56 protein-coding genes, 1 tRNA gene and 3 pseudogenes (2 of these 60 only partly in view) are annotated in these 55,004 nt (G+C 68.5%); 30 read left to right on the forward strand and 30 right to left on the reverse strand.

What is annotated here, in order from left to right; all coding sequences use genetic code 11:
- The 4 genes from ACZ6MZ_RS02660 to ACZ6MZ_RS02675 form a co-directional block, all read right to left on the reverse strand.
- On the reverse strand, positions 1-2,071 hold the 5' portion of the coding sequence (locus ACZ6MZ_RS02660; protein WP_469349367.1) for a S8 family peptidase. 1,244 nt of this gene lie to the left of the window's left edge; 2,071 of the gene's 3,315 nt are visible here — the first part of the coding sequence; the start codon lies at positions 2,069-2,071; its stop codon lies off the left edge, out of view.
- Positions 2,072-2,228: 157 nt separating this feature from the next.
- On the reverse strand, positions 2,229-3,308 hold the full coding sequence (locus ACZ6MZ_RS02665) for an ABC transporter permease subunit (RefSeq protein ID WP_469349369.1): 1,080 nt from the start codon (positions 3,306-3,308) through the stop codon (positions 2,229-2,231).
- Positions 3,305-4,243, reverse strand: a complete 939-nt coding sequence (locus ACZ6MZ_RS02670; protein WP_469349637.1) for an ABC transporter ATP-binding protein — start codon at positions 4,241-4,243, stop codon at positions 3,305-3,307. Before ACZ6MZ_RS02670 ends, ACZ6MZ_RS02665 begins: the two co-directional genes overlap by 4 nt.
- A 4-nt stretch (positions 4,244-4,247) precedes the next feature.
- Positions 4,248-4,709, reverse strand: coding sequence for a GntR family transcriptional regulator (locus ACZ6MZ_RS02675; protein WP_469349370.1), 462 nt, complete (start codon positions 4,707-4,709; stop codon positions 4,248-4,250).
- 134 nt (positions 4,710-4,843) lie between these two features.
- Between ACZ6MZ_RS02675 and ACZ6MZ_RS02680 the strand changes: the two genes are divergently transcribed.
- Positions 4,844-5,356 (forward strand): hypothetical protein, encoded by a 513-nt coding sequence (locus tag ACZ6MZ_RS02680; RefSeq protein ID WP_469349372.1) that lies wholly within the window; start codon positions 4,844-4,846, stop codon positions 5,354-5,356.
- Positions 5,357-5,413: 57 nt separating this feature from the next.
- Here the strand turns inward: ACZ6MZ_RS02680 and ACZ6MZ_RS02685 are convergent, their stop codons facing one another.
- Entirely contained in the window at positions 5,414-5,623 is a 210-nt protein-coding gene (locus ACZ6MZ_RS02685; RefSeq protein WP_469349373.1) for a hypothetical protein, read from the reverse strand.
- A 40-nt stretch (positions 5,624-5,663) separates the two neighbouring features.
- Here ACZ6MZ_RS02685 and ACZ6MZ_RS02690 point away from each other — a divergent pair.
- Positions 5,664-6,274, forward strand: a pseudogene (locus ACZ6MZ_RS02690) (tyrosine-type recombinase/integrase); the annotation flags it as partial.
- A gap of 547 nt (positions 6,275-6,821) precedes the next feature.
- Here ACZ6MZ_RS02690 and ACZ6MZ_RS02695 read toward each other — a convergent pair.
- The 4 genes and pseudogenes from ACZ6MZ_RS02695 to ACZ6MZ_RS02710 all read right to left on the reverse strand — a co-directional run.
- Positions 6,822-7,074 (reverse strand): annotated as a pseudogene (locus tag ACZ6MZ_RS02695) (IS5/IS1182 family transposase); the annotation flags it as partial.
- A gap of 185 nt (positions 7,075-7,259) precedes the next feature.
- On the reverse strand, positions 7,260-7,829 hold the full coding sequence (locus tag ACZ6MZ_RS02700; RefSeq protein WP_469349375.1) for a hypothetical protein: 570 nt from the start codon (positions 7,827-7,829) through the stop codon (positions 7,260-7,262).
- Positions 7,830-7,907: 78 nt separating this feature from the next.
- Positions 7,908-8,426, reverse strand: a complete 519-nt coding sequence (locus ACZ6MZ_RS02705; protein ID WP_389781999.1) for a NucA/NucB deoxyribonuclease domain-containing protein — start codon at positions 8,424-8,426, stop codon at positions 7,908-7,910.
- 313 nt (positions 8,427-8,739) lie between these two features.
- Entirely contained in the window at positions 8,740-9,753 is a 1,014-nt protein-coding gene (locus ACZ6MZ_RS02710; RefSeq protein WP_384328349.1) for a DUF6236 family protein, read from the reverse strand.
- A 200-nt stretch (positions 9,754-9,953) separates the two neighbouring features.
- Here ACZ6MZ_RS02710 and ACZ6MZ_RS02715 point away from each other — a divergent pair, with 200 nt between their 5' ends.
- A complete protein-coding gene (locus ACZ6MZ_RS02715; protein WP_469349377.1) occupies positions 9,954-10,247 on the forward strand; it encodes a hypothetical protein in 294 nt (97 codons plus the stop codon).
- 40 nt (positions 10,248-10,287) lie between these two features.
- Here ACZ6MZ_RS02715 and ACZ6MZ_RS02720 read toward each other — a convergent pair whose 3' ends face one another.
- Complete coding sequence (locus ACZ6MZ_RS02720; protein ID WP_384328347.1) at positions 10,288-10,830, reverse strand: NUDIX hydrolase; 543 nt, start codon at positions 10,828-10,830, stop codon at positions 10,288-10,290.
- A 214-nt stretch (positions 10,831-11,044) separates the two neighbouring features.
- On the opposite strand from ACZ6MZ_RS02720, the gene ACZ6MZ_RS02725 reads away from it, so the two are divergent.
- Complete coding sequence (locus ACZ6MZ_RS02725; RefSeq protein WP_469349378.1) at positions 11,045-11,626, forward strand: hypothetical protein; 582 nt, start codon at positions 11,045-11,047, stop codon at positions 11,624-11,626.
- Between the two features lie 698 nt (positions 11,627-12,324).
- Here the strand turns inward: ACZ6MZ_RS02725 and ACZ6MZ_RS02730 are convergent.
- Complete coding sequence (locus tag ACZ6MZ_RS02730) at positions 12,325-13,167, reverse strand: class I SAM-dependent methyltransferase (RefSeq protein ID WP_384179364.1); 843 nt, start codon at positions 13,165-13,167, stop codon at positions 12,325-12,327.
- A gap of 286 nt (positions 13,168-13,453) precedes the next feature.
- Between ACZ6MZ_RS02730 and ACZ6MZ_RS02735 the strand changes: the two genes are divergently transcribed.
- Together ACZ6MZ_RS02735 and ACZ6MZ_RS02740 are read left to right on the forward strand one after the other, a co-directional pair.
- Positions 13,454-13,756: a hypothetical protein gene (locus tag ACZ6MZ_RS02735; RefSeq protein ID WP_469349379.1), complete on the forward strand. Its 303-nt coding sequence runs from the start codon at positions 13,454-13,456 to the stop codon at positions 13,754-13,756.
- 52 nt (positions 13,757-13,808) lie between these two features.
- Positions 13,809-14,117 (forward strand): ArsR/SmtB family transcription factor, encoded by a 309-nt coding sequence (locus ACZ6MZ_RS02740; RefSeq protein ID WP_389781986.1) that lies wholly within the window; start codon positions 13,809-13,811, stop codon positions 14,115-14,117.
- A gap of 16 nt (positions 14,118-14,133) precedes the next feature.
- Here ACZ6MZ_RS02740 and ACZ6MZ_RS02745 read toward each other — a convergent pair whose 3' ends face one another.
- The 9 genes from ACZ6MZ_RS02745 to rpmG all read right to left on the reverse strand — a co-directional run bounded on the left by ACZ6MZ_RS02745 (position 14,134) and on the right by rpmG (position 21,698).
- On the reverse strand, positions 14,134-15,351 hold the full coding sequence (locus ACZ6MZ_RS02745) for an aminotransferase class V-fold PLP-dependent enzyme (protein WP_469349380.1): 1,218 nt from the start codon (positions 15,349-15,351) through the stop codon (positions 14,134-14,136).
- Between the two features lie 5 nt (positions 15,352-15,356).
- Positions 15,357-16,682 (reverse strand): pyridoxal-phosphate dependent enzyme, encoded by a 1,326-nt coding sequence (locus ACZ6MZ_RS02750; RefSeq protein ID WP_469349381.1) that lies wholly within the window; start codon positions 16,680-16,682, stop codon positions 15,357-15,359.
- The gene (locus tag ACZ6MZ_RS02755) at positions 16,679-18,160 is read right to left on the reverse strand and encodes a type III PLP-dependent enzyme domain-containing protein (protein WP_469349383.1); all 1,482 of its coding nucleotides are present in this window, start codon (positions 18,158-18,160) and stop codon (positions 16,679-16,681) included. The genes ACZ6MZ_RS02750 and ACZ6MZ_RS02755 overlap by 4 nt, the downstream gene beginning before the upstream one ends.
- Positions 18,161-18,319: 159 nt before the next feature.
- Positions 18,320-19,498 carry a GTP-binding protein gene (locus ACZ6MZ_RS02760; RefSeq protein ID WP_469349385.1) on the reverse strand — a complete coding sequence of 393 codons (1,179 nt, stop codon included), beginning with the start codon at positions 19,496-19,498 and terminating at the stop codon, positions 18,320-18,322.
- A gap of 5 nt (positions 19,499-19,503) precedes the next feature.
- On the reverse strand, positions 19,504-19,674 hold the full coding sequence (gene rpmF, locus ACZ6MZ_RS02765; protein ID WP_389781974.1) for a 50S ribosomal protein L32: 171 nt from the start codon (positions 19,672-19,674) through the stop codon (positions 19,504-19,506).
- Positions 19,675-19,807: 133 nt separating this feature from the next.
- Entirely contained in the window at positions 19,808-20,044 is a 237-nt protein-coding gene (gene rpsR, locus ACZ6MZ_RS02770; RefSeq protein WP_384328327.1) for a 30S ribosomal protein S18, read from the reverse strand.
- Between the two features lie 51 nt (positions 20,045-20,095).
- Complete coding sequence (locus tag ACZ6MZ_RS02775) at positions 20,096-21,250, reverse strand: CobW family GTP-binding protein (RefSeq protein ID WP_389940399.1); 1,155 nt, start codon at positions 21,248-21,250, stop codon at positions 20,096-20,098.
- Positions 21,250-21,504: a type B 50S ribosomal protein L31 gene (locus ACZ6MZ_RS02780; RefSeq protein ID WP_384179374.1), complete on the reverse strand. Its 255-nt coding sequence runs from the start codon at positions 21,502-21,504 to the stop codon at positions 21,250-21,252. Before ACZ6MZ_RS02780 ends, ACZ6MZ_RS02775 begins: the two co-directional genes overlap by 1 nt.
- A gap of 29 nt (positions 21,505-21,533) precedes the next feature.
- Positions 21,534-21,698, reverse strand: coding sequence for a 50S ribosomal protein L33 (gene rpmG, locus ACZ6MZ_RS02785; protein ID WP_469349390.1), 165 nt, complete (start codon positions 21,696-21,698; stop codon positions 21,534-21,536).
- A 67-nt stretch (positions 21,699-21,765) separates the two neighbouring features.
- Between rpmG and rpmB the strand changes: the two genes are divergently transcribed.
- The 10 genes and pseudogenes from rpmB to ACZ6MZ_RS02835 all read left to right on the forward strand — a co-directional run bounded on the left by rpmB (position 21,766) and on the right by ACZ6MZ_RS02835 (position 30,519).
- Positions 21,766-22,002 carry a 50S ribosomal protein L28 gene (gene rpmB, locus ACZ6MZ_RS02790; RefSeq protein ID WP_469349392.1) on the forward strand — a complete coding sequence of 79 codons (237 nt, stop codon included), beginning with the start codon at positions 21,766-21,768 and terminating at the stop codon, positions 22,000-22,002.
- Positions 22,002-22,307: a 30S ribosomal protein S14 gene (gene rpsN, locus ACZ6MZ_RS02795; protein WP_384179379.1), complete on the forward strand. Its 306-nt coding sequence runs from the start codon at positions 22,002-22,004 to the stop codon at positions 22,305-22,307. The genes rpmB and rpsN overlap by 1 nt, the downstream gene beginning before the upstream one ends.
- A gap of 193 nt (positions 22,308-22,500) precedes the next feature.
- Positions 22,501-22,848: pseudogene (locus ACZ6MZ_RS02800) on the forward strand (ATP-binding protein); the annotation flags it as partial.
- 33 nt (positions 22,849-22,881) lie between these two features.
- Positions 22,882-23,292, forward strand: coding sequence for a hypothetical protein (locus ACZ6MZ_RS02805; RefSeq protein ID WP_469349639.1), 411 nt, complete (start codon positions 22,882-22,884; stop codon positions 23,290-23,292).
- A 69-nt stretch (positions 23,293-23,361) separates the two neighbouring features.
- Entirely contained in the window at positions 23,362-24,009 is a 648-nt protein-coding gene (locus tag ACZ6MZ_RS02810) for a choice-of-anchor M domain-containing protein (RefSeq protein WP_469349394.1), read from the forward strand.
- Between the two features lie 29 nt (positions 24,010-24,038).
- Complete coding sequence (locus tag ACZ6MZ_RS02815; protein ID WP_469349396.1) at positions 24,039-25,670, forward strand: choice-of-anchor M domain-containing protein; 1,632 nt, start codon at positions 24,039-24,041, stop codon at positions 25,668-25,670.
- Positions 25,671-25,755: 85 nt separating this feature from the next.
- Entirely contained in the window at positions 25,756-27,300 is a 1,545-nt protein-coding gene (locus tag ACZ6MZ_RS02820; RefSeq protein WP_469349398.1) for an anchored repeat ABC transporter, substrate-binding protein, read from the forward strand.
- Between the two features lie 44 nt (positions 27,301-27,344).
- Positions 27,345-28,889, forward strand: a complete 1,545-nt coding sequence (locus tag ACZ6MZ_RS02825; RefSeq protein WP_469349401.1) for a TIGR03773 family transporter-associated surface protein — start codon at positions 27,345-27,347, stop codon at positions 28,887-28,889.
- Complete coding sequence (locus ACZ6MZ_RS02830) at positions 28,886-29,632, forward strand: anchored repeat-type ABC transporter ATP-binding subunit (protein WP_469349403.1); 747 nt, start codon at positions 28,886-28,888, stop codon at positions 29,630-29,632. Before ACZ6MZ_RS02825 ends, ACZ6MZ_RS02830 begins: the two co-directional genes overlap by 4 nt.
- Complete coding sequence (locus ACZ6MZ_RS02835) at positions 29,629-30,519, forward strand: anchored repeat-type ABC transporter permease subunit (RefSeq protein ID WP_469349405.1); 891 nt, start codon at positions 29,629-29,631, stop codon at positions 30,517-30,519. Before ACZ6MZ_RS02830 ends, ACZ6MZ_RS02835 begins: the two co-directional genes overlap by 4 nt.
- Positions 30,520-31,227: 708 nt before the next feature.
- Here ACZ6MZ_RS02835 and ACZ6MZ_RS02840 read toward each other — a convergent pair.
- Positions 31,228-31,301 (reverse strand) — tRNA-Gly (locus ACZ6MZ_RS02840).
- Positions 31,302-31,777: 476 nt separating this feature from the next.
- Between ACZ6MZ_RS02840 and dcd the strand changes: the two genes are divergently transcribed.
- Together dcd and ACZ6MZ_RS02850 are read left to right on the forward strand one after the other, a co-directional pair.
- Positions 31,778-32,353: a dCTP deaminase gene (dcd, locus tag ACZ6MZ_RS02845; protein ID WP_384179393.1), complete on the forward strand. Its 576-nt coding sequence runs from the start codon at positions 31,778-31,780 to the stop codon at positions 32,351-32,353.
- 7 nt (positions 32,354-32,360) lie between these two features.
- Complete coding sequence (locus tag ACZ6MZ_RS02850; RefSeq protein ID WP_469349407.1) at positions 32,361-32,849, forward strand: phosphoribosyltransferase; 489 nt, start codon at positions 32,361-32,363, stop codon at positions 32,847-32,849.
- 66 nt (positions 32,850-32,915) lie between these two features.
- Here ACZ6MZ_RS02850 and ACZ6MZ_RS02855 read toward each other — a convergent pair whose 3' ends face one another.
- From ACZ6MZ_RS02855 to ACZ6MZ_RS02875, 5 genes are all read right to left on the reverse strand, one after another.
- The gene (locus ACZ6MZ_RS02855; protein WP_469349409.1) at positions 32,916-33,914 is read right to left on the reverse strand and encodes a Yip1 family protein; all 999 of its coding nucleotides are present in this window, start codon (positions 33,912-33,914) and stop codon (positions 32,916-32,918) included.
- Positions 33,915-34,018: 104 nt separating this feature from the next.
- On the reverse strand, positions 34,019-35,173 hold the full coding sequence (locus ACZ6MZ_RS02860; protein WP_469349410.1) for an FG-GAP repeat domain-containing protein: 1,155 nt from the start codon (positions 35,171-35,173) through the stop codon (positions 34,019-34,021).
- A 140-nt stretch (positions 35,174-35,313) separates the two neighbouring features.
- A complete protein-coding gene (locus ACZ6MZ_RS02865) occupies positions 35,314-36,723 on the reverse strand; it encodes an FG-GAP and VCBS repeat-containing protein (RefSeq protein WP_389791628.1) in 1,410 nt (469 codons plus the stop codon).
- A gap of 173 nt (positions 36,724-36,896) precedes the next feature.
- A complete protein-coding gene (locus tag ACZ6MZ_RS02870) occupies positions 36,897-39,170 on the reverse strand; it encodes a (Fe-S)-binding protein (protein ID WP_469349412.1) in 2,274 nt (757 codons plus the stop codon).
- 85 nt (positions 39,171-39,255) lie between these two features.
- Positions 39,256-39,960: a sugar transferase gene (locus ACZ6MZ_RS02875; RefSeq protein ID WP_386877292.1), complete on the reverse strand. Its 705-nt coding sequence runs from the start codon at positions 39,958-39,960 to the stop codon at positions 39,256-39,258.
- A 285-nt stretch (positions 39,961-40,245) separates the two neighbouring features.
- On the opposite strand from ACZ6MZ_RS02875, the gene dnaK reads away from it, so the two are divergent.
- The 4 genes from dnaK to ACZ6MZ_RS02895 are packed head-to-tail and all read left to right on the forward strand — an operon-like array spanning position 40,246 to position 44,433.
- Positions 40,246-42,093 carry a molecular chaperone DnaK gene (gene dnaK, locus ACZ6MZ_RS02880; protein WP_384179406.1) on the forward strand — a complete coding sequence of 616 codons (1,848 nt, stop codon included), beginning with the start codon at positions 40,246-40,248 and terminating at the stop codon, positions 42,091-42,093.
- Entirely contained in the window at positions 42,090-42,743 is a 654-nt protein-coding gene (gene grpE / locus ACZ6MZ_RS02885) for a nucleotide exchange factor GrpE (protein ID WP_384179408.1), read from the forward strand. Before dnaK ends, grpE begins: the two co-directional genes overlap by 4 nt.
- Before the next feature lie 42 nt (positions 42,744-42,785).
- On the forward strand, positions 42,786-43,976 hold the full coding sequence (dnaJ, locus tag ACZ6MZ_RS02890; RefSeq protein WP_384179410.1) for a molecular chaperone DnaJ: 1,191 nt from the start codon (positions 42,786-42,788) through the stop codon (positions 43,974-43,976).
- A 4-nt stretch (positions 43,977-43,980) separates the two neighbouring features.
- Positions 43,981-44,433, forward strand: a complete 453-nt coding sequence (locus ACZ6MZ_RS02895) for a heat shock protein transcriptional repressor HspR (protein WP_384179412.1) — start codon at positions 43,981-43,983, stop codon at positions 44,431-44,433.
- A gap of 114 nt (positions 44,434-44,547) precedes the next feature.
- On the opposite strand, the gene ACZ6MZ_RS02900 is transcribed toward ACZ6MZ_RS02895, so the two are convergent.
- Positions 44,548-45,531 (reverse strand): helix-turn-helix transcriptional regulator, encoded by a 984-nt coding sequence (locus tag ACZ6MZ_RS02900; RefSeq protein ID WP_384179414.1) that lies wholly within the window; start codon positions 45,529-45,531, stop codon positions 44,548-44,550.
- A gap of 181 nt (positions 45,532-45,712) precedes the next feature.
- Here ACZ6MZ_RS02900 and ACZ6MZ_RS02905 point away from each other — a divergent pair, with 181 nt between their 5' ends.
- Together ACZ6MZ_RS02905 and ACZ6MZ_RS02910 are read left to right on the forward strand one after the other, a co-directional pair.
- Positions 45,713-45,943, forward strand: a complete 231-nt coding sequence (locus ACZ6MZ_RS02905) for a 5'-nucleotidase (protein ID WP_384179415.1) — start codon at positions 45,713-45,715, stop codon at positions 45,941-45,943.
- Positions 45,940-46,260, forward strand: a complete 321-nt coding sequence (locus ACZ6MZ_RS02910; RefSeq protein WP_384179417.1) for a (2Fe-2S)-binding protein — start codon at positions 45,940-45,942, stop codon at positions 46,258-46,260. Before ACZ6MZ_RS02905 ends, ACZ6MZ_RS02910 begins: the two co-directional genes overlap by 4 nt.
- A 159-nt stretch (positions 46,261-46,419) precedes the next feature.
- Here ACZ6MZ_RS02910 and ACZ6MZ_RS02915 read toward each other — a convergent pair whose 3' ends face one another.
- Complete coding sequence (locus ACZ6MZ_RS02915; protein WP_389791636.1) at positions 46,420-46,848, reverse strand: pyridoxamine 5'-phosphate oxidase family protein; 429 nt, start codon at positions 46,846-46,848, stop codon at positions 46,420-46,422.
- Positions 46,849-46,998: 150 nt separating this feature from the next.
- On the opposite strand from ACZ6MZ_RS02915, the gene clpB reads away from it, so the two are divergent.
- The 4 genes from clpB (at position 46,999) to ACZ6MZ_RS02935 (ending at position 52,268) form a co-directional block, all read left to right on the forward strand.
- Positions 46,999-49,617: an ATP-dependent chaperone ClpB gene (gene clpB / locus ACZ6MZ_RS02920; protein ID WP_389791638.1), complete on the forward strand. Its 2,619-nt coding sequence runs from the start codon at positions 46,999-47,001 to the stop codon at positions 49,615-49,617.
- Positions 49,618-49,752: 135 nt separating this feature from the next.
- Complete coding sequence (locus tag ACZ6MZ_RS02925) at positions 49,753-51,048, forward strand: AAA family ATPase (protein ID WP_469349417.1); 1,296 nt, start codon at positions 49,753-49,755, stop codon at positions 51,046-51,048.
- Positions 51,026-51,616, forward strand: coding sequence for an RloB family protein (locus ACZ6MZ_RS02930; protein ID WP_469349419.1), 591 nt, complete (start codon positions 51,026-51,028; stop codon positions 51,614-51,616). The genes ACZ6MZ_RS02925 and ACZ6MZ_RS02930 overlap by 23 nt, the downstream gene beginning before the upstream one ends.
- A 121-nt stretch (positions 51,617-51,737) precedes the next feature.
- On the forward strand, positions 51,738-52,268 hold the full coding sequence (locus ACZ6MZ_RS02935; RefSeq protein WP_384337321.1) for a YbjN domain-containing protein: 531 nt from the start codon (positions 51,738-51,740) through the stop codon (positions 52,266-52,268).
- A gap of 89 nt (positions 52,269-52,357) precedes the next feature.
- Here ACZ6MZ_RS02935 and ACZ6MZ_RS02940 read toward each other — a convergent pair whose 3' ends face one another.
- Together ACZ6MZ_RS02940 and ACZ6MZ_RS02945 are read right to left on the reverse strand one after the other, a co-directional pair.
- On the reverse strand, positions 52,358-53,542 hold the full coding sequence (locus tag ACZ6MZ_RS02940) for a pyridoxal phosphate-dependent aminotransferase (RefSeq protein WP_389791640.1): 1,185 nt from the start codon (positions 53,540-53,542) through the stop codon (positions 52,358-52,360).
- A gap of 115 nt (positions 53,543-53,657) precedes the next feature.
- On the reverse strand, positions 53,658-53,978 hold the full coding sequence (locus ACZ6MZ_RS02945) for a hypothetical protein (protein ID WP_469349421.1): 321 nt from the start codon (positions 53,976-53,978) through the stop codon (positions 53,658-53,660).
- A 398-nt stretch (positions 53,979-54,376) separates the two neighbouring features.
- On the opposite strand from ACZ6MZ_RS02945, the gene ACZ6MZ_RS02950 reads away from it, so the two are divergent.
- Together ACZ6MZ_RS02950 and ACZ6MZ_RS02955 are read left to right on the forward strand one after the other, a co-directional pair.
- The gene (locus ACZ6MZ_RS02950; RefSeq protein WP_384337327.1) at positions 54,377-54,895 is read left to right on the forward strand and encodes a DUF2617 family protein; all 519 of its coding nucleotides are present in this window, start codon (positions 54,377-54,379) and stop codon (positions 54,893-54,895) included.
- Positions 54,896-54,949: 54 nt separating this feature from the next.
- On the forward strand, positions 54,950-55,004 hold the 5' end (the start) of the coding sequence (locus ACZ6MZ_RS02955) for a polyamine aminopropyltransferase (protein WP_469349423.1). The gene runs 1,520 nt beyond the window's last position; 55 of the gene's 1,575 nt are visible here — the first part of the coding sequence; its start codon is at positions 54,950-54,952; the stop codon falls past the right edge of the window.

A 55,004-nucleotide genomic window follows, 5' to 3' on the forward strand; every position in this document is an offset into this window, starting at 1 on the left:
TGACGAGGGTGGTGTCACGGGTGAGCGAGAACTTGGGGTTGAGGAGGAGGGCCAGGTCCCCGGCGTCCGGGGTCGCGCCCGTGTCGATACGGCCTTCGAGGCTGTAACGGCCCCTGGGCAGCCGCACGGTGAACTCGCCGTCCGTGTCGTCCGAGTAGTCGTTCCAGATCTCGTTGTCCAGCCCCTGCACCCCGGTCTGGGACCGCCCGGCGGGCTTCCCCCTGAGGTCGAGATGCCTGACGGTCAGGTCGTACGACTCGACTTCGCGCTGTACGCCGACACCGGTCCGTACGGTGATGCCGGCGCCGTCCGTCGCGGTGACCGAGCCGCCGAAGCCGCCGTCGGCCGTGCCCGCGCCGCTGTCGGCGGTGACCTGGGCGGTCGCGGTGCCGCCCGCCGGGACGGTGAGCCGCTTCGGCGAGACCTCGAACATGCCCTCGGCGGCGGGCTTTCCGTCCTCGCCGTACACCTCGGTGGTGAGGTCGAGGGTGAGGAGGCGGTCGCCGTCGTTGCGGTAGGTGACGGTCTTGGTGACCGGCTTGTCGTCGGTGTGCGGCCACTGCTGGGTGGGGAAGCCGAGGGTGGCCGGGCTGGTGGTGAGTTGCTGGCCGAGGGCGCGGACGATGTCCGTACGGCCCGTGCCCTGCGCGAACGCCGAGACACCGGCGGTCGGCTTGGCCGACGCGGTGAGCGCGGCCTTGAGGCGCTCACCGGTCCAGTCGGGGTGACGCTGGGCGAGGATCGCGGCGGCGCCCGCGACATGCGGGGTCGCCATTGACGTACCGCTCATCGACACGTAGCCGTCGGCGGCCGGGTCGCCCTCCGTGCCCTCGGCGGCCTTCGCGGCGACGATGTCGACGCCGGGGGCGGTGAGGTCGGGCTTGAGGGAACCGTCCGCTGTCGGGCCGCGGCTGGAGAACTCGGCCATCGCGTCGGCACGGTCCACCGCGCCCACGGTGAGCGCGGCGGCGGCGCTGCCCGGCGATCCGACGGTTCCGGCGCTCGGGCCCTCGTTGCCGGCGGCGATCACGAAGAGGGCGCCCGAGGAGGCGGACAGCTCGTTCACCGCCTGCTCGACGGGGTCGTCACCGGGGCTGTCGGGGCCGCCCAGGCTGAGGTTGACCACCTCGGCACCCTGCGCGACGGCCCACTGCGCGCCGGCGATGACCCCGGACTCCTCGCCGTAGCCGCCGTCGTCGAGCACCTTGCCGCTGATCAGCCGGGCGCCCGGCGCGACCCCCTTGTACTTGCCCCCGGAGTGCGCGCCGGACCCCGCGACCGTGGACGCCACATGCGTGCCGTGACCCACCCGGTCGACCGTGTCCGCCGCCTCGGAGAAGTTCTTCGCCGCGTCGATACGGCCCTTCAGATCCGGGTGCGTGCCGTCAACTCCGGTGTCCAGCACGGCGACCTTGACGCCCGTGCCGTCGTACCCCGCCGCCCAGGCCTCGGGGGCGCCGATCTGCGCGGTGCTCCGGTCGAGGGCCGCCTCGACCTTCCCATCGAGCCAGATCTTCTCGACCCGGTCGGCGGCGGCCGACCTCTCCCGCGCCGTCCCCCCGCTGCCGGTGAGCGTCTCCCACAGGTCGGCGCCCTCGGACTTACGGGCCTTCAGCGCGTCCCCGTTGACGCTGGGCAGGTCCCGGCTGACCCGGGCTCCGGCGGCGGACAGCGCGCTCGGCGCGAGGGTGCGGCCCTTGGCGTACGTCACGATCAGCGGGAGGTCGGGGCGGGCCACGTCGTCGTAACCCCACTTAACCAGCTGCGTCACGTCGAACAGCCGCCGGTCGGCGGTGCCGTTCGCGAGGAGCCGCTCGGCGTCACGCGGGACGACGTAGGTGCCGTCGGCGCTCCGCGCTATTCGGAAGGCGGTGCCTTCCCGACCCTTGCCGGGCCGCACACCGGTGACCTGTCCGGTGGCGTCCAGCGTGACCCGGTCACCGGTGACGAGGGTGACTGTCCTGGCCTTGCCGAGGGCGCGGGCCGTACCTGCCGTACCGCTGTCGAACTGTGCGGCCCCGGATTCCGGGGCACCGAGCAGGGCCGAGGTAAGGGCGGCGGCGACGAGCACGGCGAGAGCGGAAGCCTCACTCGCTCGCCTCTTACGGTGATTCAAGGCATGCCTTTCTCTCTGGACCTTCGGGCATGGCAGAGCAGCCCGGCGGACGGGACAAAGAAACAGAGGGGAAAGACGCGCCCCTTCGCAAAGGGGCGCGGGGCGTACGGACTCAGACGAGCCGCTTACGACCCCAGAAGAAGAGGAACGCCACGACACCGGCGGTCAGGGCGAACAGAATCGACGCCCCGAACCACTGCATGGCGTTCATCTGCGACAGCGGGAGGTACTGCACCGACCAGCCCACGACATCGGCCTTGTCCAGGCACACCTGCCGTGCCGCGTCGGTCTGCGACCCCGAACAGGTGCCCCAGCCCACCAGATCCCCGCTGCCGGTGACATACGACTGGTCGATTTCGTAAGCGCCGTGGGGGAGCGACGGGGACACGTTCTCGCCCATGACACCCTTGTTCGTCGTGACCGTGACGACGTTGCCGAGCGACAGCAGAAAGTAGCCCCAGACGAGCTGGAGGACGACGGTGAAACCGAAGGTGACCACCATGGCCGTCAGCGTGCGCCGCAGCACCACACCGATCGCCACCCCGCCGAAGACGGAGAAGAGGGTGAGGGCGACAGGCACCGGGCCCGTCGTGTTGAACGCGTCGCCCGAGGTCCAGTCCATGACCTGGGCCTCGGACTTGACGGGGTTCCACCACCAGCCGAACACCGCCGACAACACGCCCGTGCTCACCACGACCACCAGTCCGGCCAGCGCCAGCTTCGTGGCGAGCCAGCGGGTCCGGCTCGCGGACTGGGCGGCGACCAGCTTGGCGGTGCCGTTCTCCAAGTCGCCCGCGATGAGCGGGGCGCCGAGGAAGACACCGAGCAGGACGGGTATCGCCTGGAGACCCATGGAGACGAAGGAGAACGCGTCGTTGTACTGCGGGAACCTGCCGCCCGCCTCGTCGAGGCTCTTGCCGGGATAGCCGTAGCCGTCGAGGAAGTCGACCAGCTGGCCGCGCTGGTAGACGATCCAGGCCACGGAGAGCGCGGTGGCGGCGAGGATCGTCCAGAACGCGGCCCGGTGCTGGCGCCAGACCAGCCAGGTCATACCGCTGAGTCGGGGGCGCCGGTTGGCCTCCGTGGTGGTCGCGTTCAAGGTCCCGTCGGTGGTCCCGTTCATGGTCCCGTTCTTGCCGTCGCTCGTGGAGCCGGTCGAGGTGCTGGTCGAGCTGCGGGTGAAGGTGCTCATGCCGCCACTGCCCCGGTGCCGAACTCCTGTCCGTGGACCTGGGCGGTGAGGGTGATCAGCGGTGGTGCGTCGGGTGAGCGGAGATAGGCGAGCAGGAGTTCCTCCATGTTCGGGGCGTTTATGGCCCAGGGGCCGGTGACCGGGCCCTCGGGGCGGATGAGCGCGGTGAACTGCCGTCCGCTGGTCCGGGACTCGACGAGGGTGTGGTGCCCGAGGGCGAGGGCGGGAGGCATGCCGTCACCCTCCTTGGCGCCCGTGACCAGGGTGTGCATGGACATCAGCTCGTCCACGTCACCGGCGAGGCGCACTCCGCCGCCGGAGACGACGACGAGGTAGTCGCACACGTTCTCCAGTTCGGCGAGGACGTGGGTGGACATCAGCACGGTGGTTCCGCGCTCGGCGGCCTCGGCGAGGAGGGTGCCCATGATCTCGTGGCGCACGACCGGGTCGAGGTCCGACATCGGCTCGTCGAGCATCAGCAGGTCGGGGCGCTTTCCGAAGGCGAGGGCGATGGCGACGCGGGTGCGCTGGCCTCCGGAGAGGGTGCTGATCTTCGCGTCGAAGGGCACGTTGCCCGCGCGGATGATGTCCTCGGCGGCGCGCTGGTCCCAGCCGGGGTTCAGCTCCCGGCCCAGACGCAGGGTCTCCGCCACGGTGAAGCGGCGGAACAGGGGCTTCTCCTGGGCGAGGAACGCTGTGCGCCGACCGGACTCCACCGAGCCCGGAGCCTCACCGAACAGGCTGATCGAGCCGTTCGTCGGCTGCAGGACATGGGCCGCGATGCTCAGCAGCGTGGTCTTGCCCGCCCCGTTGGGCCCCACCAGGCCGCAGATCCGTCCCGCCGGGAGCCGGAAGGAGCAGTCCCGCAACGCCCAGCCCTGCCGGTAGCGCATCCCCAGCCCGTACGCCTCGATCGCCGGTTCCCCCGCGTACATACCTTCACTCACCTGTGCTCCTAGTTGTCGTGGCCCCCGTGGCCCCCGTGGACCCCGTTGCCGCCACGTTCCCGGCGGCGTAGTGCTTCTCCATCGCCGACGCGACCAGCGCGGCCACGTCCTCCTGCTCCAGACCGGCCCCGGCCGCCTTCGACATCCACGCCACCAGCTCCGCGTACAGCGGCGAGTCGGTGCCCGTCCCGGGGCGGCCCAGCGTGCGGCGTACGAAGGTGCCCTGGCCCGGTCGCGGTTCGACCAGGCCCTCGCGCTCCAGCTCGCGGTACGCCTTGAGGGTGGTGTTCGGGTTGACCGTGCTGGTCGCGGCGACCTCCTTGGCGGTGGGCAGCCGGTCACCCGGCACGAGTACGCCCAGCCGGAGGGCCTGCTTGGTCTGCTGCACGATCTGCTGGAAGGCGGGGACCCCGCTCCGCCTGTCGATGCGGTACTCCACGATCACCACCACCATTCCACTACTTGATTAGTGGAATGATGATGGAAGGGTGTGAGGGCGGTTGTCAATGCCGACCGGGGACGAGGAGAAGCGGGTGGGAGGTACGCTGACCGTCTTTTTTTGGGACATCAGCGGACAGGGAACAAGGCATGTCCAGCAAGAGACGCCTGATGGTGGCCGGTCTGACGATGGCCCTCATGGCCGGGCTCGGCGCATGCGGAAGCGGAAGCGGGCAGAACGACAACCCATGGGAGGACTCCACCGCCGGCGGGGGCGGCAGTGGCCAGCGCGACGAGGGCCACGACGACGACCAGGGCACCGCGCCGGACACCGCATCGGAGGCGGCCACCGTCACCGGACTCCGCGACGCCGTCCGCCACGTCTCCAGGAAGACCACCAAGGTCACGCGCCCGCACACGGTCAGGAAGTGCACGTCCACCGCGGGCTCCCGGAAGTGCAAGAACGTCCGCAGCGGCACCGAGACGTACACCCGGGTGATCCGCCAGGAGCGCTGGTGCGTGAGCCTGAACGACGTGGACGGCGACACCTCCAGGGGCACCGTCTGGTACCGGGTCACCCACGCGACCTACACCGAGGCCGCCGCCACGGACCGGCTCGACCCCATGAAGTTCACGCCGGAGGCCACCGACTGCGTCCAGTGACGCCCCGTTCCCCCAATTAGACAGTGAGTCAAGTACTCAACCGTAATCTTCCAGCTGTTAACCGCGGTAACCGACCAGTAGGTACGGTCCTGCCCGCTTGGCGAGGTGAGCGAGGAGTTCCGAGTGGGCCGGAGCGAGGTCTAGTGTCAGGACGCGCAGCGCCGTGCTCCGGCGGGCGTTGGGGGTGAGGCCGTCTGCCAGGCTGGTGATCGCGGCGAGGCCAGGGGTGAGGTAGTGCCGGTCGATGCACAGGCCGAACGCGTACACGGCGAATCCGCCTTCCGGTTGTGGTGCGGTGCGTCCCGCGGTTGCTCGACCCCTCGGACCGCGCTGGCGCATCATGATCTTCCTGGGCGCCTTCGCGTCCTCCGCCCCGAAGAACTCGCGGAGCTGCGGCGCGGTGACATCGACCTCGACGAAGGCGTCGTGTGGATCAGGCGAGCCGCACCGGAGCTGACCAACGGCCAGAAGGTCGTGGGAGCACCGAAGTCGCGCGCAGGGAAGCGGGCGATCTACCTGCCCGACTTCGTGGTGCCCGAGCTGCGCCGCCACCTTCAGTGGTTCGCCGAGAAGGAACCGGACGGACTGCTCATCGTCGGCGAGCGCGGAGCCGCCTTGCGACGGTCTTCCTTCGGGCGTAAGTGGCGCAAGGCGCGGACCGCGGCGGGTCTGCCGGACAGCTTTCGCTTCTACGATCTCCGCCACACCGGCAACACCCTGGCGGCAGACTCGGGCGCGAAGCTCAAGGACCTCGTGGTCCGGGCGGGCCAGTCCAGCCCCAAGGCACAACTGATCTACCAGCACTCCAAGAAGAAGCACCAGCGCAAGCTCGCAAAGAGCATCGACGCCGAAGTCCGGCAGCAGCGCGGTGAAGCAGCCGAACAGGCTCAGGCGGAGACACGGAAGCACCCCGGCTGAGGTCGTGGTGGCCTCGTCCGTCGCGGCGTGGCGGAGGCGGGACCGCTTATCCAGCAACAGCGGTCCTGTCTCCGCTCCATGCCCCCGGCGGAGTTCGCGGGAAGCGGCATTGCCTTCGCAATGCCGCAACGCCTCACGCTCCTGTGACCCAGTTCACAGGAAATGCGTCTCGCCATTCGAGAAGTCCGGCGCGGGAAGGCTCGCGCATCGCGCGGGAGGTCGCCGAAACTGGGCTTCTGCCAGCAGAAAGGGCTGGTGGAGGGCTGGCGGGACAAGAAATGGTCTAGACAACAAAGGAGGCCCAAGTCGCTGACTTGGGCCTTCGTCGTGGAGCGGGTGACGAGAATCGAACTCGCGCTCTGAGCTTGGGAAGCAACGGCGCCTAGAAGCACCGCAGTGCTCTGACCAGGGATTACTTGGGCCTGCGAGGGGTACTGGAGCCGGTTGCATTGACCGCTTCTGACCCTGGTGTACCGCCCTGAAGGGCTGGGATGGGGCTGGCCGCGCCTCGGCGGCTACGAGGGGAACGCGGGTGGCCTTGGGCCGGTACGTGCATCTTGGAACCCGGCTTGCCCCGGTCCACGGGGCTCGGGCCTGTGAGTTCGCCCCCTTTCTTTAGCCCGGACGTGCGCGGAGTCGAGGACCACGCGGGAGAGGTCGAGCAGGCCGCACTCGTCGATCCTGTCGATGACGGCCTCGTGCAGGCTCCCCCAGACACCTGCCCTGGACCAGATCACGAAACGCCGATGGGCCGTCGACTTCGAGATCCCGAAGCACGGCGGCAGAGCCCATCCGGAACAATCCAACTCCACGTACCCCGCCCCATGCATAGCCCAACGAGCCGTCTCCACATGGGACACGGTCTAAATAGGACAGGCCCATTCTTGAAAGGGTGCCAGGCGCGATCAGCTACTCGGGTAGCGTGTCGTGCAACAACGAATGACTCGGCCTGACTGTTTTCTCAGGCGACAAGCAGGCTGGCTTTCTATCGTTGGGCGACGCCGCCGATCCAACCCGTGACTCCGAGGCAGCTGTTCAACGTGTGACCAGATACCGCGGCGAAAGCTACGTCGGTCCTGTCGATGGTCCTCATGTCTTTCAGGCGCGGGTCCATGGCGCGGAGGCCGCCCGGGTGGAATCCCACCTGGGCGAGCTGCTGATCGATTGCTTCGTCATCGCTGTGTCCCCAGCGGTTGCCCGTGTGGATGTCGAGTCCGAAGAGGATGCCGTCGTCGCGGGCGATGAGCAGGCGTGCGTCTTCGTCGGTGAAGCAGGTGCTGTGGACGGTTCCGCATCGTTCGGAAAGTGCCTGCATCACGCGTGGTGTGCAGCCGATCCATCCGGTTTCGCCGTTGGTCTCGATGGTGATGGACCAATCGGGGGAGACGGCGCGGGCGGCGAGGAACCCTGCTTCTTCGTCGTGAAGATCGGAGAGGATGTTACTGACGGGAGCGGCCTGGGCGACGCCGAGATGGTGGAGGAGATCTTCTGGCGTGGTGGGGGCGAGGGTGAACGCTGCCATGCCGAATTCACGGTAGATGAAGTGTAGGTCCACGGTGCTTGTCCTCAAGATACAGAAGAGCCGCGCCAGGGTTGGCGCGGCTCTTCAGCTTATCTACCTGGTGCGTCGGGGTTAGGTGACGCGCACGTAGAAGGTGTCGTTCGAGTCGTCCGGGAACGGGAGCGTGGGGTCCCAGGCCAGAACGCGGTCAGTTCCGTAGAAGCCCGAGAGGCTACCGCCGGCGGACTGGTTTTGCGTGGTGTCGACAGCGCGGACGGAGAAGTCCCAGTTCGTGCTGGCAGCTCCCTCGAGGGTGGAGCGGAACGGGTACTCATCGCAGTCCTGTCCCAGGGTGGGCCGCAGAATTGACGGAAGACCCGTGGTCGCGTACTCGCCCGTACTGCTGCAGGCCGCATCCTTGTGCGCGGTGTTCGTGTTCATGACGGACAGGTGGAGGCTCTCGGTCAGCCGGTGCAGACCTTCGTTCCCCCACGTTCCGTCGTACTCCCCCGGGAACTTCTTGAGGGAGCCGCTGCTGGGGTAGGTGCTGTTCGGGCTGGCGAACGCGTCCTTGATGTGCTGCGCGACTCCCTTGTTCGGTGAGTCCGTGGCAGTGGAGTACGCGAGGAACGGCACCGCCTCGAGGAACACGCACGACTCAGGTCTCGTGAAGCGGATCGCGGTACGCGGCGCGCATGGCGCGTCCCGTGCTGCTGCCAGGGCGGACCGCGTGGCCGGGGTCACGGTCGGTGGGTGCGGAGCGGGGGGCCTCCGTCGGCTGCCGAGCTCGAAGACGTAACCGCGTTTGCTGTAGGAGTCTGCCTCCTAAGACGTACGCGCTCACGGCTCGTTCGTGAGCTTGTCGCATCTCTCGTTCAGCGGTCTCGGACCAGCTACCGCCGCCAGCCGGCAAGTTCACCGAACGCCTCAGGCTGCTCTGACGCTGCCCACCCTCTGAACCTTGTTACGCCAGCTCTCGATCAACGTGGTGAAGGTAGCTGAACGGGTGCTCCTTCTTCGCCTGGGACAGCGGGCGGACTTCACGGGTGGCGACATTGAACGCGATACTGCCGGCTACCCCGGCAAGCCAGCCCAGATGGGGAACGATCAGGGCCCCTGCGGCGGCCGCGGCCACTCCCACGGTGACCGAGATGGATCTGCTTACCCACGCCATGCGGCTGCTCCTCGTCACGGACTCGTAGTCCTTGTGTGCCTGCGTCAACTCCACCCGCATCCGTTGCAGGACATCGGCAGGGTGCTCCCAGTTGCGGCGCAGGTCGACGAGCATGGTCTGAGTGGCGTCTATCAGTCGTTGCCGCTCGCCGTCATACCGGTTACGGAACTCCAGGACCTCCGAGGTCGGGGTACCTGGCGCAGGGACGGGCAGAAGCCGGCCGAGTTCGACTCGCCATGCCGCTGTGCCGTCGCCGAGGGCTGGCAGCCGTAGCGACGTCTCGTGGGCGAATCTTTGATCGGTGTAGGGCGTGTATGCGCGAGCTGTGGTTTCTGCAGCCAGTTCCCGTGCCAGAGCGCCGATCAGCAGCAATTGCACTTCCTTGGGCACAGCCATACTTCTGCGGCCCGCTCCGTCCAGGCGCTGCCCCAGGCCGAGACGGACAATCTCGTCCTCCAGGAGGTATCCGACCTTCGAGCGGTAGAGGAAGGCAGCGTCCAGGAAGGAAAGCCGCGGGCGTTGTGCCCCAGCGGCCAACTCGCGGAGCTCCTCAATCAAGACTTCATACGACTCACCTCTCGGTCGGTGTCCAGGCCCACCCAGGAGGCGAGTGTGCTGAGGGCCCAGGGCGACGGGGTGATAGAGCCCTCGATCCCTGAGGTCCTTCAACTCGTCCGAGACCGCGTCCTCGTATACATCACGAGACTCCGGCACCACGGACGCGATGCCGTCCCAGTACAACAGCGCCTGGTGGAGAATCTCCTGCGGAGGACTGACCAGCGGGTAGTAGAGCAGAGTGGGCATCGGGTTTCTTTCCTTAGGAACTCGCCCTTGCGAAGAGGGAGTTCACCGTAGCGGAGTACCGATTCTCCTGGCCGGAAGTGGCCGCCCCACGCACGTGGTGAAGCGCACGGGACTGCGGTATTTGTCGTCAGCCCGCTCGTGATGCCCTGCCCAACGAGACGCTCGGCCGGAGAGACAACCACTCTGCGTACCCTCGCAGAATGGACCGTTACGAGGGCACAGCGCGTTTGGAGTGGTGGGCCAACCGTTCAACCTGCCTGGCGCACATCTCTGTCAGGATCGTCCCCACGGTCGGCAGCGGCACATGGGACGCCGCCGCATCACCGCCCCTCGACCGCGACGCGCGTGAAGACGTACAACTGCTCATCGAGGCCAGTCCGTACTTCACTCTGCGCTTCGAAGACGACTCTGCTACCGAGGTCGAAGTGGTGCACTCTGGAGACATTAACCATCTTCGACTGACCGCCAGCGCGACCACCGCTCCGAGCGCGTGACCAAGCAAAGCCAGACGTCACATGCTCGGCCGGACAAGTCCTAGCTGGTGGCGCTGGTGGCCTCGTCCAGCAGGAGGTACAGCAGGCCGACCAGGCTGCCGCTGCTGACCACCTCGCGACGGTCGATCATGCCGCGAATCTCGGACATCGGGATCCACTCGATGCGGTCCGACTCGTTCAGTTCCGTCGGCGGGCCCGCATAGGTGGCAGCCTCAGCGCGGAAGACGTGATGTTCCGAGTCGGTGATGCCATTGGCCGGCTGCGCGTACACCAGGGGCTTCAGGCCCTCCACCCGCCAGCCGGTCTCCTCCTCCACCTCACGAGCCGCCGCCTGCTCCGGGGTCTCGTCGGCCTCGATCAGGCCCATCGGCAGTTCCCAGCCCCAGGTGTCCGTGATGAACCGGTGGCGCCACATCATCAGCACCCGCTTCTGCTCGTCCACCACGGCGGCGACGGCGAGATGCCGCATTCGGACCACATGATGCTCCCACCGCCGGCCGTCCGGCTGCTGGACATCCACGAGCCAGAGATTCACCCACGGGTTGTTGTAAATCTGGCGCTCGCCATGAACCGTCCACCGCATGAGCCAACTCCCTTTCGCCTCTGTGCAGCTCCAAGAATGTCACTTGGACGAGAAGCCGTCTGCTCTGTCGATGACTTCCGGCCGGTACTCGCGTGATCCGGCCGAAGCCGCCTTGGCCCGGACTCCCCGTTGAGCCCGTGTTCCTCGGTGTGAGCCCGCCGGCTTGTGGTGCTATCGGCGATGGCGACGGTTCACTCCGTCTACGCGGGGCGCCGTGGCTGCAGCGGGTGTGGTGGCTCGGTTGGCGTTTCCGCTCCGGGCCAGAGCGGCGCTTGATCGCTTGTCCGGCTGGTTGGCGATACGCCATGTGAGGACTTCGGCTGCCGAGTGGTCGGTGCCCAGCGGTTTCGGCCTGGGCGAGGACGGTGGTGAGGGCGGGCCGGGCGGGGGCAGTGAGCATGCGCTCGGCGTGTTCGGGGAGGGCCTGTCGTACAGCCGCTGCGTACCGGTCGGTGTTCTGCTGGCGCGGGGCCCGCCGGGCGAGGTCGGTGAGCGCCGGCTGGGCCGTGGCGGCGTAGGCGACGCGGAGGTGCACCAGCGTCTGCTCGGCGGCTGCGGCTTGCTGCTCGTGGCCTCGTTTCTCGTGCCAGCGCGCTGCCGCCACGGTGAAGTAGATCGCGGCGACGAGCAGGTCGATTACCACGGCTCCGTCGGTGCTGGTATTGCTGCTGAGAAGCTCTCGGGCCGCCGAGCGCAGGGCGGCAGCCCGCTGGTGGTCGGCGCGGATCGCGGAGCGCCTGGCCCGGTTGTACGCCCGCGCCGCTGCGTGGAGGTCTTCCCGGCTGCTGCTCGGTAGAGCCAGGGCCGTGTCGTAGAGGACATCACCGAAGGCCGCGAGGTGCGCCTGGGCGGCCGCGTCGTCAGGACTGTCGAGTACGGCCTTGGTATCCCGCAGGTGGACCCCTGCCTGCTGCCAGGGATTTGCCGGGTGGGAAGCGGTGACGGGACCGTCCAACGGCTGCTGCCCGACGAGGGCCTCACGGCTGCGGTTGATGGACAGGTCGGGGGCGAGCTTGGAGCCGCCGTACGCTTCCGCCCCGGCGCTGGGCTTTGGCCTGCTCGGCGCCGTACGCGGACGGGCGACTGGCGACGGCCCTGTACGGCACGATCATGATGGGCTACTCGCTCGGCCTCGTGGTGGTCCAGCCCCTCGCGGCGCGATGGGTCGGACGGAGGTCGCACTCGGGGGCGATGGAGATCGGCTTCTCCTGTATGGCCGTTGGCATGGCCGCGTTCGCCACCGGTCGACCGGCCGGTGTGGCGGCGGGGGCCGCGGCGATGAGCGTCGGCACTGGGGTGCTGTTCCTCAGGAATGAACTGGAGGCGCGAGGGCGCGGGTGGCAGCCAGACGGTAGGAGTCGGTGCCGGTCTCGATGATGTTGCCGCCACTCGTCCAGGACGCCGACGCACGCCCCGCGCCCGTCGGATGGCGGGCTTGGGCCAAAACCACCCTCGGTGACCCTACTTGTGGTGCGCGGCGTTCAGCGCCGGCGCTCATGGCCTCCCGTTGCCGGGTTGTCCTGTCGCGGAACGCCTCGTACGGCGTGCTGTCGGCTGTGCCTGTCCGTTGGTCGGCCGCTCCTGGATGGCGACGATGACGCAGCTGTTGCCGATCTGCCAGACGGAGCCGGCCTGGGCGAAGCCCGCCTCTCGGAGGAGCTGGAGGTGACGGGTGACGGTGAGTGCGCAGCCGTTGGCGTGTGCCACGCCGCGTTGACGTCGTACGGCCAGCAGCTCGGCCAGTTCGGGTTCCTGCTCGATGGCGGTCCACCAAGATTCCCAGTCCTCATGTGCGTACGCCTGCTGTCGTTCGGCGCGCCGGTGTCCGACGTGGGCGGTGATCTCGGCGGTGGTGGCGCCGCCGTCCTGGGAGAGGTGGTCGGCGTTGATGAGGACGCCCCCGTCGCGCAGCAGCGGAGTGAGTTCCGCGTAGGTGCGCCGCAGGATGTCTTCCGGCAGGTAGTGGAGCGCCGTGGTGGAGACCACGGCGTCCAGCGGGCCCGAGAGTTGGAGACCGGCGATCCATCCTGTGGTGCCGATGGTCGTCTCGATGTAGCGGGCGGCGTCGGGGTGGCGGGTGCGGGCAAGTTCGAGGAGGAGGGGATCCATGTCCACGGCGACGATTTCCGCGTGCGGCAGCCGTTTCGACAGCCGTGCGGGCAGCGATCCGGGGCCGCAGCCGAGGTCCAGAATGCGAGGGTTGAGGCGGCCGGTGGTCACGTGCTCGACGACGTCGGCGATGACGGTGAAGCGTTCCTCGCGGTCTACCGCGTACCGCTGCTGCTGCTGTTCCCAGCGGTCAACCCACCGTGCGGCCGTTGGCAGACTCATGCCCATGTGATCCCGATTCCTCAGCTTCCTGATGTGCTTGTCCGGTTGCCGCGTCCCCCTGGGCGATACGGCTCCCACCTGCGGCAGGATGCTCCGGCGGCCACCGGATCCGCAGTTCTTGGAAATCATATCCATTAAGCGCCGTCTTGTATGGCGGAGTGCATGTGCGTGCGGCGGCACAGCCGTGTGAGGGTAGATGTATAGCGGAGTTCGCATATGCTGATATTGCAATGTAACAACCCGCGCTGTCGACCTGACGGCCCGGCCCGCACCGATCGATCGGGAGAGACTCATGGCGACTGCCGCCAGTCACCGCATCCACGAAGACCACCCCCACGTGCACGGGGAGGGTTGCGGACATGTGGCGCTGCCGCACCGTGACCACGTCGACTACGCCCATGACGGGCACATCCACACCCCGCATGAAGGGCATGCGGACGAGTGCTCCGCGGGTGAGCATGACGTGCATGAGGGGCATGACCATGAGCATGGTGTCGACTGTGGTCATGCGGCCGTGCCGCACGGCGGTCACACCGATTACGTGCATGACGGCCACCGGCACGCGGCGCATGAAGGTCACTGGGACGATCACTGAACGTCGGCCCGGGCGAGGGTGAATGCTGACATGCTAATGTCAGCATGTGGTAATGAATCCCAGTAGCGACTCTGGCGACGAGCGGGACCAGGGCCTGCACGCGGCCAGTGAGCTGTTGCGGGCCCTGGCCTCGCCGGTGCGGCTCGGGATAGTCAGGGAACTGGCCGGCGGCAGCAAGCCCGTTCACGAACTTGTCGCCGCGCTCGGCGTGAGCCAGCCACTTGTCTCCCAACACCTGCGGGTGCTGCGTGCCACCCACATTGTCTCGGCCCGCCGCCACGCCAGGGAGGTCGAGTACTCACTGACTGACGACCATGTGGCCCATATCGTCCTGGACGCCATCCGGCACGCTCAGGAGTGACCGGGGCCGGTGCTGTTCACTCCAGGGAACCGAGCACGGCGAGCAGTCGGTCGATCTCGTCGGGAGTGTTGTAGAGGTGGGTGCTGACCCGTACGGAACTCGTGCGCTCGCCGGCCTCGCCCTGGCAGTGTCCGTCCGTACGCACCATGAACCCGTGGCTGTAGAGGATGAACCCCAAGTCGGCCGCCTCGATCGCGTGATGACGGATCGTGACGATGCCGCAGCGGTGCTGAACCCGGGAGTCGCGGGCCAGGCTGGTCTGGCAGCCCAGCACTTGATAGGCGGGCAGGTGTCGCAGTCCGTCGGTGAGCCGGAGCGCGAGGGCTGTTGTCCATCGCTCGATACGATCCGTGCCCGCCTCGTCGAGCCAGTCCAGGGAAGCTGACAGGCTGACTATGCCGGTGGTGTTGGGCGTTCCGATCCACCCTCCCGGAGCGAACCGCGGGCCCCGGCTCTGACGGGCCCACACGGCGCCGGACCCCGGTAGTGCCATGGCCTTGTGGCCGGAGAAGGCCACGAAGTCGACGTCGAGGTCTCGGACGGACACCGGGAGATGTCCGACGCTCTGGGCCGCGTCGAGACAGATGGGGATGTCCGGCCCTATCGCCTCACGGATGCGAGGGACGTTCATGTCCGCGCCGTAGACGTGATGGACGTGGGTCGCCGCGACGAAGCGCGTCTGCGGGCCGACCATGGAGGCGAGTGCCCGCATGTCGTAGTCACCCGAGGACGACTGGTACGGCATACCGCGTACCGTTACCCGCACTCCTCGGGAGAGCAGGAGATCTGCGGCCTCCGTCCAGGGGGCGACGTTGGCCTGGTGGTCGGCGAGCGGCACGACGATCTCGTCCCCCTCCCGCAGCGCTCCGACGAGCCAGTCGCGCGCGACGGTGCGCAGCCCCTCGGTGGTACCGCTGGTGAAGTGGACGGTGGACCGATCGGGCGCAGGGTCGTCGAAGAAGGTTTTGACCTGTTCCTTGGTCCGTTCGACCAGGGTGGTCGAGGCGTTCGCCCAGGGGTAGGTGCCACGCCCGGCGTTGGCGTTCGCCGTCGTCAGATACGTGTGGACGGCGTCGAGCATGGCCTGCGGCTTCTGTGCCGTCGCCGCACTGTCGAGATAGACCAGGCCGGGGTGGCCGGTGAGGATCGGGAATTGCTCCCGCAGGGAGCGCTGCCAGTCGCGTAACGCCTCGGGGAAGTCGGCAGCGTGGGTGGGTGGTATGGCTGAGGGCATCGGCGTCAGTCCCTCACCAGCGGTGCGCCGGCGTCACGCCAGGCGATGATGCCGCCGTCCAGACTCCGAACTTCGGAATGTCCCATCCGGGTCAGCAGAGCCGCGAACCGTGCGGACCGGTCACCGACCGGGCAGGCCAGCAGCACAGGCCGGCGCCGGCTGAACGGGAGGCCGCCGCGGACGAGTTCCCCGAACAGTTCGTCAGCGATGTTGATCGAGTCCTCGATGTGCAGCGCGGTGTACGCGGACGCGCTCCGCAGGTCGATGATGAGCGGCTGTGACGCGCGGATCCATGCCTCGGCCTCGTGGGCCGGAACAGAAACGACCGCGCCCAGCTCCGCCTCGGAGACGTCCCGCAGGGAGTTCTTGCGTTCCTTCAAACCGAACAGGTCCGGCCGGCGCTGCTTGACGTAGCTGAGGTAGCTCTCGACCCGGTCGCAGACGATGAACACCGCGGTCCGCCGCTCGCCGTCCGCCGTCGGAGTGTCGACCGTCTGGAGATGACGGACCGCGCCGTGGAAGGCGGCGCCGCCGGTAGGGCCCGCGAGGATGCCGCACCGGCGGTTCAGGGTGAGCATCCCCTCGATGGCCTCGTCGGCGGAGACGGACGCCATGCTGTCGTACGTGGCGGGGTCGAAGAGTCCCACCTCGTGCACCTCGTCGATGGTCCGGATGCCCGGAATGAAATCCGATTTGTGCGCGACCAGCCCCGCGACGTGGACCTTGGGATCAGCTGCACGCAACGCCCTGGCTATCCCGGTGGAAGAGCCGGCCGTGCCCACACAGGCGATGAACCAGTCCGGTGCCCGGCCGTCGAGGTCGGCCAGGATCTCCGGGCCGGTGCCCAGCTCATGTGCCAGCGTGTTGCTCTCGTTGTAGTACTGGTCCGTGTGCAGGTACGTGCTGTCCGGGTCGGACAGGGCACGATGGAAGAGGGTCAACGGATCCTCGGTGTCGGTGGGGTCCAGGCACTCGCTGCGGCCCGGGAGCTCTTCGATCTCGGCCCCCAGCAGGAGGAGCAGGTCCCTCACCTCCGGAACCCGCATGCGGTTTGTGACGCTCTTGAAGGACAGCCCGTACATGCCGGCGATCACCGACAGCGCCTTGGCCGTGTTCCCGCTGGAGAGCTCCACGATCTGACTGCGCTGTTCGACCGCGGACTCCAGCCCGGGCTTCACCATGTTCCACGCCGCCCGGTCCTTCACCGACCCGAAGGGGTTCAGCATCTCCAACTTGGCGTACACATCGATGTGATGCAGCCCATGGACCGCGGGATCTATGCGGACCAGCGGTGTGTCCCCGATCGCCGCGGTGATGCCGTCGTACCTCACTGCGTTCCCCCCAGACCTGCCGTCGGCCAGTACTGTTCATCCAGGCTCCATCGCCAGGAACCGTCGTCCTGCCAGACGGCCACCTTCTCCGCGGCAGGCAGGTGCTGAGCCCGGCTGGCCTGAAAATCCATGCAGTATCCCGCGGTGTTCACGAAGGCGAGCAGATCGCCGGGTCTCGGCAGACGGGGAAGAAACATCAGCCGGCGTGAGATGAGATCCCCTTCCAGGCAAAGGCTGCCGGACAGGAACACCCCTACGCCCTCGCTGTCACGAACCGTGTCATGGCCGAGGATCACCGGATCCATGAATATCCCGTGATCCTCCAGACCGATGTCGTCCGCTTTGGCCGCCAGCCGGACGAGAGGCGGCCCGTCGTCGGTACGCCGTACTTCCAGTACGCGCGCCACGACCACTCCGCACTGGTCGACGAGGGCCCTGCCGGGCTCAGTGCTGAGGTCGTACAGATTCTCCAGGAGCGAGGAGGACAGCGTGCTTCCGGCCTCCGAGCCGGCGGGGCTCGAAAGGATCTCGTCCAGGTACTGTTCGCCCGCAACGGGGCGGTAGGCCGGGTAGAGGCCGAGTGCACCGCGCAGTGTGCCGTTCTCGTTGCGCAAGCCGTAGCCGTGGCCGCGCCAGGACAAGGCAGACCGCCGGCCCAGGACCGCCATGGTCAGTTCGGTGGTGTACTGCTCCCACTGCTCGTGGTGCGCCAAGTAGTTGACGCCGAACCCGCCTCCGATGTCCACCGTACGAGGTCTGAAGCCGCGCTCGCGCAGCACTTCCATCGCTGTGAGGCTGCCTTCCAGCGCGAGAGCCTTTTCGGCGACATTGGTCGTGTCCAGGTGGAAACCCACCCCGGTCAGCTCCAGGGCCGAGCCGCACTCGACGACCGCTCCGAGGATGCTGTCGAGCTCGCTCACAGGCGAGCCGAAACGGCTGGTCCGGCTCAGTATCTTCGCGCCATAGGTGTCGAACGCGGACAGCCGCAGCACGATCCGAACCGGCGGGAGCGAAGACGAACGGACAACGGAGGCCAGCCGCTCCAACTCCGCCCGGCTGTCGACATGAACGGTCACTCCCGTCCGGGCGGCAAGCCAGAGAAAAGGCAGATCCTTGGGACCGGTCGCCATGATCCGGTCCGGTGTGAAGCCGGCACCGAGGGCGTGCTGCAACTCTCCCAGCGACGCGACGTCGGCCGACGCCTCCGTGGCGGCGAGCCTGCGCAGCAGAGCGCTCGAACGGTTGGCCTTGTGGGCGAAGAAGATTGTGCCGCTCAGACGGTGCTTGCGGTATACGGAACGGAACCTGGCAACGTTGTCCGTGACCTGATCGGGCAGCAGCACGTTCAACGGCGAACCGAGAGCGTCCACCAGCGTGCGAAGGAAACCCTCCTCCTGTAACAGGTCGACCATGCGCGGCTCGACACGCGGTTCGAGGTACAAGGGTAAGGGGCTCAACCAGTCTCCTCGGTCGGCCATGGTGACCACCTGCTCGTGACTGTTCGGACGCATACCTTCCCCGGGCTTCTGAGTCGTATGTACGGCGGTGACGCACGGCACGCAGGTGCCGACGTGCAGTTCGGTCCCGGCTGAGAGAGGGCGCTCGGTCCCGGTAGGGGCTCCTTGCTCCATGCGCCGTCAGACCCGGTGCACTGGCACCGACGTGAGATGTTCCTGCTCGCAGGCGTCGTCGATGCCGAACGTGTCCCAGACCGGAAACGGATCGTCGCCGGGCACGGTCTCTTCTTCAGCCATGAGGCAGCCGGTCAGGGCGGTTCGCAGAGCTTCGCTGCGCAGTCCGGTGCCGATGAAGACCAGTTCCTGGCCCTGGGCGGTGTCCGCGTTGCGGGCGCCCGAGGGTTCGAAGCGGGCGACGGCGCCGGCCTGTGACCACAGGCCGGTCACGTTCGGGCGGCCGGCCAGCCAGAAGAACCCTTTGGAGCGCAGGATCTGTCCGAAGATTCCGCTGTCGAGGCCCTCGGTGACGAAAGTCCACAACCGGCCTGCGTGGAAGGGAAGTTCGGATCGGAAGACCATGGAAGAGATGCCGTACTCCTCGGTCTCCGGGACATGGTCGCCGTTGAGTTCCATGACCCACCCCGGCGCCTGTTCGGCGCGTTCCAGGTCGAACAGGGACGTGCCGAGGACCTCGCGCGGCTCGACGCGGCCACGGGTCGCGGGCACGATTCTGGCGACGGGGTTGAGGCGGGAAAGGGCCGCCCGGAGCCGATCGGCGTGCTCCGCGTCGATGAGGTCGAGTTTGTTGAGCACGATGACATCCGCGAACTCGACCTGGTCCATCAACAGGTCGCTGACCGTGCGCTCGTCGTCTTCGTACTGGTCGAGGCCACGTTCGGCCAAACCGTCTCCGCCCACGAGCTCCGGGAGAAAGTTCGCGGCGTCGACAACGGTGACCATGGTGTCGAGTCGCGCGAGATCGCCGAGGGTCGCGCCGTCGTCTCGCGGAAAGGCGAAGGTGGCCGCGACCGGCATGGGCTCGGAGATGCCACTGGACTCGATGAGGAGATAGTCGAACCGGTTCTCGCGGGCCAGCCGGTCGACCTCCTCCAGCAAGTCGTCCCGCAGGGTGCAGCAGATGCATCCGTTGGTCATCTCGACCAGCCGTTCCTCGGTGCGCGACAGGGCGGCCTCGCCGCCCCGTACCAACGCGGCATCGATGTTGATCTCGCTCATGTCGTTGACGATCACCGCGACGCGCAGGCCCTCACGGTTGCTCAGTACATGGTTCAGCAGAGTGGTCTTGCCCGCGCCGAGAAACCCGGACAGGACAGTGACGGGCAGTCGGCCGTGCTTCACGGCGTTCAGCCTTCGGGACGCAGTAGGCCGCGTTCGTACGCCTTAGCCAGTCGCTGCGGCACTCGATACACCGCCCCGTCGACGGTGACAGGCACTAGCTGTGGCGCCGTGGCCTTCCACTGCGCGCGGCGGTGGCGGGTGTTGCTGCGGGACATCTTCCGCTTCGGAACAGCCATGACGTATCTCCTCGGTGGGTGAGCAGCAGACGGTATATGGAAATGGATCCCATTCTCAACTTGGTCGAGGTGGGGCGTGCGTGGTGGCCCTGATCTCGGCGGCCTGTGTCCCGGCCGAGCGAGCGTGCCGGGCTCAACGACTGGAGTACGGCAGGAGCGCCATTTCCCGGGCGTTCTTGATCGCGGCGGCGATCTGTCGCTGCTGCTGGGCTGTGACCCGGGTGACGCGGCGGCTACGGATCTTTCCCCGGTCGGAGATGAACTTCCGCAGCAGGTCGGTGTTCTTGTAGTCGATGTACGTGATCCCTGCCGCGTACAGGGGATTGGGGCGGGATTTCAGGGGCTTGCCAGGGTTCTGACGAGTAGCCATGAGGGTTCCTTGCAGATGATCGAGTAGGAGCGGGTTCTCGGTTCCGGGTCTTCAGGAGACGGGGTCGAGGAGTGAGTCGAAGGCGGCAGGGAGCCGCTGCCACGCCTCGCGGCCCGAGGCGTACTCGGCGTCGGTCAGCAGGCAGGATTCGAGAAGTCGTTCCAGCCCCTCCCGGTCGAGCCCAGGGGAGGTGAAGACGAGATGCTGGCAGCGGTCGCCGTGTTCGGGGTGCCAGTCCAGTGCGGCAGCGGCCCGGCGTATCGGCGGCACCATCTCCCAAGCCGCATCGGGCAGAGAGGCCAGCCACGGGCCTGCGCTTTCCACGCACAGGGCGCCGCCGGCGGCGCCCCAGGCCAGCAGGGTGTCGGGGCGGTCGGCGAGCCAGAACCGGCCGCGGCTGCGTGCGGCCGCGCAGCACAGGTCTTCCAGCGCCTGATAGAGGCGCTCGGGGTGGAAGGGGCGGCGGCGGCGCCAGACGAGGGTGGCGACTCCCGCTTCGTCTGCTTCCTGGGGGAGCAGGGCGCAGGCCGGGTGCTGGGCGGCGGCTGCCGTTTCCACGTCGAAGCCGGCGAAGGCCAGTTGGGCGAGTTCGCCTGATCCGGCGGACACCTGGCGTGCGGTGGGGTGGAGCTGGGCGAGGAGAGCGCGGTCCTCGTCGTCGGCTTCTTCGCTGTCGACGAGAGCGAGTACGGGCGCGTACTCCAATTGCCGGGCCCAGGTGTCACCGACGGTTCGCTGGTCGGTGGCGGCGGCTGCCAGGCCCACCTCGGCCAGGTCGTCCCCGTTTGCCAGGTAGGGCAGCACGAGAGCGGAATCCACGGCGGTGATGACGTTGGTGAGGTCGAGGGTGCCGGCTCCGTGAGTGACGACGACTTCGGCCATCGCCTTGGGCTCGACGGAATCCCAGAGCTCGACGATCGCGAGTGGGGTCAGACCGCCGTCGGCCAGTCGCTCGAGCTCGGGGACCAGGTCTTCGCGCAGCGCGCAGCAGGCGCAGTCATTGACGAGGGGGGCATCGCCGCGGGACAGCTCGCCCGAGGCATCCCGGACGTTGCGACGCACGGTGCCGCCGGCTGCCGTGGCGAGATCGTGGTGGAGGGCGACGCTCCCGGGCACGGCGTGCAGAAGGCGGTCGACGACGTGTTCGCGGGCGCCGGAGTGGAGCCCACCGACGATGACGACGGGCAGTTTGCGCGTGTCCGCCATTACCGCGCCTCGTGGCGGGCGTAGCGGCGTTCGAATCGCTCTACGCGTCCCGCGGTGTCCAGGACGCGTGCGGTGCCGGTGTAGAAGGGATGGCTCATGGAGGAGATCTCGACGTCGACAACGGGGTAGGTGTTGCCGTCCTCCCACTCGACCGTCTTGTCGCTGGTGGCGGTCGACCGAGTGAGGAAGGCGAAGTCGGCCGCCTTGTCGCGGAATACGACGGGGCCGTAGGCGGGGTGGATTCCGGGCTTCATGACGGTGTCCTTCAGGGCGGGTTCGGGGGTCAGCGCTCTTCGCGGAAGTCGACGTGCCGGCGTGCGACCGGGTCGTACTTGCGCAGCACCATGCGGTCGGGATCGTTACGGCGGTTCTTGCGGGTGACGTAGGTGAAGCCGGTCCCCGCGGTGGAGCGCAGCTTGATGATCGGGCGCAGTTCGGTGCGAGCCATGAGGCTAGTATATGGAAATGGTTTCCATTGCCAATAGGTACTCGTTCAGAGAGGGCAGGTGACTTCCATGTCCGCCCACTGCCAGCTGACCGGCGCCAAGCCGGGCTTCGGCAACAACATCTCCCACTCGCACCGGCGCACTTCTCGCCGCTTCGACCCGAACATCCAGCGCAGGCGGTACTGGCTGCCGAGCGAGGGCCGGTACATCCGCCTGACCCTCAGCGCCAAGGGGATCAAGACGATCGACGTGATCGGCGTCGAAGCCGCCGTGGCCCGCGTCAGGGCCCGAGGAGTGAAGGTCTGATGGCGAAGAAGAGCAAGATCGCGCAGAACGAGAAGCGCAAGGCGACCGTCGAGCGGTATGCGGTCAGGCGAGCCGAGTTGAAGGAGATCCTGCGCAAGCCGACCGCCACGGAGGTGGAACGGCGCGCAGCCGTGGACGAGTTGCGGCGTCAGCCCCGCGACGCGAGCGCGACCCGAGTGCGAAACCGTGACAGTGTGGATGGCCGTCCGCGCGGTCACCTGCGGAAGTTCGGGCTCTCCCGCGTCCGGATGCGGGCACAGGCGCACGCCGGGTTTCTGCCCGGAGTGACCAAGTCGTCCTGGTGACCGGCGTCCACTGACAGCGACACCTCGGCCCGCACGCCCCAAGGGTGCGGGCCGACGGTGCGGTGGCGGTGCGGGAGGCCGCCCAGGCATCCGGTGGTGACCACGACGCCCTGGCGCGCGCGGACGGTCTCTCGCGGCAGGTCCAGCACCTGACCGCCCGTGGGGTTCTCAGCGAGGGTGTGGGCCGGGTCTGGTGGTCACCGTCGGCAACAAGGTCACCGGCGAGGACGACCTGCTCTTCCTGCGGGAACACGTCGGCGACGACCTGCTGGCCTACTGCCGGCGCTCCTCCTGGGTACGCGCCCAGGAACAGGGACGCGCACACGGCGAACTGGAGCCGCACGACATCGACACCTTCCGCGGGCTCCGGGCTGCCCTCGATTCCCGCAGCAAGGACTGGGAGATCTTCCAGGAGCAGGCAGTCGAATTCCATCTGCGCAACGCCACCGCCTGGGCCAACCAGGCCACCGGTATCGACCTCGCCGCGCAGGTCGATACCGGATTCCGGCATGGCCCTGCCGCGCTGACGCTCGCGATGTGAACGCCCGGCCCGCTTCCCTTCGTACCGTCATGAATCACCGAACGACGGGACGCTTGGCACCATGTCGCTCGACGTCTCTCCGAAGCCGAACACGGTGAGGTCCGCGACGAGAACTTCGTGGAAACCGTGCGTACTTCTCTGCCGTACGCCTACACGCTCGTCGCGGGCCACCTCATCGCGCTCGCAGATTCTCAATCAGTCGTCCGAGTTCCGCGACTGCTGAACACCTCGTGGGGGCTGGGCCCGTCGGCGGACGGGCCCAGCTCCCACGAGGTGTCGGAGGGTTCGGGGGTCGCCAACTCGGCTCTACCGGCGGCGCGTCGAGAACCGGCTCACTCAGAGGCCGGTGGCTCACGACGCTCATCTCGTTGGGCGACTGAGGCGGGGGCGTCGAGGCGAGCTTCTGGGCGTGGATCACACGGAACCATTGCCAACCCTTCATGAAAATGATTATCGTGTTGCTTGCTCGTGCACGTTCAAGTTCGTGCACTTTCTGACATAGGGGGATCCATCATGCGTACCTTTGGGCGCACTCTGACCGTCTCCGGCTCGCTGGCCGCGGCTCTCGCCGTGGCGGGCCTCGCCGCTACCCCGGCTACCGCTGCGACGACGCTCGGCAGTGGTCACGTGGACGTGCTCGACGCCGAGTGGGACGGAGCCGATCTGCACCTGCACGTTCACGACGAGGTGAACGATGTCGAGTACGAGCCGGCGGATGTCACGTTGTCCGTGCCGGCGGCCGCCAAGGTCACCAACCCCGGTTACGGCTTCCTCGGTTCGGGCAGCCAGGTGTGGCTGCTGCCCGAGGATGAAGCCCTTGCCAATTCCCGGGGCGTTCTGTTCCCGGGCATCTCAACCGAGCACCTCACCACCGGCGTCTTCTCGGGCAACGCGGTGACGTACAGCCTCGTCAGTGCCACCCGCAACGGCGCCACGACCGAGGACTTCAGCATCTACGCGGGCAGCGGCAGCCGCTGGTTCGACAGCAACACCAGCATCACCACCTACAAGTCCAAGTCCTTCGGCGTGGCCACGCACAACCACGCCAACTGGGCCTTCGAGGAGGCCGGTACCTACCAGCTGACGTTCAAGGTGCAGGGCACGGTCAGTGGCGCCACCGAGTCGGTCACTGAGGTATACACCGTGGTCGTCAGCTCGTGATGAGAGCCCTGACGCGTGGCGGACGCGCAGTGACCGCCGCGGCGTTGACCGCGGCGACCGCGATGCTCGTGGGCGCGGCAGGGCTGGTCGCCGGCGGCAGCGGGCAGGCCCGCGCCGCCGGCGGTGCCGTTGTCCTTGACGAGGGCGAGATGGACTTCACGCCCCGACTGGTCGACGGAAAAGTAGAGTTGCAGATCGACGACCGCAGCGGCGCCGCGACGGCCGTGCGGGAGCCGTCCGAGGTTGTCCTGCACGCCGTACAGTCGTCCCTCCATTTCACTCCGTCCCCGCTCTCCTCCGCGCTCGGCACGACCGATCTCGACACCTGGCAGCTCAACCACTGGGATGCGGCGAACATCTTCGCGCCCGAGCCCGGCTGGAACGGCTCCGCGGCAGGCGGTGACACCGAAGTGGAGCTGTCGGCGTACGAGGGGCCCGGGGACTTCGGACTGGCCACATACACCCGCGCGATGGACAACGAGGATGCCGCGCCGATCGTGCATCTCGGCAGTGTGGAGCCCACACCGCGCACCTTCACGCTCTCCGGCGATGAGCAACGGCTGCTGCCCACCTGGCAGTTCACCAAAGAGGGCGTGTACCGGCTCACCTTCACCGTGACCGGCGGCGGCTCGACCGACACCGAGACCCTGGCCGTCGTGGTCGGGGATGACGTCGACCCGTCGGAGGTGCTGCCCGGCGACGGCTCCACGCCGACACCCACCACATCAGCACCGGGCACGCCGTCCGGCAGCGCGACGCCGACCTCCCCGCCTCCGACCGTGCACGTCATCGACAACGGCCACCTCGACCTCGCGGCGCGGCCGGTGGACGATGCACTCCAGTTCCAGATCAAGGAAGGCAACTCGCAGACGTACGAGTGGTACGAGCCCGGCGAGGTGGTCCTCCACGTGAAGCCCGCGGCCAGGCGGAAGATCACGGAAGGGTACGAGTTCCTGGGCACGGTCGGTGATCCGGTGTGGTGGCTTCCCATGCAGCAGATCGACGGTCTGGTCTGGCCCGGGTGGAGCACAGAGGACTACGCCGGGAGCGACATCGACGGAGACATCACCTACCGGCTCGACGCGGTGCGGGGGCCGGGCTCGGTGGCGGTGTTCAACGCGGGGTCGCTCGGTTCCGCCGATGTCGCGCTCAACAGCGGTGACGGGCTGCCGGACCGCCTGACGCACTCCGTGAATTCCCACAGCCACTGGAACTGGACCTTCACCGCCGAGGGTGTCTACCGGACCGCCTTCACCGTGAGCGCCACGCTCGCCGACGGCACGAAGGTCAGTGACACCGGGACGATCGCCTGGGTGGTCGGCGACGACACGGATCCGTCGACCGTGACGCCGGGGGCCGGGGACGAACCGACCGCGACGCCGACGGCCACCGCTTCAGCCTCGGACACGCCGTCCGCGCCGGCAACCCCGTCTGCCTCGGCAACCGCGTCCGCGCCCGCCAATGCCACCGCGACGGACACCGGCCCGGTGTCCAACTCCGCTGACTCGGTTGGCGGTTCGTCGGCCGATGACACCGTCACCACCGGCGGGCTCGCCTCCACCGGTGCGGGTGTGGCGGTGATCGCGGTGATCGCCACGGTCGCCCTGCTCGTAGGCGTCGGCGCGGTGTTCGCCGTACGACGGCGTCGCACCGCTCAGTGAAAGCTCCGCGTGCGGAGGACCGGTACCTGGCAGCCACCCGGTCCCCGCACGCGGCACCGTCATGTTCGAGAGAAGGAGGAGCCCCATGGGGGGCCATCCCAGGCACACCACCACCGCCGCGCTCGCCACCGTCTGCGCGCTGCTCACCGGAGCCGGGGCCACCGGGTGCAGTGGGCTCCAGTCAGGCACGTCCGACGCCGAGCTGACGGTGTCGACGACCACCGCGATCATCGCCGACCTCGTCGGCCGGGTGGGAGGTGACCGCGTGGACGTCACATCGGTCGTGCCGCTTCACGGCGACCCGCACTCCTACGAGCCGAGCCCGGGTGACGCGGCCAAAGTCACCGAGGCGGACGTCGTGTTCAGCAACGGGCTGCTGCTCGAAGAGCCCGGGATCATGAAGATGGTCCACAACAACGCGCCCAAGTCGGCGCCGAAGATCGGGATCGCCGAGAAGCTGGAGCAGTACGGCGGTACGGTCATGAAGCTGGAGGAGGACCTCGGCCTGGACGTCCTCTGGCTCGGCTGGGCCGTGGAAGGCGAGGTCGACGGCGAAGGCTCCCAGGTCCGGACGACGGCCACGAAGCTGGAAGGTCCTGGCGAGCTGCGTGTGTACCTCACGGACACACTCGGCAGGCCCAAGGCGTATGTCAACTCGGCCGACGGCTTCGACGACGAGGATTCCTTCACACTGCCGCCCGAGGCGCACACCCACGTCAACTGGGCGTTCAGCGAGCCCGGGACGTACAAGCTCACCGTCGAGGGCCGCACAGAGACCCTGGACGGGAAGACCTCACGGATCGGCAGCGGCACCTTCACCTTCACCGTCGGCGGTGCGGCCGAGGCTCCGAAGAGCGCGGCGGTGCTCGACGGCGGGCACGCCGACATCGCGCTCAACGCCGAGACCGGAAAGGTCTACGTACGCGCCGACGAGCAGAAGACCGGCGCCCGCACCCACCACCCGGCCGACGAGGTCGTGCTCAACGTCCCCGCCCGAGCGAAGGAGTCCGTGCCGAAAGAGAAGGCGTACGGCTTCCTCGGCGAGGCGGGCGACGACGTCTGGGTGCTCCCCCAGGCCGTCATCGGCAAGCATGTGCACGGCGACATGGACCCGCACGCGTGGGAGGACGTCGCCAACGCGGAGGCGTACGTCCGGCGGATCGAGCATGAGCTGATCAAGGCCGACCCGGACGGGAAGGCCACGTACGAGAAGAACGCCGAGGCATATCTGAGGACACTCGGGGAGCTCGACGCGGAGGTCGCGAAGAAGCTCGCCACCGTCCCGGAGCGGAACCGGAAGCTGATCACGACGCATGACGCCTTCGGCTATCTCGCCAAGGCGTACGGCATGGAGGTGGCCGGGTTCGTCGTGCCGGTGCCCAACCAGGAGCCGAGCGCGGCCGGGGTCGAGGAACTCGGCGACACCATCCGCGAGAAGAAGGTCCCGTCCGTGTTCCTGGAGCCTAACCTCGCGGCCCGCTCGGACGTCCTGAAACGGGTCGCCAAGGACCAGGGAGTCGGGGTCTGCACGATCTACGGCGACTCGTTCAACGACGAGATCCATGACTACGTATCGATGATGCGGCACAACGCGACCGAGCTCGCGAAGTGCCTTGGGGGGGACGCCTGATGACAGGCATAAGAGACACAACGAGTTTGAGGGGCACGACGGGTATGCGACGGGTACGCAGGGAGCGGATCGCCGTGGCAGTGGCGCTCGCGGTCACACTGTCGGGGGGAGGCGCCGCCGTCGCGGACGACGGGAGCGGCGGAACGCGCGCCGAGTTCGGCCGCATCGCTTATACGGACGGGGGGTTGAGCCTCGACGCGGGAGATGCCGCCGCCGGCGCGGACGCCCATGTGATCGCGATCGATGACGACCACCTGGCAGACGCTCCGGCACCCGGGTGGGATACGACCGGCGTCGCGCGGGGAGCTGTCTCCGGGGACATCGTGCGATGGTCGCTGACCGGACTCGACGGGCCTGGTGAGTTGAAGGTGTACGGGGAGGAGGGCGACCCCGCCGAGGCCGCGGCGCTGTTCGACAGCGCGGACGGATTGCCCGACGCGCACGAGGTGCCGGTGGGTGAAGAGGGCCCCACCCGGTGGGAGTTCACCGCTGAAGGGACGTACCAGGTCATCTTCTCCGCCGAGGCCACGAGCCTCGACGGGCAGGCGCTGTCCGTGGGGGCCGTGTACACGGTGCTGGTCGGGGACGAGGCGATCACGGAGGCAGCGACGAACGGGAAGGCTCCCGCGCCGGAGAAGCCCGTGGTCGAGGAAGCTTTGCCGGCGCAGGCGCCCCCCAGGGCGCCGACCTCTCCCCCGGTGGAGTCGGCCCGCGGAGTCACCTCCGTCACCGCCGCCGCCCCCACGGTCACGGCCGCCGACGTCATCTCGACGACGAAGGTTCTCGACGAGGGGCACGTCGATTTCGCCGCGCGGGTCGTGGGAGGCAAGCTGCAGATCCACGTCAAGGACGGCACGGTCTCCGGGAAGACCACCTGGCGGGAGCCTTCGTCTGTGGTGCTGCACGTCAAGCCCGAGGCCAGGAAGACCCTTCCGGACAGCGAGGACTTCGCGTTCCTGGGGAAGGGCGGCGATCCGGTGTGGCTGCTCGACCAGGTGCAGCAGCAGGGGCTGCTGTGGCCCGGTTGGTCGACGGACAACATCGCGGCGGGGGCTACCAAGGGCGGGGTGAAGTTCTCGCTCACCGGCGTCGAGGGGCCCGGCGCGTACGCGCTCTACACCTACGACGCCATGTCGGGCGCGGACGTGCTGTTCAACAGCAAGGACGGAGTGCCGGACTCCTTCGACGTGGCCGCGAACACGCACGCGCACGGCGGGTGGGCCTTCACCAAGGACGGCACGTACCGGCTGACGTTCAAGATGAGCGGACAGCTCGCTGACGGGACGGCAGTCAGCGACACGGAGACCGTGGCGTTCGTGGTGGGCGACGGGAGCCCGTCCGGGGTGAAGCCCGGTGACGGATCCGGCAGCGACACCTCGCCCGGCACCGGCGACACCTCGCCGGACACCTCGCCGGCCGCCGGGTCCGGTTCGGGCGACGGCACCTCGGACGACGGCGGCTCCATGGCCTCCACCGGCGCCGGGAACACGGCTCTGGTGGGCGGGGCCGCGGCCGCCCTGGCCGCGCTCGGCGCGGGTTTCGTCGTCGCCACGCGCCGGCGCCGTACCGCCGGAAGGAACTCCGCGTGACCCGCGCCGAGGAGCCACCGCTGCTCCAGGTCCGGGAGGTGGGCGTGGCACTCGGCGGCCGTCCCGCCGTCGAACACGCCCAACTATCCCTGAACGCAGGCGACTTGCTGGGGCTGCTCGGACCGAACGGCGCGGGCAAGACCACCCTGCTGCGCGCCGTGCTCGGACTGGTCCCGCTCTCCGGCGGCCAGGTGCTGATCGAGGGCCTGCCGCCGGAACGCGCCCGGCACCTCGTCGGATACGTACCGCAGCGCCACGAGTTCGCCTGGGACTTCCCCATCGACGTCGCGGGCGCCGTGCTGTCCGGACGTACCCGTTCGATCGGCTGGCTGCGCCGGGTCCGGCCCGCCGACCGGGCAGCCGTCGACGAGGCGCTGGACATGGTCGGCCTCGGCGACTTGCGGCGGCGTCCGATCGGCGAGCTGTCGGGCGGCCAGCGGCAGCGGGTGCTGGTGGCCCGTGCGCTCGCGATCGAGCCCCGACTGCTGCTCCTGGACGAGCCGTTCACCGGTGTGGACATCCCCACGCAGGAGCTGCTGAACCAGCTCTTCCACCGGCTCGCCGCTGAGGGCCGGGGCCTGCTGATGACCACCCACGACCTGGCAGCCGCCGCCCGTACCTGCACACGCGTGGCGCTACTCAACCGGACCGTCGTGGCCGAGGGCGGCCCCGAGCTACTGGCCGACCCGGATCAGATGCTGCGCGCCTTCGGCCTGGACACGGCGATCGGGGCGGCGGCGTGAGCCTGGTGGAGTTCTTCGCAGATCCCTGGCAACTGCCTTTCATGCAGCGGGCGTTCGCAGTCGCTGTCATCACGGGGCTGGTGTGCGGGGTCGTGGGCGTGTACATCGTGCTACGCGGGATGGCGTTCATCGGCGAGGCGGTCTCGCACTCGGCGTTCCCGGGGGTCGCACTCGCGTACGCCTTCCAGGGCAACCTGCTACTCGGCGGCGCGCTCGCCGGGCTCACCACCTCCCTGCTGATCGCGCTGGTGTCGCAGAACCGCCGGCTGAAGGAGGACACCGTCATCGGGGTGTTCTTCTCCTGCGCGTTCGGCGTCGGCATCGTCCTCGTCTCCACACAGGACAGCTGGTCGACGGACCTGTCCTCGTTCCTGTTCGGGCAGGTGCTCGCGGTCGGCCCGGAGGACGTGTGGACGGCGGCGGGCGTCGGCGCGGTGATTGTGACGGTCGTCCTGCTGCTGAGCAAGGAGCTGGTGGCGGTCAGCCTGGACCGCGAGACCGCGCGGGCCGCCGGGCTGCCGGTCATGCGGCTCGACCTGATCCTCTACACCGTCGTGACCGCCACGATCGTGATTTCCCTGGAGGCTGTCGGCAACATCCTCGTCCTCTCGCTGCTCATCACGCCTGCGGCCGCGGCACGGATGCTCACCGAGCGCCTGTGGGCGATGACCCTGCTGGCCTCGGTGATCGGCGGCACGGGTGCGCTCGCCGGCCTGTACGTCTCGTACGCGTACGACCTCGCGGCAGGTGGCTCCATCGTCTGCGTACTGACCGCACTGTTCGCCACGACATGGTGCCTGGCACCCCGGCACGGGCTGCTGGCCAGGGCCCGGCAGCGGAAGCAGGAGACATTGCGACCGGCCGGCGAACAGCCGGCCTCGACCTGACGGCGAGAGGTGCTCCGCTTACCGCCGCCCGCATGACGATCACCTCGCCTTTTCGTGCCGGTGGTTCAGACGTCAGGGCAGCCCGGCCAACCCTCGGGCGGGAGAGGCCGGGCTTGCGCACCGGACGGGTGTCCTGCGGGCCTGCACGAACAGGCCCGCAGGAGACACCCGTGAAGGCTGTGGCCTTCGCTTTTCAGGCCGCAGCGGGGATCCGGGTCGGCGTTCGGCGAACTACAGGACCGCACGGGACAGGCAGGTCGTGCACCGCGAGCGTCTTCGCGTCTCTCAGTAGTTCGGTCAGCGAGCCACGGGCGCGGGCGACGCGTGAGCGAACGGTGCCGACCGGGCACCCTATTGCCGCTGCGGCCTCGCATAGGCGACACCGAGGAGTTGCGTGAGTATGAACGGTCCACGGCGCTCTGCCGGAAGGACTCGGAGGTAGAATTGCTCAGCAATGCCGGTTCTGTCTCCGCTGCCCCGTGCTCTCCACGGAGTTCGTGGAAAGCCGTATTGCATCCGCAATGTTGTGACGACTCGCGTCAGTGAGGCCCAGTTCACATGAAATGCGTCTCGCCATTTGAGAAGCCTGGCGCGGAAAGCCGCTCAAACTTGGCTCCTGCCGGCGGATAGGGCTGGCGGAGGGCTGGCTCACCCGGAAATGGTCTAGGCAACAAATAACCCCCGGGTCAATGACCTGGGGGTTTGTCGTGGAGCGGGTGACGAGAATCGAACTCGCGCTCTGAGCTTGGGAAGCTCATGTTCTACCATTAAACTACACCCGCGCGGCGCGGTCGTGGTTGGCGTCGCGTCGTCGGACACTCTACCTCATTGCAGGCCCCGGGCGTTTTGTGGCTCGGGGTCTTTGGTGTGTTCGGGGGGTGGGTGGGGTGGGTGGAAGTGGGGGTGGGGGCGGGAGTTGGGGCGTAGGGTCGCGGGGCGGGGTGCCGGTGCGGGGCGTGTCCTGTTGATCCCCTAGTGTGGGCGTTCGTCCGCGTTTGTTGGGGAAAGGACCTGATGGACTTGATGGAACGCACCGTCGTCCGCTGTGCCGAGGGGCATGTGTTCAGTACTACGACGTTCCCGATGCAGCAGCTCGACACCGGGCGGATCGGGCCCGGGCGGCTTATTCGGTGTCCGCGTTGTGCGCGGTTGCGGCATGCCGTGCCGGTGGAGTTGGAGCGGCGCTGACCGAGGTCGGCCGGGGCGCGCGGGACTGCCCGATGGGGGTGGGCTCGCGCGCTCTGCGTATCCTCGGGGCGTGCTTCTCTCAGACAAGGACATCCGGGCCGAGCTCGATTCCGGACGCGTACGCCTCGATCCGTATGACGAATCGATGGTGCAGCCCTCCAGCATCGATGTGCGGCTCGACCGGTTCTTCCGGGTGTTCGAGAACCACCGGTATCCGCATATCGACCCCGCCGTCGAGCAGGTCGATCTGACGCGCAAGGTCGAGCCGGAGGGGGACGATCCGTTCATCCTCCATCCCGGGGAGTTCGTCCTCGCGTCGACGTACGAGGTCATCTCGCTGCCCGACGACATCGCCTCCCGGCTGGAGGGGAAGTCCAGTCTCGGGCGGCTCGGGCTGGTGACGCACTCGACCGCCGGGTTCATCGACCCAGGGTTCTCCGGGCACGTCACGCTGGAACTGTCGAACATGGCGACGCTGCCGATCAAGCTCTGGCCCGGGATGAAGATCGGGCAGCTGTGTCTGTTCCGGCTCAGCTCGCCGGCGGAGTTCCCGTACGGCTCCGAGCGGTACGGCTCGCGCTATCAGGGGCAGCGGGGGCCGACGGCCTCGCGGTCGTATCTCAATTTCCACCGGACGCAGGTGTGAGGCCCGCATGATGGACGCGCGGGAGAACCTGACGTACGAGACGTTCGGCCGCGCCGTCCGCGAGCTGGCGCAGAGCATCGCCGACGACGGGTTCGAGCCCGATGTCGTCCTGAGCATCGCGCGGGGTGGGGTCTTTGTCGCCGGCGGCCTCGCCTACGCCCTGGACTGCAAGAACATCCACCTGGTCAATGTGGAGTTCTACACCGGAGTCGGCACCACCCTGGCCATGCCGGTCATGCTGGCGCCGGTGCCGAACGCCATCGACTTCTCCAACAAGAAGGTCCTCATCGCGGACGACGTCGCCGACACCGGCAAGACGCTGAAGCTGGTGCACGACTTCTGCGTCGACCATGTCGCCGAGGTGCGCAGCGCGGTGATCTACGAGAAGTCGCAGTCCCTGGTGAAGTGCGAGTACGTCTGGAAGCGCACGGAGGACTGGATCAACTTCCCCTGGAGCGTGGAGCAGCCCGTCGTACGCGTACGACGAGGTACGTGAAGCAGGGCCCCGTCCGTGAAGAAGGGCCCCCTTCCGGAGGCCCTTCTCACGCGCTGTACAGCGGTATCAGATCGTGCCCAGCTTGATCAGCGAGAGCAGCGCGATCAGCTGGATCGCCGACGCGCCCAGCGCCTTCGGCCACGGCAGGTCGTGCGACTTGCTCACCATGATGGTGAAGAGCGCGCCGGCCGCGATCCAGGTGACCCAGCCGAGGACCTGGACCAGGGAGTTCTCGCCGCCCAGGAAGAGGGCGAAGAGCAGACGCGGCGCGTCCGATATCGACATGATCAGCATGGAGAGGCCGACCGTCGGCTGCCAGGCGCCGTCGCCGCCGAGCTGGCGGGCGAGGGTGTGGGTCACCGCGCCCAGGATCAGACTGCCGATGACAAAGGCGACGCCCGTGGTGAGCGCGGCCGGGATGGCCGTGGAGAGCGTCGCGTTGATCGCGTCCTCACGGGCCGTGTCGAAGCCGAAGAGCGCCAGCAGTCCGTAGATGAACATCACGGTCAGGGCGGGGCCCCAGACCGGGTAGTCGCGCATCTGCAGGAAGGTCTGGCCGGGGCGCAGCACGATGCCGGTCAGCAGTTCCTTCCAGCGCAGCCGGGGGCCCGTGGGAACCGGGTCCGCGCCGGCGCTGTAGGTGGCGCCGTCGCCGTACCGTTCCTCGTCGATGCTGAACGCCTGGGTGTGACCAGGGTTGTTGGCGTACGGGTCACCGTGCGGGCCCTGCTGCGGCTGCTGGTACGGGTCGCCGAAGTACTCCGGCTCGCCATGCTGCCCACCGCCCTGCTGGCCGCCGTACTGCCCGCCGCCGTGCGCGGTGCGTCCGCCCGGCCCGCCCTGCCCTCCCGGTCTGCCCGGCCCACTGGGCCCGCCGTACTGTCCGGTGCCCGTCGGAGGCCACTGCTGCTGCCCGTACGGAGGCGCGGCTTGCTGCCCGCCTCCGTATCCCGGGGGCGGCGCCTGCCGTCCGTACGGCTGCTGCGGCGGTTGCTGCCGCTGCCGCTGCGGTTGTTGTTGCGGGGTGCGGTTGTCCCGGCCGCGTCCGATCCTGAATCCAGCCACACAATCGAACGTACCCGCTCCGTACGGGTGTAGCGGCTGAGGTGGGGGAACGGGCGGGCCTTTGCGGCCGAGCTGTGACATCCCTTAGGGGAACCCTGGGGGGTCTACCCGAGGAAGATCGACGTACTGAAGGTGATCACCGGCCGGTCCCCGGCGACCGCGGGCTCGTACAGCGCGATCAGATCGGTCTTCTCCCCCTGGTGGGTACGAGTCACCAGGTCCGGGCGCTTGTCCCCGTCGAAGTCGGCCGACCGGAGGAGTTCGGTCACGGGCTTGTCCTGGCCCGACGAGGTCCCGGACGGCAGCCTCGGCGCCGGCGGGAGCCGTACGGCCCTGAAGGTGTACGTGCCCCCCGGGCGGCCCGGTCCGTCCGGCCCGCCGAGCAGCAGCCCGCCCCGGCCGGCCGTGCCGGGCGCATGGGCGCGGGTGGCGTGGACGAGGTCGTCGTAGCCGTCGCCGTTGACGTCGGCCCTGGGATCCGGCGCCGCCAGGACCGGGCCGCCGCCGGGGACCGGCGCCGAGGCGGAGCGCGGAGCGCCGGCCCGGGTGAAGGGGCCGCGGAGATAGCTGACCTGGCCGGCGCTCGCGGTGACGGCGAGGTCCTCCGTACCGTCGCCGTCGAAGTCGCCGCAGACGGGGTGGTCGGGCCACTCGTTGCCGAAGCGGGCCTTGGCGGGGATCCGGAGGACCACCGCCTTGCCGGCCAGGCCGGTGGCGCCGCCGAAGAGGATCTGCACGGGGACGGGCGGCATGCCGGTGCCGTCGTACGGCGGATCCGTGGTGATGATCAGATCGCCGAAGCCGTCCTGGTCGAGGTCGCACGCGGCCTCGGCGTCGAACGCGGCGGGGAGTGTGCCGTCGACGCGGGCGCCGTGGGTACGGGGGCTGAGGGTCTGGCGTACGGCCGGGTCGAGGCCACGGGCGGCGGCGGTGCCGTACACGATCCCGATGCCCGCGTCGTCGCCGAAGCTGTCGTCCGGGGCCTTGACCAGGTCGTTGAGTACGAGATCGCGGTGGCCGTCCCCGTTGAAGTCGTCGGGGAGACGGCTGCCCTCGCCGCGCGGAACGGGGCGGCGGGGGGCGGCGCCCTTGCCGGAGAGGGGGGCGGTGTCGCCGTTCTTGGCCTCCGCGGAGCCCTGGTCCTTACCGGTGGCCGGGCCGGGTGCGGCCGTACAGCCCGTCAGCAGCAACGCCGTGGAGACGACGATGCCGGCACCGACTCGGACGCCGACGCCGACGCATGCGCCAGCGCTGCTCATCGCTCTCGCCGCGACGCGTATGCGCACGCCCCACCCACCCCATCCCGTCCGTAGCGCTCGCCGCGGTGGAGGCCATGGGAGCGGGGCCACCGTCAGCTCACTGTCGCCACATGATGCTCCAGAGCTCCCCGCTTCCGCGCTCAGTGGCCGAAGTCCGAGCCGAACCCGTCGCCCGGCCGGGGCGTCAGACCCAGGTCCGCGGGGCCGATGAGAGTCGGCCCGGCGGGGTCGATGCCGGAAGGACCGCCGCGCAGGATCCGCACCTTGCCGTCGCCCACACCCGGGAAGAGCGTGCCGATCGCCAGGTCCGCCGCCTGGTCCCCGTTCATGTCCAGCAGCGCAAGGCGGGGCGTACCGGGGAAGCTCGCGGCCTGCTGGGCCCCCTGACCGGTCAGACCCCCCGGGCCGCCTCGCAGGACGAGAACGGCGCCTTCGCCGTCCTCGGTCGGGGCGGTGAAGGCGATGTCGGCGTAACCGTCTCCGTTGACGTCCCCGGCCGTTGCCGAGTCCCCGAAGCCGCAGGACGTGGAGACGGGCGAGCCGGGCAGTCCCGGCGTGCTGTCGTTGATCGTCGTGGCTTTCAGGCCGCTGCTCTGGCCGGCCGCACCGCCGTACGCGACCATCAGCCGGCTGCCGCCGGCAGGCCTGGTCTCCTCGCCAACGATCTCGCAGGGGAGGCCGACGACCACATCGGCGAAGCCGTCCTTGTTCACGTCGGCCGTGGTGACGGAGCTGCCGAACATGTCCTTGCCCCGCGCGTCCTTGAGGCGGGAGCCCTTGGTCAGTCCGCCGTCGGCGGTGCCGCGGTACACCACGGTGGCGCGAGGCGTGGGCATCTCGTCCGCGTACACATGGGACCAGGTGACCACCAGATCGTCCCTGCCGTCGCCGGTCACGTCCCCGACGCCGACGAGCGAGGCGGTGTAGTACGCCGGGTCGTCCGTCGTGAGGTCGACGGACTTCACCCGGCTGGGTTTGCCGACCCGGTTGAACGGGCCGAACCGGATGGTCGCTGTCGACGGCCCCTCGCTGGTGACGAGGTCGGTGTGGCCGTCACCGTCGAAATCGCCGACGTGGGGCGCCGCGCCGGTCAGCCGGACCGCTCCTGCGAGCGTCTCGCGGTCGGCCCAGACGATGAAGACGGTGCGGCTGCCCGCCTGGGTGATGAGATCGCTGCGGCCGTCGCCGTCGAGATCACCTGAGGTGGCGTGCCGGCCGAAGCGCCCGCCCGTGCCCGCGTTGCCGAGGCCCAGGCTGTCCTGAGTGATCACCTGGTGGCGTGCGGGAACCGGGCCGTCGGCCGAGCCGCGCACCACCGCCGCGTACCCGGCGGCGTACGTGCCGTTGACCGTGGCCGAGGTGTCGGTGATGACGAGGTCACCCATCCCGTCACCGTCGAAGTCGGAGCGCGGGCCGGAGCGTAGGTCGGCGCGCGGGCCGGAGCCGGAATGGGAGCCGGAGCCGGCGCCGGAGTCGGACGGGGTTCCCGGAGCCCCGCAGGCGACTGTGGCGGCGAGGGCGATGCTGCTGACAAGACGCTTCTTCCGCATGGGGGTTGGACCCATGCGGTCCGCGGATGGTTGTGCGGGAGAGATACGGAAGGGGGACATACGGAAGGGGAGACATACGGAAAGCAGCAGCGGCCGGCCCCGCCCCGAGGCGGATCCGGCCGCTGCTGTCATGTCCCGCAGGCGTGAGTCCCGCAGGCGTCCCGTAGGCGGGACTACGTCACCGGCTCCGGCTTCGGGTCCGGCGCGTTCTCCTGCTCCTCGGCGCCCGCCGGGTCCGCCGGCGTACGTACCGAGTCGAGCAGCAGCTGCGCCACGTCCACGACCTGGAGGGATTCCTTCGCCTGACCGTCGTTCTTCTTGCCGTTGACCGAGTCGGTCAGCATCACCAGGCAGAACGGGCAGGCCGTCGAGACGATGTCCGGGTTCAGCGAAAGGGCCTCGTCCACGCGCTCGTTGTTGATGCGCTTGCCGATCCGCTCCTCCATCCACATCCGCGCGCCGCCCGCGCCACAGCAGAAGCCGCGCTCCTTGTGGCGGTGCATCTCCTCGTTCCGCAGGCCCGGCACCTTCGCGATGATCTCGCGCGGCGGTGTGTAGACCTTGTTGTGACGGCCCAGGTAGCAGGGGTCGTGGTACGTGATCAGACCCTCGACCGGCGTCACCGGGATCAGCTTCTCCTCGTCCACCAGATGCTGGAGCAGCTGCGTGTGGTGGATGACCTCGTACTCGCCGCCGAGCTGCGGGTACTCGTTCGCGATCGTGTTGAAGCAGTGCGGGCAGGTCGCGACGATCTTCTTCGACGACTTCGGCTTCTTCGTCGCCTCGTCCTCGTCGTCCTCCCCGTACGCCATGTTCAGCATCGCCACGTTCTCCTGGCCGAGCTGCTGGAACAGCGGCTCGTTGCCCAGCCGGCGGGCCGAGTCACCCGTGCACTTCTCGTCGCCGCCCATGATCGCGAACGTGACGCCCGCGATGTGCAGCAGCTCCGCGAAGGCCTTCGTGGTCTTCTTGGCCCGGTCCTCCAGCGCGCCCGCGCAGCCGACCCAGTAGAGGTAGTCGACCTCCGACAGGTCCTCGATGTCCCGGCCCACGACCGGCACCTCGAAGTCGACCTCCTTCGTCCACTCCAGGCGCTGCTTCTTGGCCAGGCCCCAGGGATTGCCCTTCTTCTCCAGGTTCTTGAGCATCGTCCCGGCCTCGCTCGGGAAGGAGCTCTCGATCATCACCTGGTAGCGGCGCATGTCCACGATGTGGTCGACGTGCTCGATGTCGACCGGGCACTGCTCCACACACGCACCGCAGGTGGTGCAGGACCACAGCACATCCGGGTCGATGACGCCGTTCTCTTCGAGCGTCCCGATCAGCGGGCGTCCGGCCTCGGCGAGGGCCGCGGCCGGCACACCGGCAAGCTGCTCCTCGGACGCCTTCTCCTCGCCCTCCATGGTCTTGCCGCCGCCGGCCAGCAGATACGGCGCCTTGGCGTGCGCGTGGTCGCGCAGCGACATGATCAGCAGCTTCGGGGAGAGCGGCTTGCCCGTGTTCCAGGCCGGGCACTGCGACTGGCAGCGGCCGCACTCCGTACACGTGGAGAAGTCGAGGATGCCCTTCCAGGAGAAGTGCTCCACCTGGGAGACGCCGAAGACGTCGTCGTCGCCCGGGTCCTCGAAGTCGATCTCCTTGCCGCCGCTCGTCATCGGCTGGAGCGCGCCGAGGGCCGTGCCGCCGTCCGCCTCGCGCTTGAACCAGATGTTCGGGAAGGCGAGGAACCGGTGCCAGGCGACGCCCATGTCGGTCTTGAGCGCGACCGTGATCATCCAGATGAAGGACGTCCCGATCTTGATCATCGCGATCAGGTAGACCAGGTTCTGCAGGGTGCCGAGGCTGAGCCCCTTGAACGCCGCGACCAGCGGATACGAGACCAGATAGGCGGCCTGGTACGAGTCGGCGTGGTGCAGTGCGCCCTCCAGGCCGCGGAGCACCAGGATCGCCAGGCCGATTATGAGGATGACGGCCTCGACGAAGTACGCCTGGCCGAAGTTGGAGCCCGCGAAGCGGGACTTGCGGCCGGCGCGGCTGGGCAGCGACAGCTGGCGGATGACGATCAGCGTCAGGATGCCGAGCGTCGTCAGCAGGCCGATCAGCTCGACGAAGACTTCGTACGGCGTCCAGTTACCGATGACCGGCAGCAGCCAGTCCGCCTTGAAGAGCTGCCCGAAGGCGTTCACCAGGGTCAGTACGAGCGTGAAGAAGCCGACCGCCACGAACCAGTGCGCGACGCCGACGACACCCCACCGGTTCATCCGGGTGTGGCCGAGGAACTCCTTGGCCACCGTCAGGGTGCGCTGGGCGGGTTCGTCGGTCCGCGTACCCGCGGGGACGTCCTGGCCGAGCTTCACGAAGCGGTAGATCTGCGCGATGGCTCGGCCGAACAGCGCGACGCCGACGACGCCGAGTACCAGCGACACGATGATCGCGGCGAGTTGCATTGGGGGCTCCTCGGGCCTGCGAGGGTGGAAAGTCCGCCACTCTTACTAAGCGGTAACTTAATCAGTCCGTGCTGAGGTTACCCACTTATCTCGCCGCAATGTAGCGGCGGAGCCGGTGATCTGTGTCGCTCAGGGCGCCCTCACCGCGCGGGGTGAAGGCGCGGGCGCGTGCGCGCGGGAGCGCGCGGGGGTGCGCGGGCAGGCAGGGTCGAGCGTACGACTGGGCGTACGACCGGGCGAACGGCTGGGCGAACAGCCAGGCGCGCGGCTGGGTTTCCGAGCGGGCGCGCGAGCGGGCGTGCGCGGCACACAGCGCGGGGAGCGTACGGGCGAGGATCGCCAGGTCGAGGCCGATCCAGTGCTGCTCGACATAGTGCTGGTCGAGCAGCGGGGCCTCGTCCCACGGCAGCGGTGAGTGCCGCCGTACCTGCGCGAGGCCGGTCAGGCCCGGCCGTACGAGCCGCCGCCAGGGCGCCGCGGCCGCGGGGGATCCGACCTTCAGGGGCGCGGGCCCGACCAGCGACAGTTCGCCGCGTACGACATGGGGCAGCCGGGAGAGCAGATCCAGCCGGAACAGCCGGGTGCGCAGGGAACTCAGGACGAAGGGCCGTCCGTTCAGTCCTGTGCGGTACTCGCGTACGAAGACGCCGCCGGCCGGCCGCGTCAGCGCGACGGTGAGGGTGGCGGCCATGAGTACGGGCGCGGCCAGAACCAGCAGGGCCGAGCCGAGCGCCAGATCCAGCAGCCGCTTGGGTTCCGGGAGCCGCTTGGGTTCAAAGAGCTGCTTCATGCGTCGCTTCATGGCCACACCTGACCGTCCTGTGGGTTCTGTTACGTTCAAAAGAGCTTTCGGATCTTTCGAGGCTTTCAGGTCTTTTGTCACAGAACGATCGCATGATGAGGTGGCGCGGATCGGGTAGGCGCCCCCGCCAGGCGCGTTCACGCCGGTCCGATGGCCCCCGGGCGCACAGGGTCCGCACAATAGTTGAGTCTCATCGACTCAGGTCCTTTGACTCCTTGGGATCTGTGATGCATCCTTGAGCCTGTTCCACTCAAGTCAGTTGGAGGAATCGAAATGGCACGTGCGGTCGGCATCGACCTGGGCACGACTAACTCCGTCGTCAGCGTTCTCGAAGGCGGCGAGCCCACCGTCATCACCAACGCCGAAGGCGCCAGGACCACGCCGTCCGTCGTCGCCTTCGCCAAGAACGGCGAGGTGCTCGTCGGCGAGGTCGCGAAGCGCCAGGCGGTCACGAACGTCGACAGGACCATCCGGTCGGTCAAGCGCCACATGGGCACCGACTGGAAGATCAACCTGGACGGCAAGGACTTCAACCCGCAGCAGATCTCGGCCTTCGTGCTGCAGAAGCTGAAGCGGGACGCGGAGTCGTACCTGGGCGAGAAGGTCACCGACGCGGTGATCACCGTTCCCGCGTACTTCAACGACTCGGAGCGCCAGGCCACCAAGGAGGCCGGCGAGATCGCGGGCCTCAACGTGCTGCGTATCGTCAACGAGCCGACGGCGGCCGCCCTCGCCTACGGTCTCGACAAGGACGACCAGACCATCCTGGTCTTCGACCTCGGTGGCGGCACCTTCGACGTCTCGCTGCTGGAGATCGGTGACGGCGTCGTCGAGGTGAAGGCCACCAACGGTGACAACCACCTCGGTGGTGACGACTGGGACCAGCGGGTCGTCGACTTCCTGGTGAAGCAGTTCGCCAACGGTCACGGCGTGGACCTGGGCAAGGACAAGATGGCTCTCCAGCGTCTCCGCGAGGCCGCGGAGAAGGCGAAGATCGAGCTGTCGTCCTCCTCGGAGACGACGATCAACCTGCCCTACATCACGGCGTCCGCCGAGGGCCCGCTGCACCTGGACGAGAAGATCACTCGCTCCCAGTTCCAGCAGCTGACCTCCGACCTGCTGGACCGCTGCAAGACCCCGTTCCACAACGTCATCAAGGACGCCGGCATCCAGCTGTCCGAGATCGACCACGTGGTGCTCGTCGGCGGTTCGACCCGTATGCCCGCCGTCGCGGAGCTCGTCAAGGAGCTCACCGGTGGCCGGGACGCCAACAAGGGCGTGAACCCGGACGAGGTCGTCGCCATCGGCGCCGCGCTCCAGGCCGGTGTCCTCAAGGGTGAGGTCAAGGATGTCCTGCTCCTCGACGTGACCCCGCTGTCCCTCGGTATCGAAACCAAGGGCGGCATCATGACCAAGCTCATCGAGCGCAACACGACGATCCCGACGAAGCGCTCGGAGATCTTCACGACGGCCGAGGACAACCAGCCGTCCGTGCAGATCCAGGTCTACCAGGGCGAGCGCGAGATCGCGGCGTACAACAAGAAGCTCGGCATGTTCGAGCTGACCGGTCTGCCGCCCGCCCCGCGCGGTGTGCCGCAGATCGAGGTCGCCTTCGACATCGACGCCAACGGCATCATGCACGTGGCCGCGAAGGACCTCGGCACCGGCAAGGAGCAGAAGATGACCGTCACCGGTGGCTCCTCGCTGCCGCGGGACGAGGTCAACCGGATGCGTGAAGAGGCCGAGCAGTACGCGGACGAGGACCACCGCCGTCGCGAGGCCGCCGAGACCCGCAACCAGGCCGAGCAGCTCGTCTACCAGACGGAGAAGTTCCTCAAGGACAACGAGGACAAGGTCCCCGGCGACGTCAAGACCGAGGTCGAGACCTCCATCGCCGAGCTGAAGGAGAAGCTCAAGGGCGAGGACACCGCCGAGATCCGTACCTCCACGGAGAAGGTCGCGGCCGTCTCCCAGAAGCTCGGCCAGGCGATGTACGCGGACGCCCAGGCCGCCGGTGGCGGCGAGGGTGCGGCGGGCGCCGGCCAGGCCCAGCCCGAGGACGACGTCGTCGACGCCGAGATCGTGGACGACGAGAAGCCGAAGAAGGACGGTGCGGCGTGACCGAGGAGACTCCGGGCTTCGAGGAGAAGCCCGACGTCCCCTCCGGCGCCACCCCCGAAGACGCCGCGTCGAAGGCCGCCGAGTCCGGCTCCGTGAAGGAGCCGGGCCCGGCGGCCCCGGCCGGGGACGTAGAGCAGGTAGCCCTGACGGCGCAGCTGGACCAGGTCCGTACGGCGCTCAATGAGCGCACGGCAGACCTCCAGCGGCTCCAGGCGGAGTATCAGAACTACCGCCGGCGGGTGGAGCGGGACCGGGTCACGGTCAAGGAGATCGCTGTCGCGAGTCTGCTGACCGAACTGCTGCCCGTGCTGGACGACATCGGCCGCGCGCGGGACCACGACGAGCTGGTCGGCGGCTTCAAGTCGGTGGCCGAATCGCTGGAGACGGTCGCCGCGAAGCTGGGCCTCCAGCAGTTCGGCAAGGAGGGCGAGCCCTTCGACCCGACGATCCACGAGGCCCTGATGCACTCGTACGCGCCGGATGTCACCGAAACAACGTGCGTCGCGATCCTGCAGCCTGGGTACCGCTTCGGCGAGCGGACGATCAGGCCCGCCCGCGTCGCGGTGGCCGAGCCCCAGCCCGGGGCCCAGCCCAGGGCAGCGGACGAGCAGGCCAAGGACGAGGAGAGCGGTGGCCCGGACGAGGGCTGACGTGGGGACAGGCAGTGATGGCGGAGAGGAGGGACGTCGGGAATGAGCACCAAGGACTTCGTGGAGAAGGACTACTACAAGGTTCTCGGCGTCCCCAAGGACGCCACCGAGGCCGAGATCAAGAAGGCGTACCGGAAGCTCGCCCGCGAGTTCCACCCGGACGCCAACAAGGGCGACACCAAGGCCGAGGAGCGCTTCAAGCAGATCTCCGAGGCGAATGACATCCTTGGTGACGCCAAGCGGCGCAAGGAGTACGACGAGGCCCGCGCGCTCTTCGGCAACGGCGGGTTCCGGCCCGGTCCCGGTGCCGGGGGCGGCGGTTCCTTCAACTTCGACCTGGGCGACCTCTTCGGTGGCGGCGCCCAGGGCGGTACGCAGACGGGCCAGGGCGCCGGCGGTTTCGGCGGCGGGCTCGGGGACGTCTTCGGAGGGCTCTTCAACCGGGGCGGCGCGGGCACCCGTACGCAGCCGCGCCGGGGCCAGGACATCGAGTCCGAGGTGACGCTCAGCTTCACCGAGGCGGTCGACGGGGCCACGGTCCCGCTGCGGATGTCCAGTCAGGCTCCCTGCAAGGCCTGTTCGGGTACGGGCGACAAGAACGGCACCCCGCGGGTCTGCCCGACCTGCGTCGGCACCGGTCAGGTCTCGCGCGGCTCCGGCGGCGGCTTCTCGCTCACCGACCCGTGCGTGGACTGCAAGGGCCGTGGGCTGATCGCCCAGGACCCCTGCGAGGTCTGCAAGGGCAGCGGGCGCGCCAGGTCCTCGCGGACCATGCAGGTCCGTATCCCGGCGGGCGTCAGCGACGGCCAGCGGATCAGGCTGCGGGGCAAGGGCGCTCCCGGTGAGCGCGGCGGCCCCGGAGGCGATCTGTTCGTGGTCGTCCATGTCGACGCCCATCCGGTCTTCGGCCGCAAGGACGACAACCTCACGGTCACCGTGCCCGTCACCTTCGCGGAGGCGGCGCTCGGCGGCGAGGTGAAGGTGCCGACCCTGGGCGGCCCGCCGGTCACGCTGAAGCTGCCGGCCGGGACGCCGAACGGCCGTACGATGCGCGCCCGCGGCAAGGGCGCCGTACGTAAGGACGGCACTCGCGGAGACCTGCTGGTCACCGTCGAGGTCGTCGTTCCCAAGGACCTCGACGCGCCCGCGAGGGACGCGCTGGAGGCCTACCGGAAGGCGACCGCGGACGAGGACCCGCGGGCGGAGCTGTTCCAGGCCGCGAAGGGAGCATGACCCGATGGACAGGGACGGGCGGCGGCGCAATCCGTATCAACTGACCGAAGAGACGCCGGTGTACGTCATCTCGGTGGCTGCCCAGCTCTCGGGGCTGCACCCGCAGACCCTCAGGCAGTACGACCGTCTCGGCCTGGTCTCCCCGGACCGCACGGCGGGCCGGGGGCGCCGCTACTCGGCCCGTGACATCGAGCTGCTCCGTCAGGTGCAGCAGCTGTCGCAGGACGAGGGCATCAATCTGGCCGGTATCAAGCGGATCATCGAGCTGGAGAACCAGGTCGCCGCGCTCCAGGCCCGGGTCGCCGAGCTGTCGGCGGCGGTGGAGGGAGCGGCGGCGGCGATGCGGCAGCGCGAGGCGCAGGTGCATGCCTCGTACCGCCGGGATCTGGTGCCGTATCAGGATGTGCAGCAGACGAGCGCGCTGGTGGTGTGGCGGCCCAACCGGCCGGCGGACTGAGAGCGCGTTCAGAGGCCGCAGGAAGGGCTCCCACCGTGCCGGGTGGGGGCCCTTTCCGTGTGCCCGGTGCGCGGGGCTCTCCCGGGCAGGTCGGCGTTCCGGTCGGCGGTCCGGTCAGCGGTCCTGCTCCAGGATTCCCGACTGCGCGACCAGATAGCCGAGTTGCGCGCGGCTGCCGCTGCCGAGGACGGTGGCGAGTTTGGCGATGTGCGCGCGGCAGGTCCGTACGTTCATCCCGAGGCGGCGGGCTATGGCCTCGTCCACGTACCCCTCGACGAGAAGCTTGGCGATGGTCCGCTGGACGCCCGAGATGCCGTCAGGGGTCGGCTCGTACGAAACCTGTTCGGTGAGCGGCGTGGCGCGGCGCCAGAGCTGCTCGAAGACCTTGACCAGATAGGTGACAAGACCGGGGTGGCGCAGCTCCAGTGCCACTTGCTGGTCGTCCCGCGCGGGGATGAACGCGACCGTCTGGTCGCAGATGATGAGCCGCTCGATCAGCTCTTCCAAGGTCCGGATCTCGACCTTGCCGCTGGCTATGCGGTCCACGTAGGCCATGGTCCCCATGGAGTGCCTGACCGTGTGCTGGTAGAGCGTGCGCATGCTGACGCCGCGGTCGATCAGTGGCCGGTCCCGTTCCAGTGCTTGGCTGAGAATGTGCTCGCGCCGGCCGCCGCCGGGCTGAATCGTCAGCATCTCGGTGTGGCACTCGGCCGTGGCCAGGTTGAGCGCGGCGTTGATCCGGTTGAACCCCTCCAGGACGGTGATCGCATGAGTAGGAGCCGGATTCAGGGCACTGATGGCCATGAATGGCTCAAAGGATTCTGTCAGGTTGATGGAGTGCCGTCTTCGGTCCTGGATCTCCCGTTCGATGGGATGGAGCCGCTGGGCGAGCGCGACGGACGGGGGGACCGGACGAAGCCAGTTCGGGTCGTCCGGATCAGGGTGCAAAAGAGCGAATTCGAGAAGGCACGGAGCCTCCTCGGCCTCCACCCGGGAGATCCGTCCGGCGCTCAGAGCGCTGGCGTAAAGATGCGCCCCCTCGTCGCACAGATCGGTCACCGCATGGGGATGTGTCGGTTTTGAGTTGATTACTGGCAAATCTCCACCCCCCAGGGTCCTGAACGTACAGGAACATGATGCATCGCCCCTGTGGCATTGACGTGCCTGAATGAGCCATCGTCTTGTGACGCGGGGGAGAGGAATCCATCAAGTGAGGACGAAGCCGACTATGTACAAGAGATTGCTTCGCTCGGTGCTTGCCGCTGCTTTCTCCGCAGTCGTGGCTTACGGGGTTCTGGGCGGCGCGGACACCGACTGGGGCATCGCCCCCGAGACCTCCACAACGGAGAGCGGGTGGGGCGGCGCTCAGGCCGACAGCGGCTGGGGCTATACACCGGGCGACAGCGGTTGGGGCATCGCCCAGGCCGCCGGCACGCCGCCGGACAGTGGCTGGGGTAGCGGACCGGCCGACAGCGGCTGGGGAAGCACGCCGGCCGACACAGGCGCATGACTGTCCCGCCGGACGATCGGGTCTTCCGGCGCGAGATGGCCACGGCCTACCGGTCGGGGTGGCACTTCATCGATCTGGTCACGGCTATTCCTCACCGTGGCGACTCGTTGATGGTCACTCTGTTCGGAGAGCCGATTGTCGTCGTACGCGAGGAGGACGAGGACGTCCGTGCCTACCGCTGCCTTCGGAGGCCGCGGGGGGCTCCGCAGCCGGTCCGGTGTGCCATCCGATACGACATGATCTTCGTTAACCTCGACCAGCGGGACCACCAGCTGGTCGAAGCGCAAGCCATCATCGCCACCCCCCGCAGTGCCTGAGCGATTCCCCCGTCGTTCCAAATCGCTCAGGCGCTTCCCCCACACAGCGGCGCCATCGTGGACCTGAAACACGATGGCGCCGCTGTGCTGTCCGCGTTCGGCGGACTCGTTCAGTGGACCCGTTCAGCCTGCTGCTCAGCGGACTGCTCCGTACGGAGGTCAGCCGCGGCCGAGCGCCCGCTCCACGGTGATCTCGATGAGGACCCGGTCCGGATGGGGCGCCGGGGTGCGCTCGTACCGCTCCGCGTAGCGGCTCACCGCGTCCGCGATCAGCTCCGGCTCCGTACGGACCGTGGCGCGGCCCTCCAGCGTCGCCCAGCGGCCCCGGTGGACCTGGCAGACCGCGACCCGCGCCCCGCCCGCGTCCGCGCCGTCGCGGACGCCCGCGCCCGCCGCCAGGATGTTGGCCACCTTCCTGCTGTTCTTGTTGGTGATGACGCGTGCGAGCCCTGCCTCCGGGTCGTATATCGCGCCCACCGGGACCACATGCGGACTGCCGTCGGGGCGCAGGGTGGTCAGCGTGCACAAGTGGTACTCCCGCCAGAACGCGAGAAAATCGGGGCTGAGATTGCGTACGGCATGGGACATACCGGAAGAGTAGGGCCCGGGCGGGGGTGAAACCCGTGGACGCTGGGCTCCCGGATTTCGGCTTGAGTGGAATAGACTCAACTTTGCGCATGTCGCCACAGTCAGAGTTGAGATCCGCGCAAGGATCCGCGCAAGGAGGAGAGAGCGCACGTGGACGCCGAGCTGACCAACAAGAGCCGGGATGCGATCAACGCCGCCACCAGCCGGGCCGTAGCGGCCGGGCACCCCGATCTGACCCCCGCACATCTGCTGCTCGCGCTGCTCGAAGGCCAGGACAACGAGAACGTCATCGACCTGCTGACCGCGGTCGAGGCGGACCGGGCTGCGGTACGGTCCGGAGCGGAGCGGCTGCTGGCCGCACAGCCCAGCGTGACCGGGTCCACCGTCGCACCCCCGCAGCCCAACCGTGAGCTGCTCGCCGTCATCGCCGACGCCGCTCAGCGGGCCAAGGAGCTGGGGGACGACTATCTCTCCACCGAGCATCTGCTCATCGGTACCGCCGCCAAGGGCGGCAAGGCGGGGGAGGTGCTGGACCAGCAGGGGGCCGGCGCCAAGAAGTTGCTGGACGCGTTTGAAAAGGCAAGGGGAGGGCGCCGGGTGACCACACCCGACCCGGAGGGTCAGTACAAGGCCCTGGAGAAGTTCGGCACCGATTTCACCGCCGCGGCCCGCGAGGGCAAGCTCGACCCGGTCATCGGCCGGGACCAGGAGATCCGGCGCGTGGTGCAGGTGCTGTCACGCCGTACGAAGAACAATCCGGTGCTGATCGGTGAGCCGGGCGTCGGCAAGACCGCCGTTGTGGAGGGGCTCGCGCAGCGCATCGTCAAGGGCGACGTGCCCGAGTCGCTCAAGAACAAGCGGCTGGTTTCGCTGGACCTCGGCGCGATGGTCGCGGGCGCCAAGTACCGCGGCGAGTTCGAGGAGCGGCTGAAGACCGTCCTCTCCGAGATCAAGGGGAGCGACGGGCAGATCATCACCTTCATCGACGAACTGCACACGGTCGTGGGCGCGGGCGCAGGCGGCGACTCCGCCATGGACGCGGGCAACATGCTCAAGCCGATGCTCGCCCGCGGTGAACTGCGCATGGTCGGCGCGACCACGCTGGACGAGTACCGCGAGCGGATCGAGAAGGACGCCGCCCTGGAGCGGCGCTTCCAGCAGGTGCTGGTCGCCGAGCCGACCGTCGAGGACACGATCGCGATCCTGCGCGGGCTCAAGGGCCGCTACGAGGCTCACCACAAGGTGCAGATCGCGGACGCGGCGCTGGTCGCCGCCGCCACCCTCTCCGACCGGTACATCACTTCGCGCTTCCTCCCCGACAAGGCCATCGACCTCGTCGACGAGGCCGCCTCCCGCCTCCGTATGGAGATCGACTCCTCGCCGGTCGAGATCGACGAACTCCAGCGCGCGGTCGACCGCCTCCGTATGGAGGAGCTGGCGCTGAAGAACGAGTCGGACCCCGCGTCCAAGCAGCGGCTGGAGAAGCTGCGCCGCGACCTCGCCGACCGGGAGGAGGAGCTGCGCGGGCTCAACGCCCGCTGGGAGAAGGAGAAGCAGGGCCTCAACCGCGTCGGTGAGCTCAAGGAGCGGCTGGACGACCTGCGCGGCCAGGCCGAGCGCGCCCAGCGCGACGGCGACTTCGACACCGCGTCCAAGCTGCTGTACGGGGAGATCCCCGGCCTGGAGCGCGAGCTGGAGGAGGCCGCCGAGGCCGAGCAGGAGGCGGCCAAGGACACCATGGTCAAGGAGGAGGTCGGCCCGGACGACATCGCCGATGTGGTCGGCTCCTGGACCGGGATCCCGGCCGGCCGGCTGCTGGAGGGCGAGACGCAGAAGCTGCTGCGCATGGAGCAGGAGCTCGGCAGGCGGCTGATCGGCCAGTCCGAGGCGGTCCAGGCCGTGTCCGACGCGGTACGCCGTACCCGCGCCGGAATCGCCGACCCCGACCGGCCCACCGGCTCGTTCCTCTTCCTCGGCCCGACCGGTGTCGGCAAGACCGAGCTGGCCAAGGCCCTCGCGGACTTCCTCTTCGACGACGAGCGGGCCATGGTCCGTATCGACATGAGCGAGTACGGCGAGAAGCACTCCGTGGCGCGGCTCGTCGGCGCCCCTCCCGGCTATGTCGGCTACGAGGAGGGCGGCCAGCTCACGGAGGCCGTGCGGCGCCGCCCGTACAGCGTGGTGCTGCTGGACGAGGTGGAGAAGGCCCACCCCGAGGTCTTCGACATCCTGCTCCAGGTCCTCGACGACGGCCGGCTCACCGACGGCCAGGGCCGGACGGTGGACTTCCGCAACACCATCCTGATCCTGACGTCCAACCTCGGCAGTCAGTATCTCGCTGAGCCGCTGACCAGCGACGAGCAGAAGAAGCGGCAGGTCCTGGGGGTCGTACGGGCCTCCTTCAAGCCGGAGTTCCTCAACCGGCTGGACGATCTGGTCGTCTTCACCGCCCTGTCGCGCGACGAACTCGCCCACATCGCCCGCCTCCAGATCGCCCGCCTCGCCAAGCGCCTAGCGGAGCGCCGGCTCACCCTGAAGGTCACCCCGGCGGCGCTGGAATGGCTGGCCGACGAGGGCAACGACCCGGCCTACGGAGCCCGCCCGCTGCGCCGCCTCGTCCAGACCGCGATCGGCGACCAACTGGCGAAGGAGATCCTCGCCGGCGAGGTCACGGACGGCGACACGGTCCGCGTCGACCGCTCCGAGGACGGCCTGACCGTGAGCGCGACAACCCCAGAACCGACAAAGCCACCCGCCAAGACGCTGTAGCCCGGTGGTTTCGAATAGGCCCGTCACCCTCTCGGGTGGCGGGCCTATTCGCATTACCCAGCGAGCATTAGTATCCGCGTAGCGCCCAAAAATGCATTTCACTTGTTCACAAAGCCGTCTTGGAGGTATCGAAGCATGCTGCTGAGCTTTCGTGTCGCCAACCACGGTTGTCTGCGTGAACCGCAGGAGCTGAACCTCGTACCGGCCTATCAGGACGACCGGCCCGCGGTGACCGTGGCGGCGATCTACGGCGCCAACGCCTCGGGGAAGTCGACGGTCATGGACGCGTTCCGTTTTTTCAAGGACGCGGTCCGTGACTCACAGGCCAGGTGGCTGCCGGGTGCTCCGGTGCCGCGGCGCCCCTTCCTGCTCGACCATCAGAGCCGGACCGCCCCTTCGTCGTACGCCGTCGACATCCTGGTGCAGGAGGTGCGGTATGTGTACGGCTTCAGCGTCACGGACGAGGAGGTCGCCGAGGAGTGGCTGTACGCCTATCCCAAGGGCCGCAGGCGCATCCTCTTCGAGCGCGACGGCGGGAAGATGACGTACGGCGCGACGCTGATCGGTGAGCGGGTCGCCGCCGAGCGGACCATGCGGCCGAACAGTCTCTATCTCTCCGCCGCCGCACAGTCCTCGCACCGGCAGCTCGGGGCGGTGTGGTCCGCTCTGGGGGCTCCCGAGGTGGTCGAGGACACCACTCGGCAGGCTTTCGCCAAGGCGGGCGCGCTGGGGATCTTGATGTACGAGGCGTGGGAGAAGCTGGGGCTGTCGCTCTCGACGGAGGTCCTGGCTGCCGCCGATCTGGGCGTGCACGGCATCCGTCGCGGAGCGGGGAAGAGCAAGGGTGTCGCCGCGCTCCTCTCGCATCACCCTGCCGACTCGCCGTACTGGGAAGAGATTCCGGAGAGCATCAGGGCAGCGGCAATGGAGTCGCTGGAGTTCGTTCATCGCGTGGGTGACGAGGAGTTCGTCCTGCCCGTCGATGCCGAATCGGCCGGAACCAAGACGTGGTTCAACATGGTGACCACCGCCCTCAGCGCCATTCTCCGCGGAAGCCCGATGTGGGTCGACGAGATCGACGTCAGTCTCCACCCGATGCTGACCGCCAAGCTGCTCACACTGTTCCAGAATCCGGAGCTGAATCCGCTCGGTGCCCAGCTGATCTTCACCACACATGACGCCTCCCTGCTCGGCACGATGCTCGGTGAGCAGGTGCTGCGCCGCGACCAGGTCTGGTTCGTGGAAAAGGACGCCAGGACCGCGGCCGCGGAGCTCTATCCGCTCAGCGATTTCAAGCCGCGCAAGGGGGAGAACTTCGAGCGGCGCTACCTGGCGGGCAGCTACGGCGCGGTGCCGCTGCTGCCGGAAACGGCTTTCGAGGACATGGTCAGGAAGTACTGGGGGGCTCATGGCGAGGTCGTTTCCGCGTGAGGGATCGGGCCGCCGGCGCGGCCCGGTCCGCCGTTCGTCGCGCACGATGCTGATCGTCTGCGGCAGCAAGGAGACCGAGCGCCAGTACCTCCAGGGGCTGCGTGACCATCTCCGCAATCCCGCTGTCTCCGTCGTCGTACGCGGCAAGGCATGCTCCCCGACGCAGCTCGTCGCGTACGCGCGCGGACAGCGGGATCTGAACAAGGGCGGATACGACGACGTGTGGTGCGTCTTCGACGTCGACGAATTCCCCGATGTGGCCGAGGCCGCTGTCGCCGCCCGGAGAAGCGGCATCGAGATCGCCGTCTCCAACCCGTGCTTCGAGCTGTGGCTGCTCCTTCATTTCACGGACCACCGCGCGCATATCGCCACGTACAAGAAGCTCCTGCCACTGCTGGAGAAGCATGTGCCCGGCTACGACAAGACCCGGGTGGACTTCGGCAAGTACCGCGACGGGGTGCGGGAGGCGGAGGAGCGGGCGCGGAAGCTGGATCCGACAGGGGAGGAACACGCCCACAACCCCTCGACCGGCGTATGGCAGCTCACGGACCGGATGGCGAATCCATGAGAAATGGCGGTATCCGCTGGTCCGGTCGAGTCAGCTCGCAGCGGATCGGGGCGGGCCGGGCTTGCCATGCCCCGGTTGGCATGGGGGAGGATGGGAGGAACCGTACGAAGGGAAATACACGGTGAGCATCGACCCGTCCTCGATTCCGAATTTCGGGGGCCAGCCCCAACCGCAGGGTGCAGGACCGGCGGGCCCCGTCGTCCCCGACCAGGATCTGGTCAAGCAGCTCCTCGAACAGATGGAGCTGAAGTACGTCGTCGACGACGAGGGTGACCTCGCGGCGCCGTGGGAGGAATTCCGTACGTACTTCATGTTCCGCGGCGAGGAGGACCAGCAGGTCTTCTCGGTGCGGACGTTCTACGACCGCCCGCACCCCATCGCGGACAAGTCCAAGATCCTCGACGCGATCGACGACTGGAACCGCCGCACGCTGTGGCCCAAGGTCTACAGCCACATCCACGAGGAGGGCGACGGTCCTCCCACCGTCCGGCTCATCGGCGAGGCCCAGATGCTGATCGGCATGGGTGTCAGCCTGGAGCACTTCGTGTCGTCGACGGTCAGCTGGGTGCGCGCCTCGATCGAGTTCGACAAGTGGCTCGTGGAGCAGTTCGGCCTGGCGCCGGCGGACGAGAAGCCCGACGACGAGGCCTGAGACGCCCCGCAGCGGAACCAAGAGCCCGGCAGGGGCTGTGATCGCCATGATCGCGGCCCCCGGCCGGGCTTTTCGCCGCGCGGACAGGACTACGCGAGGGTCTTGAGCCGGGCCGCCGCCTCCGCCAGGACGTCCGTGCGCTTGCAGAAGGCGAAGCGTACGAAGGGCGCGCCCTCCTCGCGGTGGTCGTAGAAGACGGCGTTCGGTACGGCCACGACACCGCACCGCTCCGGCAGGGCGCGGCAGAACGCGAAGCCGTCGCTCTCGCCGAGCGGGCGGATGTCGGTGGTCACGAAGTAGGTGCCGGCCGGGCGGTAGACCTCGAAACCGGCCGCCGTCAGGCCCGCGGACAGCACATCGCGCTTGGCCCGCAGATCGGCGCGCAGGTCGTCGAAGTAGCGATCCGGCAGGCGCAGGGCCTCCGCGACCGCGTACTGGAACGGGCCCGACGACACATAGGTCAGATACTGCTTGGCGGAGCGCACCGCCGTCACCAGTGCGGGCGTCCCGGTCACCCAGCCGACCTTCCAGCCGGTGAAGGAGAAGGTCTTGCCGGCGGAGCTGATCGTCACGGTCCGCTCGCGCATCCCCGGGAAGTCCGCGATCGGGAGATGCTCGCCCTCGAAGACCAGATGCTCGTACACCTCGTCGGTGACGACCAGCAGATCGCGCTCGACGGCGAGTTCTGCGACGGCCGCCAGCTCCTCGCGGCTGAGGACCGTGCCGGTGGGGTTGTGCGGGGTGTTGAGCAGGATCAGCCGGGTGCGGGGGGTGACGGCGTCCCGCAGCTCGTCCAGATCCAGGTGGTACGCGCCGTCCCTGGGCCGCAGGGTGACGGGGACGCGGGTGCCGCCCGCCATACCGATGCACGCGGCGTACGAGTCGTAGTACGGCTCCAGCGCGATCACCTCGTCACCCGGCTCGACCAGGGCGAGCAGCGCGGCGGCGATGGCTTCGGTGGCGCCCGCCGTGACGAGGACCTCGGTGTCGGGGTCGTACGTCAGGCCGTACCGCTTGAGCTGGTGCTCGCTGATCGCGGTGCGCAGTTCGGGGACGCCGGGGCCCGGCGGGTACTGATTGCCGCGGCCGTCGCGCAGCGCGCGTACGGCCGCTTCCCTGATCTCCTCGGGGCCGTCGGTGTCGGGGAAGCCCTGACCGAGGTTGATCGCCCCGGTCCGTACGGCCAGCGCCGACATCTCCGCGAAGATCGTCGTGCCGAACTCGGCGAGGCGGCGGTTGAGCAGCGGGCGTGATCCCGGTTCGCGTGCGGTCATGCCGGCCATCCTGTGCCGAACCTCTGGAGTTGCTCAAGTCAGCTTTGGGCCGCCGGCGCCGAGGGGACACCCCAGTCACGCAACACGTTCATACAAGAAGGTCACGCAACACCGGTCAGTGCGAGGCCCGCCACGCGACGGGCGCGGGGGTCTCGCTTCGGGGGAACAGAAGGACGGTGAGGACCATGACTGGTCTGGGAGTGGCGGTCGTTCTGATCGCGGTCGCGTTCATCGGGCTCGTGGTGAGTGTGGGCAGCCGGGAGAAGGCACGCCCGAAGCGCCGTGGGGCGCCCAGGAGCCGCGCGACCTCGGGCCCCTCTCTGAAGAAGAAGGGCGCGAAGCGCGCCGCCGGCGGCAGCTGGTGGGCCGGCGGCGGTAGCGGCAGCGGCAGCGGCAGCGGCAGTGGGGGGACCAGTTGCGGGGGCAGCTCATCCACCTGCGGCAGCAGCGGCTCCTCCTGCGGGGGCGGCTCGTCGTGCGGCGGCGGGGGATGCGGCGGCGGAGGCAGCTGACACGGGGCAGCTGGTCCGCGGTAGTCGATGTCCGGTGGGGAACGAACTCCCACCGGACATCGTCGTGTTGACCGGTTGGTTGACCCTTTTGGCTGTTTGGATTGAACATTTGACCAGTAAGGCCCCCGAGGGGATGGAAACAGGGCCAAGTTGGTTAAAAGTACTGTGAACGCTGGGTGGTTCGTGATTCCCTCGCTGTTGAGAGCTTCCAGCCCTCGGACCTCATATGGACCCCGAGCGGGCGATCTCCCCCCACAGTTCCGTCGCTCATCGTCCGGGACGTCCCCGGTTCTCCCGTCAAGCGTTTTTGCGGAGCCGACCCATGCTCACGACCCTAGAGACCGCCTACACCGACACCCGCGCCGCCGACCTGGCCTGGGCGTTGGGGCGGGAGCCGCTTCCCGCCCTGGCCGTCCTCAACCTCGACCTCGCCGGCGCCCTCCTGCAACTGAGGCTGCTCGGCGCCTCCCATCAGGTGCTTCTGGAGGAGGAGGGGGGCACCTGCTCCGAGACCGTCGCCTGTATCGCGGGCAGCAGCACGCCACTGCCACTCGGCGTCTCCAGACCGCTGGGCGAGTGGGAGTACCAATTCGCCGCGCGCGTCGAGACCCTCTCGCACAGCTCGTTCGCCGGGCGCGCGCAGGAACTGCTCGCCCTCGTCAGCGACCACCCGAACGGGCTGGCCGGCACCTTCCCCGGCTCCCCGTACGCCTTCACCGCGATGCTCGCGCAGCACGACGAGGGCCAGGTGCGCTGGCGTACGTGGCACGCGTACCCCCAGGAGGGGCAGCTCGTCGCGACGCGTACGCGCGTCGGCGTCCGTACACCTGCCTCGTTGTAATTGCACCCGTGTGGGTGACAAAAAGCAATGAATTCGTAACGTAGCGTTACGGGCATGATCGACCAGACAGTGTCCTCGCCGCCCCAGGGTGAGACGCGGCTGCCCCTGC

Source organism: Streptomyces sp. NPDC042201 (assembly GCF_055582185.1).

Coding starts and splice junctions, on each gene's coding strand:
- ACZ6MZ_RS02670 (WP_469349637.1), bottom strand. CDS start 4,243: ATGTACGCGGGGGAACCGGCGATCGAGGCGTACGGGCTGGGGATGCGC.
- ACZ6MZ_RS02810 (WP_469349394.1), top strand. CDS start 23,362: ATGCGTACCTTTGGGCGCACTCTGACCGTCTCCGGCTCGCTGGCCGCG.
- ACZ6MZ_RS02950 (WP_384337327.1), top strand. CDS start 54,377: ATGCTCACGACCCTAGAGACCGCCTACACCGACACCCGCGCCGCCGAC.
- rpmB (WP_469349392.1), top strand. CDS start 21,766: ATGTCCGCCCACTGCCAGCTGACCGGCGCCAAGCCGGGCTTCGGCAAC.
- rpsR (WP_384328327.1), bottom strand. CDS start 20,044: ATGGCTACTCGTCAGAACCCTGGCAAGCCCCTGAAATCCCGCCCCAAT.
- ACZ6MZ_RS02740 (WP_389781986.1), top strand. CDS start 13,809: ATGAATCCCAGTAGCGACTCTGGCGACGAGCGGGACCAGGGCCTGCAC.
- rpmF (WP_389781974.1), bottom strand. CDS start 19,674: ATGGCTGTTCCGAAGCGGAAGATGTCCCGCAGCAACACCCGCCACCGC.
- ACZ6MZ_RS02925 (WP_469349417.1), top strand. CDS start 49,753: ATGCTGCTGAGCTTTCGTGTCGCCAACCACGGTTGTCTGCGTGAACCG.
- ACZ6MZ_RS02715 (WP_469349377.1), top strand. CDS start 9,954: ATGGACCGTTACGAGGGCACAGCGCGTTTGGAGTGGTGGGCCAACCGT.
- ACZ6MZ_RS02730 (WP_384179364.1), bottom strand. CDS start 13,167: ATGGGCATGAGTCTGCCAACGGCCGCACGGTGGGTTGACCGCTGGGAA.
- ACZ6MZ_RS02930 (WP_469349419.1), top strand. CDS start 51,026: ATGGCGAGGTCGTTTCCGCGTGAGGGATCGGGCCGCCGGCGCGGCCCG.
- ACZ6MZ_RS02675 (WP_469349370.1), bottom strand. CDS start 4,709: ATGGTGGTGGTGATCGTGGAGTACCGCATCGACAGGCGGAGCGGGGTC.
- dnaJ (WP_384179410.1), top strand. CDS start 42,786: ATGAGCACCAAGGACTTCGTGGAGAAGGACTACTACAAGGTTCTCGGC.
- ACZ6MZ_RS02865 (WP_389791628.1), bottom strand. CDS start 36,723: ATGCGGAAGAAGCGTCTTGTCAGCAGCATCGCCCTCGCCGCCACAGTC.
- dnaK (WP_384179406.1), top strand. CDS start 40,246: ATGGCACGTGCGGTCGGCATCGACCTGGGCACGACTAACTCCGTCGTC.
- rpsN (WP_384179379.1), top strand. CDS start 22,002: ATGGCGAAGAAGAGCAAGATCGCGCAGAACGAGAAGCGCAAGGCGACC.
- ACZ6MZ_RS02735 (WP_469349379.1), top strand. CDS start 13,454: ATGGCGACTGCCGCCAGTCACCGCATCCACGAAGACCACCCCCACGTG.
- ACZ6MZ_RS02745 (WP_469349380.1), bottom strand. CDS start 15,351: ATGCCCTCAGCCATACCACCCACCCACGCTGCCGACTTCCCCGAGGCG.
- ACZ6MZ_RS02820 (WP_469349398.1), top strand. CDS start 25,756: ATGGGGGGCCATCCCAGGCACACCACCACCGCCGCGCTCGCCACCGTC.
- ACZ6MZ_RS02850 (WP_469349407.1), top strand. CDS start 32,361: ATGATGGACGCGCGGGAGAACCTGACGTACGAGACGTTCGGCCGCGCC.
- ACZ6MZ_RS02720 (WP_384328347.1), bottom strand. CDS start 10,830: ATGCGGTGGACGGTTCATGGCGAGCGCCAGATTTACAACAACCCGTGG.
- ACZ6MZ_RS02775 (WP_389940399.1), bottom strand. CDS start 21,250: ATGGCGGACACGCGCAAACTGCCCGTCGTCATCGTCGGTGGGCTCCAC.
- rpmG (WP_469349390.1), bottom strand. CDS start 21,698: ATGGCTCGCACCGAACTGCGCCCGATCATCAAGCTGCGCTCCACCGCG.
- ACZ6MZ_RS02755 (WP_469349383.1), bottom strand. CDS start 18,160: ATGGCCGACCGAGGAGACTGGTTGAGCCCCTTACCCTTGTACCTCGAA.
- ACZ6MZ_RS02870 (WP_469349412.1), bottom strand. CDS start 39,170: ATGCAACTCGCCGCGATCATCGTGTCGCTGGTACTCGGCGTCGTCGGC.
- ACZ6MZ_RS02680 (WP_469349372.1), top strand. CDS start 4,844: ATGTCCAGCAAGAGACGCCTGATGGTGGCCGGTCTGACGATGGCCCTC.
- ACZ6MZ_RS02875 (WP_386877292.1), bottom strand. CDS start 39,960: ATGAAGCAGCTCTTTGAACCCAAGCGGCTCCCGGAACCCAAGCGGCTG.
- ACZ6MZ_RS02915 (WP_389791636.1), bottom strand. CDS start 46,848: ATGTCCCATGCCGTACGCAATCTCAGCCCCGATTTTCTCGCGTTCTGG.
- ACZ6MZ_RS02665 (WP_469349369.1), bottom strand. CDS start 3,308: ATGAGCACCTTCACCCGCAGCTCGACCAGCACCTCGACCGGCTCCACG.
- ACZ6MZ_RS02780 (WP_384179374.1), bottom strand. CDS start 21,504: ATGAAGCCCGGAATCCACCCCGCCTACGGCCCCGTCGTATTCCGCGAC.
- ACZ6MZ_RS02910 (WP_384179417.1), top strand. CDS start 45,940: ATGACTGTCCCGCCGGACGATCGGGTCTTCCGGCGCGAGATGGCCACG.
- ACZ6MZ_RS02860 (WP_469349410.1), bottom strand. CDS start 35,173: ATGAGCAGCGCTGGCGCATGCGTCGGCGTCGGCGTCCGAGTCGGTGCC.
- ACZ6MZ_RS02710 (WP_384328349.1), bottom strand. CDS start 9,753: ATGCCCACTCTGCTCTACTACCCGCTGGTCAGTCCTCCGCAGGAGATT.
- ACZ6MZ_RS02825 (WP_469349401.1), top strand. CDS start 27,345: ATGCGACGGGTACGCAGGGAGCGGATCGCCGTGGCAGTGGCGCTCGCG.
- ACZ6MZ_RS02895 (WP_384179412.1), top strand. CDS start 43,981: ATGGACAGGGACGGGCGGCGGCGCAATCCGTATCAACTGACCGAAGAG.
- ACZ6MZ_RS02940 (WP_389791640.1), bottom strand. CDS start 53,542: ATGACCGCACGCGAACCGGGATCACGCCCGCTGCTCAACCGCCGCCTC.